30 protein-coding genes and 3 pseudogenes are annotated in these 42,758 nt (G+C 71.2%); 18 read left to right on the forward strand and 15 right to left on the reverse strand.

The features are described 5' to 3' along the window. Positions 1–5: 5 nt before the first annotated feature. The 3 genes from VFV67_RS29115 to VFV67_RS29125 form a co-directional block, all read right to left on the reverse strand. Positions 6–1,004, reverse strand: coding sequence for a peptidoglycan-binding domain-containing protein (locus VFV67_RS29115; protein WP_326473876.1), 999 nt, complete (start codon positions 1,002–1,004; stop codon positions 6–8). A 214-nt stretch (positions 1,005–1,218) separates the two neighbouring features. Beyond that, positions 1,219–2,436, reverse strand: a complete 1,218-nt coding sequence (locus VFV67_RS29120) for an RNA polymerase sigma factor (protein ID WP_326473877.1) — start codon at positions 2,434–2,436, stop codon at positions 1,219–1,221. Further along, a complete protein-coding gene (locus tag VFV67_RS29125; protein ID WP_326473878.1) occupies positions 2,436–2,816 on the reverse strand; it encodes a YciI family protein in 381 nt (126 codons plus the stop codon). The genes VFV67_RS29120 and VFV67_RS29125 overlap by 1 nt, the downstream gene beginning before the upstream one ends. Before the next feature lie 219 nt (positions 2,817–3,035). On the opposite strand from VFV67_RS29125, the pseudogene VFV67_RS29130 reads away from it, so the two are divergent. The 15 genes and pseudogenes from VFV67_RS29130 to VFV67_RS29200 all read left to right on the forward strand — a co-directional run bounded on the left by VFV67_RS29130 (position 3,036) and on the right by VFV67_RS29200 (position 25,865). Further along, positions 3,036–3,496, forward strand: a pseudogene (locus tag VFV67_RS29130) (phage tail protein). Positions 3,497–4,094: 598 nt separating this feature from the next. Then, positions 4,095–5,633 (forward strand): non-reducing end alpha-L-arabinofuranosidase family hydrolase, encoded by a 1,539-nt coding sequence (locus tag VFV67_RS29135; protein ID WP_326473879.1) that lies wholly within the window; start codon positions 4,095–4,097, stop codon positions 5,631–5,633. 10 nt (positions 5,634–5,643) lie between these two features. Further along, positions 5,644–7,689, forward strand: a complete 2,046-nt coding sequence (locus VFV67_RS29140; protein WP_326473880.1) for a family 43 glycosylhydrolase — start codon at positions 5,644–5,646, stop codon at positions 7,687–7,689. Between the two features lie 73 nt (positions 7,690–7,762). After that, complete coding sequence (locus tag VFV67_RS29145; protein WP_326473881.1) at positions 7,763–9,409, forward strand: glycoside hydrolase family 27 protein; 1,647 nt, start codon at positions 7,763–7,765, stop codon at positions 9,407–9,409. 60 nt (positions 9,410–9,469) lie between these two features. Beyond that, positions 9,470–10,744 (forward strand): cellulose binding domain-containing protein, encoded by a 1,275-nt coding sequence (locus VFV67_RS29150; RefSeq protein ID WP_326473882.1) that lies wholly within the window; start codon positions 9,470–9,472, stop codon positions 10,742–10,744. Between the two features lie 140 nt (positions 10,745–10,884). Further along, positions 10,885–12,273 (forward strand): serine hydrolase domain-containing protein, encoded by a 1,389-nt coding sequence (locus tag VFV67_RS29155; protein WP_326473902.1) that lies wholly within the window; start codon positions 10,885–10,887, stop codon positions 12,271–12,273. A 26-nt stretch (positions 12,274–12,299) separates the two neighbouring features. After that, complete coding sequence (locus tag VFV67_RS29160) at positions 12,300–13,901, forward strand: ABC transporter substrate-binding protein (protein ID WP_326473883.1); 1,602 nt, start codon at positions 12,300–12,302, stop codon at positions 13,899–13,901. Positions 13,902–13,910: 9 nt separating this feature from the next. Further along, positions 13,911–14,888, forward strand: a complete 978-nt coding sequence (locus VFV67_RS29165; RefSeq protein ID WP_326473884.1) for an ABC transporter permease — start codon at positions 13,911–13,913, stop codon at positions 14,886–14,888. Between the two features lie 64 nt (positions 14,889–14,952). After that, a complete protein-coding gene (locus VFV67_RS29170; RefSeq protein WP_326473903.1) occupies positions 14,953–16,800 on the forward strand; it encodes a dipeptide/oligopeptide/nickel ABC transporter permease/ATP-binding protein in 1,848 nt (615 codons plus the stop codon). Positions 16,801–16,937: 137 nt separating this feature from the next. Beyond that, positions 16,938–17,663: pseudogene (locus VFV67_RS29175) on the forward strand (ABC transporter ATP-binding protein); the annotation flags it as partial. Between the two features lie 17 nt (positions 17,664–17,680). After that, the gene (locus VFV67_RS29180; RefSeq protein WP_326473885.1) at positions 17,681–20,980 is read left to right on the forward strand and encodes a serine hydrolase; all 3,300 of its coding nucleotides are present in this window, start codon (positions 17,681–17,683) and stop codon (positions 20,978–20,980) included. Further along, on the forward strand, positions 20,980–22,107 hold the full coding sequence (locus VFV67_RS29185) for a M20 family metallopeptidase (protein ID WP_326473886.1): 1,128 nt from the start codon (positions 20,980–20,982) through the stop codon (positions 22,105–22,107). Before VFV67_RS29180 ends, VFV67_RS29185 begins: the two co-directional genes overlap by 1 nt. Positions 22,108–22,139: 32 nt before the next feature. Then, positions 22,140–23,006, forward strand: a complete 867-nt coding sequence (locus VFV67_RS29190; protein WP_326473887.1) for a GNAT family N-acetyltransferase — start codon at positions 22,140–22,142, stop codon at positions 23,004–23,006. Positions 23,007–23,016: 10 nt separating this feature from the next. Next, the gene (gene menC / locus VFV67_RS29195; protein WP_326473888.1) at positions 23,017–24,126 is read left to right on the forward strand and encodes an o-succinylbenzoate synthase; all 1,110 of its coding nucleotides are present in this window, start codon (positions 23,017–23,019) and stop codon (positions 24,124–24,126) included. Between the two features lie 74 nt (positions 24,127–24,200). Further along, positions 24,201–25,865 (forward strand): PucR family transcriptional regulator, encoded by a 1,665-nt coding sequence (locus tag VFV67_RS29200; protein ID WP_326473889.1) that lies wholly within the window; start codon positions 24,201–24,203, stop codon positions 25,863–25,865. Between the two features lie 13 nt (positions 25,866–25,878). Here the strand turns inward: VFV67_RS29200 and VFV67_RS29205 are convergent, their stop codons facing one another. The 10 genes from VFV67_RS29205 to VFV67_RS29245 form a co-directional block, all read right to left on the reverse strand. Beyond that, positions 25,879–26,658: a maleylpyruvate isomerase family mycothiol-dependent enzyme gene (locus tag VFV67_RS29205; protein ID WP_326473890.1), complete on the reverse strand. Its 780-nt coding sequence runs from the start codon at positions 26,656–26,658 to the stop codon at positions 25,879–25,881. A gap of 308 nt (positions 26,659–26,966) precedes the next feature. Continuing rightward, the gene (locus VFV67_RS29210; protein WP_326473891.1) at positions 26,967–27,341 is read right to left on the reverse strand and encodes a hypothetical protein; all 375 of its coding nucleotides are present in this window, start codon (positions 27,339–27,341) and stop codon (positions 26,967–26,969) included. An 85-nt stretch (positions 27,342–27,426) separates the two neighbouring features. Further along, a complete protein-coding gene (locus VFV67_RS29215; RefSeq protein ID WP_326473892.1) occupies positions 27,427–27,672 on the reverse strand; it encodes a hypothetical protein in 246 nt (81 codons plus the stop codon). A 51-nt stretch (positions 27,673–27,723) separates the two neighbouring features. Beyond that, positions 27,724–28,407: a lysophospholipid acyltransferase family protein gene (locus tag VFV67_RS29220; protein ID WP_326473904.1), complete on the reverse strand. Its 684-nt coding sequence runs from the start codon at positions 28,405–28,407 to the stop codon at positions 27,724–27,726. 201 nt (positions 28,408–28,608) lie between these two features. Continuing rightward, positions 28,609–30,294: a DEAD/DEAH box helicase gene (locus VFV67_RS29225; protein ID WP_326473893.1), complete on the reverse strand. Its 1,686-nt coding sequence runs from the start codon at positions 30,292–30,294 to the stop codon at positions 28,609–28,611. Between the two features lie 307 nt (positions 30,295–30,601). Continuing rightward, entirely contained in the window at positions 30,602–30,982 is a 381-nt protein-coding gene (locus VFV67_RS29230) for a PPOX class F420-dependent oxidoreductase (RefSeq protein WP_326473894.1), read from the reverse strand. Between the two features lie 121 nt (positions 30,983–31,103). Beyond that, complete coding sequence (locus VFV67_RS36915) at positions 31,104–31,448, reverse strand: ESX secretion-associated protein EspG (protein WP_414636370.1); 345 nt, start codon at positions 31,446–31,448, stop codon at positions 31,104–31,106. Further along, a complete protein-coding gene (locus VFV67_RS29235) occupies positions 31,343–32,833 on the reverse strand; it encodes a HAMP domain-containing sensor histidine kinase (RefSeq protein WP_326473895.1) in 1,491 nt (496 codons plus the stop codon). Before VFV67_RS29235 ends, VFV67_RS36915 begins: the two co-directional genes overlap by 106 nt. Further along, entirely contained in the window at positions 32,830–33,525 is a 696-nt protein-coding gene (locus VFV67_RS29240) for a response regulator transcription factor (RefSeq protein ID WP_326473896.1), read from the reverse strand. The genes VFV67_RS29235 and VFV67_RS29240 overlap by 4 nt, the downstream gene beginning before the upstream one ends. Before the next feature lie 127 nt (positions 33,526–33,652). Next, on the reverse strand, positions 33,653–34,255 hold the full coding sequence (locus VFV67_RS29245; RefSeq protein ID WP_326473897.1) for a M15 family metallopeptidase: 603 nt from the start codon (positions 34,253–34,255) through the stop codon (positions 33,653–33,655). Positions 34,256–34,498: 243 nt separating this feature from the next. Here VFV67_RS29245 and alr point away from each other — a divergent pair, with 243 nt between their 5' ends. After that, positions 34,499–35,626 (forward strand): alanine racemase, encoded by a 1,128-nt coding sequence (gene alr, locus VFV67_RS29250; protein ID WP_326473898.1) that lies wholly within the window; start codon positions 34,499–34,501, stop codon positions 35,624–35,626. Beyond that, positions 35,623–36,720, forward strand: a complete 1,098-nt coding sequence (locus VFV67_RS29255; protein ID WP_326473899.1) for a D-alanine--D-alanine ligase family protein — start codon at positions 35,623–35,625, stop codon at positions 36,718–36,720. Before alr ends, VFV67_RS29255 begins: the two co-directional genes overlap by 4 nt. A gap of 7 nt (positions 36,721–36,727) precedes the next feature. Here VFV67_RS29255 and VFV67_RS29260 read toward each other — a convergent pair. Next, positions 36,728–38,617 (reverse strand): annotated as a pseudogene (locus VFV67_RS29260) (alpha/beta fold hydrolase); the annotation flags it as partial. A gap of 140 nt (positions 38,618–38,757) precedes the next feature. Further along, a complete protein-coding gene (locus VFV67_RS29265) occupies positions 38,758–39,837 on the reverse strand; it encodes a class I SAM-dependent methyltransferase (protein WP_326473900.1) in 1,080 nt (359 codons plus the stop codon). Positions 39,838–39,969: 132 nt separating this feature from the next. Between VFV67_RS29265 and VFV67_RS29270 the strand changes: the two genes are divergently transcribed. Next, on the forward strand, positions 39,970–42,660 hold the full coding sequence (locus VFV67_RS29270; RefSeq protein ID WP_326473905.1) for an AAA family ATPase: 2,691 nt from the start codon (positions 39,970–39,972) through the stop codon (positions 42,658–42,660). The last annotated feature ends 98 nt before the right edge of the window (positions 42,661–42,758 follow it).

A 42,758-nucleotide genomic window follows, 5' to 3' on the forward strand; every position in this document is an offset into this window, starting at 1 on the left:
GGCCGTCATGGCACGGTGATGGTCACCTGGACGTTGTCGGCGCCCAACTCGTCCGGGAGCAGGGCGTCGATCACCACCTCGCCCGGTCCGGTGAGCGCCGCGACGCCCCGGTTGCCGAACAGGACGTGGAAGCCGGCGCGGGCGGGCGCGCCGTCGGCGGTGAAGGAGTGCAGCTCGAACGGGATGGGCGCGCTGCCGATCGGGGTGAGCGTCGCGGTGGCCACGAAGCCGAAGCCCAGCGGATCCCTGCCGGTGTTCACCGCCGTCAGGACGATGCTGTCCTCGCCGGGGTCGAAGACGGCCGGCCCCATCTCGGTCCACCAGCGGGCCGCGGCGCCCTGCTCGACGTAGCTGTGCCGCTTGCGCCCGTCGGTGCCGGGATCCTGCGGGGTTTCGAGCCGGAGCGCCGCCCAGGTCTGGTTGCCGACGATGCCGTCCACCTTCAGGTGGCGCTGGTCCTGGAAGCCCCGCACCGCGGCGTAGGTGGCGCCACCGAAGTCCCCGTCGATCACCAGCGGGAAGCCGTAGCCATTGAGCAGCTCCTGCAGGTATTCCACCCAGCCGTCCGCGCTCTTGTCACCGCGGCGCAGGGTCGGCTCGCGCACCTCCCCCTGGGGCGGGTGCTCGCCGCCGCCACCGCCCGGCTGCGGGGGGAGCGGCTCCGGGCCGGGAAGGTCGCCACCGGGGTTGGTCGCCGCGAAGAATTCGCCGCTGGTCAGTCCGATGATGCCGCCGCCGCTGAGCACGTGCAGCTTCCAGATGTAATTGCCCGGCGGCAGCGGAATGTGGCCCATGCCGCCGCCGATCTGCGTCTCGCCCGACACGGCGTTGTGGTGCGGTTCCTGCTTGAAATCGATCACGGCTCCGTTCGAATGGACGATGAGGAACTCCTCGTTCACATCGGCGAGAAACGTGTCGCCGGCATAGCGCCAGCTCCAGGTATACGACCATGTCCCGTCGTCCATGCAGTCGACGTCCCCGGTCAGGTCAACAGCGGTATCCATGCGGTCCAGGGTCCATCAGCCGGCCGGCACGGTCCTGCCCGAAAGGGCGGTCAAATGCCCATCATTGGCAGCTCGTTATCCAGAAATATCATTTGACCGCGGCCTTAAAATGACGCCAGTCTCAGCCGCATGAATCCTCCTCGCCCACGCTGTCCAGCGCCTTCTCCCGCGCTGACGACAGCAAACCATCCGGTCTCGCCGATCATGCGGAGAGTCAGTCCAGCGCGGCCGCTTTGCGCAACAGCACTGAGCGTTCGCGTTGGTTGGCGCACAGCCGGGCGGCCAGTTCCAGCTCGGTGCGTGCTTCCGGTCGCCGGCCGAGGCGGGCCAGGAGTTCCCCGCGCACGGTGGGCACCAGATGCGAACCGGGGAGCCGGTCGGAGGCGATCAGCTCGTCGACGATGGCCAGGGCTTGCGCCGGGCCCGAGGCCATGGCCACGGCGACGGCCCGGTTGAGCTCGACCACCGGCGACGGCGCGACCCGGCCGAGCGCCTCGTAGAGCAACACGATCCGGTCCCAGTCGGTCGCCTCGACCGAGGGCGCCGAGGCGTGGGTGGCGGCGATCGCGGCCTGCAGGCCGTAGGGACCCAGGCCGCGGGTCGACGCCTTGGCCAGCGCGGCCAGCCCACGGCGGATCGCCGAGAAGTCCCACCGCCGCCGGTCCTGGTCGGTGAGCAGGATCGGCGAACCGTCCGGGCCGGTCCGGGCCGGGAAGCGCGCGGCGGTCAGCTCGCACAGCGCGAGCAGGCCGTGCACCTCCGGCTCGTCCGGCTGCAGCGCGGCCAGCGTGCGGGTCAGCCGGATCGCCTCGTAGGCGAGGTCGGGGCGCAGTAGCCGGTCACCCGAGGTGGCCGTGGACCCCTCGGTGAAGATCACGTAGAGGACGCTGAGCACGCCGCCAAGCCGCCCCCGGCGCTCGCCGGCCGCCGGCAGCTCGAACGGCACCCCGGTCGCCGCGATCGTCTTCTTGGCCCGGGTGATGCGAGCCTGCACGGTCGGCACGGGTACCAGGAACGCGCGGGCGATCTGTTCGCTGGACAGGCCGCCGACCACGCGCAGGGTCAGCGCCACCCGGGCCTCGGGGGAGAGCACCGGGTGGCAGCTGACGAACATCAGCGCCAGGACGTCGTCGTCGATCCGGTCTGGGTCGATGTCCTCGGGGCCGATTTCCTCGTCGGTCGCCAGCAGGGCGTATCGGTCCCGCAGGGCGCTGCGGCGGCGGATCGCGTCGATCGCCCGCCGCCGGGCCGTGGCCATCAGCCAGCCGGCCGGATTGGCCGGACAGGCCAGCGGCCACGACACCAGCGCCTCGGCAACCGCCTCCTGGGCCGCGTCCTCGGCCAGCCCGAAATCGCCGGTGAACCGGGTCAGCGCGGCGACGATCCGCGCCGACTCGATCCGCCAGACGGCCTCGACGTCGGTCGCACCCATCAGGGCAGCACGGTGCTGTCCTGCGGGATCTCGTCCTCCCCGGGCACCCGCCGGATCTCGATCTTGGATCCCGGGGCCGCCGGGACCCGCTTGGCCCACTCGACCGCCTCCTGTTTCGAGACGACGTCGAGCAGGAAGAAGCCCCCGAACAGTTCCTTGGTCTCTCCGTACGGCCCGTCGGTGACCACCGGGGTCTCACCGCTGAAGTCGACCACGACGCCCTGGCCCGGATCGTCCAGCCCTTCGGCGGCGAGCAGAACGCCGGCCTTCATCATCTCCTCGATGAACAGGCGGGTCCTGGCAATCCCCTCCTCGATCGAGGCCATCATGGCGGCGTTCGACTCATCGGTGCCCCGCATGATCAGCATGTACTTCGGCATCGCGCTCTCCTCATCCGGCAGGGCCGCCGCTCGGCCCGCGCACCCACAGGTCGAACGAGCGGCCCGCGGATCGACACGGCCCCGGAGAAATCTCTCACCCCGCGACGCAGCCGATCCCTCCGGGTCGTCCACCTTCGCTACCAGCGCATACGCTGAGTTCGATCGTCGGTGGACGACCTCGACTCCACCGAGAAGGACAGACCCGCGGAGGAACTCGCCATGCCCCATGCCGTGGACTTCGACACCGTGTCGACCGTCGGCCTGGAGTCCTCGCGGTCGCGGCCGCGCTCGCGGGTCTGCGGGCGAACGAGGCCCGGTACTTCAAGAACAAGTACGGCCACGTCTTCACGGTCGCGCCCGCGAGCGACGCCACGTCGACCATCGACTGGGTGAACCGGATCCTCAAGGAAGAACGCGACATCGTCATCTCCGCTCGTCCGCTCGAAGCGACCGCGTTCCAGGTCGAGAACATCCGGATCGCCTACGTCTTCTACGACAACGGTCTGTCGATCAACGTGATGTACACGATCGACGACTCCGGGAAACGGGCGGTCGGGTTCAAGCTCTCCGACGGGATGGACGTCCCCACCGAACTCGCCTCGTTCAAGTTCGCCCGGCAGAAGTCGAAGCTGGCCGGAACCATCCGCGGCTCCTACTTCGTCATCAAGAACGAGTACTGACCCGGGAGCAGCTTGCCGGTCAGCCTCTTCTGCCGGTCATGTCCACCGCGGCCGCGCCCACACCGGGACCGTCCGGTGCCGAAAACCTTTTCGGCACCGGGTAGCCGAAAACCTTTTCGGGAGTATCAGCCTGAAGCGAGGACTGGAGACCGAAAGCTTTTTCGGCAGCAGTCGAGGAAATCGCGGCGGTGGTACGGGTTGCTCGACTTCGGGCGTGAGTGTTGACCGTGACGACTCGTGTCGTTACCGTCATCGGTACATCCGAATTATCAAACACTGTTCGAAATATCGAACATGTCTGGGAGCGCTCCCAGGAACGGTGACCCCGATGTCGGGGTTCGCGGTGCCTGGTCGTCACATGCGGAGTTGGGATGGCAGCAGCAAGGTCGTCCGACCTGACCTGATTGTCCTGAGCGGACAGTGCGGTTGGGGTGGCTGGCGCGGGACTTGCCCTGCCAAGCACCGAACGCAGTGTCGCGACCCGCGCAATCAGGGCGCCGGCGTCCCCCGGGTGCGGCGGCGGTCCAGTGGGAGCACTTCGACCGGATCGGGCTGACCGGCACGACCACGGGCAACCTCGACGAGGAGGAGGATCTCCATGAGTGGGACGAGCAGGGTTTCGTGGGGCTTGCCGCGACGTGGTCCGCGGTCGGTGGTGCTGACCGTGGTGGCGGCGCTGCTGGCGGGCTTGCTGCTGGTGGTGGTTGCGCCGGCGACGGCGCGGGCGGCGACGGTTGATCCGGCCGCGTGGTACGTGTTGATCAATCGCAACAGTGGCAAGGCACTTGACGTTTCCGGCGTGTCGACCACCGACGGCGCGGCGCTGCATCAGTGGGCCCGGCACGACGGCACCAACCAGCAGTGGCAGTTCGTTGACTCGGGCGGCGGTTTCTACCGGTTGCGGGCGCGGCATTCCGGCAAGGTGCTGGATGTGTTCAACTTCTCCACCGCCGACGGGGCCCAGATCGTGCAGTGGAGCGACCTGAACGGAACGAATCAGCAGTTCCGGCTGGCCGACTCGCCGGACGGCTACGTGCGGTTGATCAACCGCAACAGCAACAAGGCCGCCGCGGTCCAGGGTGGTTCCGCCGCGGACGGGGCCAGGGTCGTCCAGATCTCGGACTCGGGCGCGACCAGTCAGCAGTGGCAGCTGGTCCGCCTCGGTGACACCCCCGGCGGGTCGTTGCCGTCGACGTTCCGGTGGTCGTCCAGTGGTGTACTGGCCGGGCCAAGGCCCGACGCCGCACACTCCCAGGCGTTGGCGATCAAGGACTTCTCGGTGACGCGGCACAACAACCAGTGGCTCATCTACGCCACCACGGCCAGCCCGTCCGGCTGGGGCCTTGTGCAGTTCGCTTTCAACGACTGGCCCCAGGCGGCGGCCGCGCAGCACACGTACCTGGACACCTCGGGGATCGGACCCGGCTACCGGGCGGCGCCGCAGTTGTTCTTCTTCGCGCCGCAGAACCTGTGGTACCTGGTCTACCAGACCGGCCCGCCCACGTTCTCCACGAGCACCAACCCGGCCGACCCACGGTCGTGGTCGGCGCCGCGGACGTTCATCGCCCAGGAGCCGCCGATCGTCACGCAGAACAAGGGGCCGGGACAGTGGATCGACTTCTGGGTCATCTGTGACGGCGCCACCTGTTTCCTGTTCTTCTCCGACGACAACGGCCACATCTACCGGGCGCAGACCAGCCAGGGCAGCTTCCCCAACGGGTTCGGCAACACCCAGATCGTGCTGTCGGACAGCCGGTTCGCCCTGTTCGAGGCGACCAATGTGTACAAGGTCGCCGGCAGCAACCAGTACCTGCTGCTGCAGGAGGCGATCGGCTCGGACGGGCGGCGCTGGTTCCGGTCCTACACCTCCACCAGCCTCACCGGCAGCTGGGCGCCGCTGGCCAACACCGAATCCAACCCGTTCGCCCGGTCCAACAACGTCACCTTCCCGGGTGGGCAGTGGACCCGCGACATCAGCCACGGTGACCTGATCCGGGCCAACAACGACCAGACCCAGACCATCAACCCGTGCCGGCTGCAGTACGTGTACCAGGGCATGGACCCGGGCGCCAGCGGCGAGTACATCCGGCTGCCCTGGCGCATGGGCCTGCTCACCCAGACCAACTCGACCTGCTGAGAGGGAAACCATGCGCAGGCACGCCCCACGGTGGGCCCACGCGCTGGCCGCCGTCGCACTGGCCGCGAGTTGTCTTGCCGGGACCGGCGTTCCCGGTGCCGCACTGCCCCGCGGTGCGGCACCGGTGACGCCACCTGGCGATGCTGTCTCGGTCGCCGCGACGCCGATCACGAATCCGGTGTTGTGGGAGGACCTGGCCGACATCGACATCTTCCGGGTGGACAACACCTTCTACTACTCGGCCTCGACCATGCACTACTCGCCGGGGGCGCCGATCCTGCGTTCCTATGATCTGGTGAACTGGGAGTTCGCCGGCCACTCGGTGCCACGGCTGGACTTCGGGGCCAAGTACGACTTCAACGGCGGGCGCGGCTACGTGCGGGGGATCTGGGCGTCGTTCCTCAACTTCCGCCGCAGCAACAACACCTTCTACTGGGGTGGTTGTGTCGACTTCGCCCAGACGCACATCTACACCGCCACCTCGGTCGAGGGGCCCTGGCAGAAGCGCTCGACCATCCCCAACTGTTACTACGACGCCGGCTTGCTGATCGACGACAACGACACCATGTACGTCGCCTACGGCAACACGACGATCAGTGTGGCGCAGCTGTCAGCCGACGGGCTCAGCCAAGTTCGGACGCAGCAGGTGTTCCAGACACCGTCGAGCATCGGAACCCTGGAAGGTGCCCGGTTCTACAAGCGCAACGGGGCCTACTACATCTTCCTGACCCGTCCGGCCAACGGCCAGTACATCCTGAAGTCGACCAGCGGCCCGTTCGGCCCCTACACGGTTCGCCAGCTCCTGCTGGATCTGCCAGGTCCGATTCCGGGAGGTGGGGTACCGCATCAGGGTGGGCTGGTCCAGACGCAGAACGGCGACTGGTACTACCTGGCCTTCGTCGACGCCTTCCCCGGCGGCCGGGTGCCGGTGCTGGCCCCGATCACCTGGACCGCCGACGGCTGGCCGATCCTGCAGACCGTCAACGGCGCCTGGGGCACCAGCTACCCCGCACCCAACCTGCCACCCCCGCCCCGCACGGTGAAACCACCGACCGGCACCGACACCTTCACCGGCACCGCGCTCGGCCCGGAGTGGGAGTGGAACCACAACCCGGACAACACCCGGTGGTCGGTCGGAAGTGGACTGCGGCTGCAGACCGCGACCGTGACCAACGATCTGTACTCCGCCCGAAACACCCTCTCCCACCGGATCCTGGGACCGATGTCCACCGCGACGATCCCGCTCGACTACGGGAGTATGCGCGACGGCGACCGGGCCGGGCTTGCCCTGCTGCGCGACTCCTCCGCGTGGATCGGCGTCAAACGCGACGGCGGCACCAACCGGGTGGTGATGGTCAACGGCCTGACCATGGACAGCAACTGGAACACCACCGGTTTCGGCACCGAGCAGGCCGGCGCCACCATCTCCGGTGGCCGCATCTGGTTACGCGTCAACGCCGACATCCGCCCCGGCACCGGCCGCCAGGGCCGCTTCTCCTACAGCACCGACGGTGTCAACTTCACCCCGCTCGGCCCCGGATTCGTCATGGGCAACGACTGGCGCTTCTTCATGGGCTACCGGTACGCCATCTTCAACTACGCCACCCAAGCCCTCGGCGGTGCGGTCACCGTGCCCCAGTTCACCCTCGCCGGCCCGAACCCCGCCCCACCGTCGCGGGTGGTCAGCCTGCGGGCGCAGGCCAATGGCCGGTACGTCACCGCGGAGAACGCCGGCGCCAGCCCACTGATCGCCAACCGCACCACCATCGGCCTGTGGGAGCAGTTCGATCTGATCAACAATGCCAACGGCAGCGTCAGCTTCCGGGCACGCGCCAACAACAACTACGTCTGCGCCGACAATGCCGGCGCCAGCGCGTTGATCGCCAACCGCACCGCCATCGGCCCGTGGGAAGAGTTCGATCTGATCAACAATGCCAACGGCAGCGTCAGCCTCCGCGCACGCGCCAACAACAACATCGTCACCGCCGACGCCAACCCACTGATCGCCAACCGCACCACCATCGGTGCCTCGGAACAGTTCGACCTCGTCGGCTGAACGGCACAGCAGGCAAGCGTCTGCCGTAACTGCCGAGGAAGCCGCGCACCCGCCCGTCCTGAGAGGTACCACCATGTCGTCGCCATCGTTCTCGTCGCGCCGCCGCCGGCTGCTCGCCATCGCGGCGGTGCTGATCCTGCCCGGCTTCGTCACCGACCAGCCCGCGGCGCTGGCGGCGGCCGGCAGCCCCGCGGTCACCCCGCCGTTGGGGTGGAACAGTTGGAACAGTTTCGGCTGCGGTGTCAACGAGACGCAGGTCCGCCAGGCGGCCGACGCGATGGTCAACTCGGGGATGCGCGACGCCGGCTACCAGTACATCGTGGTCGACGACTGCTGGTTCGATCCGCAGCGCGACGCGGCGGGCAACCTGCGCGCCCACCCGACGAAGTTTCCCGGTGGCATGCGGGCGCTCGGCGACTACATCCACAGCCGCGGGCTGAAGTTCGGGATCTACCAGGTGCCCACCGAACGAACCTGCGCCCAGCGGGTCGGCACGCATCCCGGCTCGACCGGCAGCATGGGCCACGAGGCCCAGGACGCCCGTACCTTCGCCTCCTGGGGCGTGGACTACCTCAAGTACGACTGGTGCTCACCCAACGGCACCCGCGACGAGCAGGTCGCCCGGTTCACCCTGATGCGGGACGCCCTTCGGGCGACCGGACGGCCCATCGTCTACAGCATCAACCCCAACAGTTTCCACGCCATCACCGGCGACAAGTTCAACTGGGGCGAGATCGCCGACCTGTGGCGTACCACCGAGGACCTGCTCGACATCTGGCAGAACGGCAACGTCAACAGCTTCCCGATGGGCGTCGGGAACGTCGTCGACATCAACGCCCCGCTCGCCGCGCAGGCCGGTCCCACGCACTGGAACGACCCGGACATGCTGGTCGTCGGCAGGCCCGGGCTCAGCCTCACCGAGTCCCGGTCCCACTTCGCGCTGTGGGCGCTGATGGCCGCCCCGCTGATGGCGGGCAACGACATCCGCACCATGTCCGCCGACATCAGCGCGACCCTGCGCAACCCCCGCCTGCTTGCCGTCAACCAGGACCGGCTCGGCGCCGGGGGTCGGCGGGTGCGTGACGACGGCGACACCGAGGTGTTCGCCAAGCCCCTTGCCGACGGCTCGGTCGCCGTCGGGCTGTTCAACCGCGGCGGCGGCACCGCCACGGTCACCGCCACCGCCGCGCAGGTCGGCCTGTCCGGCGGGTCGTTCACCCTGACCGACTTGTGGACCGGCGCCACGTCGAGCGCCGGCGGGCAGATCACCGCGAGCGTGCCCGCGCACGGCGTGGCCGCGTTCCGCGTGGCCGGCGGGGCGCCCACCGCCAGCACCACGTCACGGTTGCGCGGCGCCGGCTCGAACCGGTGCCTCGACGTCGACAACGCCGCCACCGCCGCCGGTGCCAACGTGCTGATCTGGGACTGCCACACCGCGGCCAACCAGCAGTGGACGACCTGGGCCAACGGCGAGATTCGCGTCTTCGGCGACAGGTGCCTCGACGCCGTCAACCAGGGCACCGTCAACGGCACCCGCGTGGTGACCTGGGCGTGCAACGGTCAGGACAACCAGAGGTGGACCGTCAACGCCGACGGGTCGATCCGCAACGTCCATTCAGGACTGTGCCTGGACGTCAACCAGGCCGGCACCGCGAACGGATCGACCGTGATCCTCTGGGCCTGCCACAACCAATCCAACCAGAGGTGGGTCCGCACCTGACACCGGCCGCACCGGACTGGTGGCAATGCAATGCGTAGTCGACGCTCGAGGAGCGGCATGATGTTGATGCAGAGGACTTTCATCGGGCCGGTCGTGGTCGCGGCCATGCTCGTCCTGACCATGGGCGGCTCGGCGCAGGACAGTGTTCCCGGGAAAACCGCATCGCCCACGGATGTCGGCACCATGGCGGCGTCCGCAGGGTGCGGCCGGACACCGACGCTGAACAGCGGTACGCATACGATTCAGAGCAGTGGCCGGAACCGCACCTTCATCCTGCGGATTCCCGACAACTACGACAACAACCGGCCTTACCGGTTGGTCTTCGGATTCCACTGGCTGAACGGCACCGCCACCGATGTCGCCACGGGGCAGACCGTGCAACGGGATGTGTGGGCCTACTACGGACTGCTGCGACTGTCGAACAACAGCACCATCTTCGTTGCCCCCCAGGGCCTCAACAACGGCTGGGGCAATGCCGGTGGGGAAGATGTGACGTTCGTCGACGACATGCTCAGGCGGATCGAGGCGGATCTGTGTGTCGATACCGAGCAGCGTTTCGCCACGGGTTGGAGCTTCGGCGGCGCCATGTCGTACGCCCTCGCATGTGCCCGGCCGACCGTTTTCCGTGCGGTGGCGGTCCTTTCCGGCGCGCGGCTCAGCGGATGCAGCGGCGGCACCGCGCCCGTGCCCTACCTCGGGGTGCACGGCATCCGGGACTCGGTGCTCAACATCTCGTCGGGACGGTCGCTGCGTGACACGTTTGTCCGGAACAACGGCTGCACCGCCCAGACCCCGCGCGAACCGAGCCAGGGCAGCCTGACGCACATCGTGACCGCCTACACCTGCCGCGCCGGGTTTCCGGTGGTATGGGCGGCGTTCGACGAAGATCACAACCCGGCTCCCGCGGACGGGGTGCCCGGTATCAACGGCTCCCAGACCTGGGTCCCGGCGGAGACGTGGCGGTTCTTCACGCAGTTCCAGGCCACCCCACCGCCGCCGCCACCGCCGCCGGGGAACGGAACCTGCCGGGTCGCGGACACCGTCGACGCCTGGAACACCGGCCTGACCTCGAACATCACCATCACCAACACCGGCAGCACCGCGATCAGCGGCTGGTCGCTGGTCTTCACGCTGCCCGGTGGGCAGGCCATCACCTCCGGCTGGAACGCCGGCTACGCGCCCGCGTCCGGCCAGGTGACGGCCAGGAACGTCGCCCACAACGCCGACATCGCCCCCGGCGCGTCGGTCAGCATCGGCTTCCAGGCCACCCACACCGGCAACACCGCCGAGCCGACCTCGTTCACCCTCAACGGCGCGGCCTGTGCCATCGCCTGAGCGACAACGCGCAACCACCGGCGCCTTCGTCGGGCCCGACCAAGATGGGGCCGGCACGTTGTCGCCGGCGATGAACACAGCGGGCCGCGTCGTTCCTAGCGTCGTCAGGTATGAGTGAGCCTGCGAGCGAACCATCGGCCGTGCGCGGTCTTCATGATGTCCGGGCCTGGCTCGACGAGCGGCTGCCGACGCTGCTCCGGGAGTACGGCGTGCCGGGTGCGGCGTGGGCGGTGCTGTACGGCGGCGAGGTGGTCGACGGGGCCGGCGGGCTGCTCAGCACGGCGACCCGGGTCGAGGCGACCGTGGACTCGGTCTTCCAGATCGGGTCGGTCACCAAGCTCTGGACCAGCACGCTGGTGATGCAACTGGTCGACGAGGGCGAGGTGGAGCTCGAGGCGCCGGTCCGGACCTACCTGCCGGAGTTCCGCGTCGCCGACGAGGCGGCCGCCGGGCGGATCACCGTGCGGCAGTTGCTCAACCACACCGCCGGGTTCGAGGGCGACATCTTCACCGACACCGGGATGGGCGACGACTGCCTCGAGAAGTACGTCGCGAACCTGCACGGGGTACCTCAACTGTTCCCGCCCGGCGAGCAGTTCTCGTACAACAACGCCGGCTACTGCGTGCTTGGCCGGCTGGTCGAGGTGCTGCGCGGGCGGCCGTACGACGAGTGCCTGCGCGAGCACCTCATCGGACCGCTGGGGCTCACCCACACCGCGCCCGGTCCCTACGAGGCGATCATGTTCCGGGCCGCGGTCGGTCACGTCCAGCCGGAGCCGGACGCGGGCTACGTCCCGGCCCCGGTGTGGGCACTGGCGCGGTCCAACGCCCCGGCCGGCTCGACGCTCGCGATGCGCCCCCGCGACCTGGTCGCCTTCGCCCGGATGCACCTCGAGGACGGCCGCGCGGCCGACGGCACCCAGGTGCTGGCGCCGGGAACCGCCGCCCGGATGCAGACCCGGGAGGTCGACCTGCCGGCGCTCGGCCTCATGGGGACGTCGTGGGGGCTCGGCTTCGAGCGGTTCGACACGCCGGCCGGCACGATCACCGGTCACGACGGCAACACCATCGGGCAGAGCGCCTTCCTGCGGATGGTGCCCGACGCCGGGCTGGCCGTCGCGCTGGTGGCCAACGGCGGTGACGCGGTCTCGCTCTACCGGGACGTCGCCGGCCACGTGCTGGGTGAGCTCACCGGCGTTGCCTTGCCCCCGCTTCCGGTGCCGCCCCCGGACCCCCGCCGGATCGACGCCGAGCGGTACGTCGGCACCTACTCGGCCGAGGTGTTCGACCTCACCGTCAGCCAGGACGACGACGGACGGATCTGGGTCGAGCAGGTTCCCAAGGGAGTCTTCGCCGAGCTGGGCGGGCAGGTCGAGCGGATCGAGCTGGTCCACTACCGGGACGACTTGTTGATCCCGCTCAAGGCCGATCGCGGCATGTACATGCCGCGCGCGTTCGTCGGCGACGACGGCACCGGCCACGCGCTCTATCTGCACCTCGGCCGCGCCGTCCGCCGCGCGAACGCCTGACCCTCCCACCGGAACGGAAAACCGCGATGAAACTGTCCACTGTGGGCATTGCCGCCCTGTGCCTGACCGCCGCACTCGCCGGGTGCGGCGGCCCGGCCCCCTCGAACAGCGGGGACGCTCAGGTCGTCGACGGCGGCACCTTCACCCTCGGGCTCTCCTCGGATCCCGGAAGCCTGGACCCGCAGATGGGCGCGGGGTCGACGCTGTTCGCCGTCACCCAGTTCGCCTACGACCAACTGGTCAGCGTCGACGACCGGACCGGCGAGATCAGGTCCCAACTGGCCTCGAAGTGGGAGGTCGGGACCACCACCGGCGCCAACACCGTCACGCTGACCTTGACTCCCGGCGTCACCTGTGCCGACGGTGCCAAGCTCACCGCCAAGGCCGTCGCCGACAACCTCAACTTCGTCGCCGACCCGAACAACAAGAGTCCCTTCCTGGGAACCTACCTCCCGGCGGGCGCCACGTCGGTTGGCGACGACGCGGCCGGCACCGTGACGATCACGTTGGCCCAGCCGGCGCCGTTCGTCCTCAATGGACTGGCGGCCCTGCCCATCGTCTGCCCAAGCGGCCTGGCGAACCGCGCGTCGCTCGCGAAGGCCACCGCCGGCACGGGGCCGTACCAGCTCACCGAGGCGGCGCCGGGTGATCACTACACCTACACGATCCGCGACGGGTACACCTGGGGACCCGGCGGCGCGACGACCGCGACCAACGGGCTGCCCGACACGGTTGTGGTCAAGGTGGTCGAGAACGAGTCGACCGCGGCCAACCTGCTGCTCTCCGGCGGCCTCAACGCCGCCGCGGTCCTCGGGCCGGACGCGGACCGGCTGGAGAAGGCCGGTCTGTTCACCGCCACCACGCCGGCCATCGTCGGCGAGCAGTGGTACAACCACGCCGCCGGCCGGGTCACCGACGACCCGAAGGTCCGGCTGGCGTTGACCCAGGCCCTCGACCTCGACGAGCTCCAGAAGGTGCTCACCTCCGGCCGCGGCCGCACCGCCACCACGATGGCCACGAACGAGCCGGCCGCCTGCCCGGGCGACTCGGTCTCCCACGCGCTGCCGGTCGGCGACGCCAAGACGGCGGCCGCTCTGCTGGACGAGGCCGGCTGGACGGCCGGCGCCGACGGCGTGCGCGCCAAGAACGGCAAGCCGTTGGCCCTGAACTTCCTGTACCAGAACAGCCTCGGGAGCAGCGGCGACGCGGCGGCCGAACTCGCCGTGCGGCAGTGGAAGGACATCGGCGTCCGCGCCACCGCGCAGAGCCAGAACGAGACGACGCTGACCGGCACGATCTTCGGCGCGGGGGACTGGGACGTCGCCTGGGTGGCACTCAACGTCGGCAGCCCCGACCAGCTTGTGCCGTTCCTGTCCGGGCCGGCGGCTCCCCAGGGCACCAACTTCGCCGCGATCTCCGACCCGGACTACGACGCGGCGGTGCAGAAGGCGATGGCGATGCCCGGCAAGGACGGGTGCAAGACCTGGCTCGACGCGGAGTCCGCCCTCATCGCCAAGGCGGAGGTGGTGCCGTTCGCCAACGACAACGTGCGAACCTTCGGCAAGGGTGCCAAGTTCGAGACCCCGGGCCAACTCATCCCCACCAGCATCCGCATGCTGGCGAGCTAGGGCGTGACCATGACGGCCAGCATCGCGGCCGTGGGCCAGGCCCGGCCTTGGGTCCGGTTCGGCACACGGCGGCTTGGTCGGTTGCTGGTCTCCCTGTGGGTGTTGGTGACCGCGTCGTTCGCGATGATCCACCTCATCCCGGGCGACCCGGTGCGCGGCGCGCTCGGTCCCACCGCGCCGGCGGAACTGGTCGAGGCGCGCCGGGCCGCACTCGGCCTCAACGACCCGATCCTCACCCAGTACGTCCACTACCTCGAAGGTCTGGTCACCGGCGACCTCGGCACGTCGCTCTCCTCGCGGCTGCCGGTCTCGGACATCGTCGCGCAGCGGCTGCCGGCCACGCTGGCGTTGGCCGGGCTCGCGTTCCTGGCGGCTGTGGTGGTGGCGATCCCGTTGGGCGTCGCCATGGGGGTGCTGACCAGGCGCGGCCACGGGCGGCGCACCGAACTCGGCTTCACCACCACCAGCATCGTGGTGGCGACCGTGCCGGACTTCCTGGTCGGGGTCGCGCTGGTCTACGTCTTCGGGGTCCGGCTCGGGTGGCTCCCGGTGGCCGGCAACGACACCCCGCAGGCATACGTGCTTCCGGTGCTCGCGCTGGCGATCGGACCCGCCGCGATCCTCGCCCGGATCGTGCGCGTGGAGATGGTGCGGGTGCTCGAGGCGGACTTCGTGCGCACGGCCCGGGCCAAACGGCTGCCCGCGCGGACGATCTACCTGGGCCACGCCCTGCCCAACGCCGCGACGGCCGCGCTGACGCTTGGCGGGCTGCTGCTCGGCGGACTGGTCGCGGGCACCGTCCTGGTCGAGAACGTCTTCGCCTGGCCGGGCCTCGGGAGCACGATCGTGCAGTCGATCCTGAACAAGGACTATCCGGTGGTGCAGGCCATCGTGCTCGTGTACGGCGTCGGCGTCCTGGTCGTCAACACCGTCGTCGACGTCACGCTCGCCCGGCTCGACCCGCGCTCGCTGATCCGGGAGGGCTGAGCAGGTGAACCGCCGCTGGTCGCGGGTCCTCCGCACGCCGCTCGGCCTCGCGTCGGCCGGGCTCATGGTGCTGGTCCTCGGGCTGGCCGTGCTCGGCCCGGTCCTGTGGGGCGCCGCCGCCGAGGCCGTCGACACCGACAACATCCTGGCCGGGCCGTCGAGCGCGCACTGGGCGGGGACGGACAACCTCGGCCGGGACATCCTCCTGCGGGTCCTCGTGGCGGCCCGGCTCTCGATCGTGCTGGCCCTGCTCGCCGTCGTGATCGCGGTGGTCGCCGGCCTGCTGCTCGGGTCGGCGCCGTTCCTGGTCGGAAAGCGGTTCGGCCGGCTGCTGTCGGCCACGGTCAACATCGCCGTCGCGTTCCCGGGACTGCTGCTGGCGCTGTTCTTCGCGGTCGTGTTCGGCGTCGGCGCGACCGGGGCGGTGCTGGCCATCGGGCTCGCGGGCGCCCCGGCGTTCGCCCGGCTCACCCAGACCCTGGTGGCCGGGATCGCGGCCAGGGACTACGTCGCGGCCGCGCGGGTGGCCGGCGTCGGCCGGGTCCGCATCCTGTTCCGACACGTGCTGCCGAACGCCGCCGAGCCGCTGGTCGTCAACGCCACCATCGGCGCCGGCGCCGCGCTGCTGTCGTTCGCCGGGCTGTCCTTCCTCGGTCTCGGCGTCCAGTCGCCGGCCTACGACTGGGGCCGGTTGCTCCATGACGGCATCGGCGCCATCTACGTGAACCCGGCCGCGGCGATCGCCCCCGGCACGGCCGTGCTCGTCGCCGGCCTGGCGTTCAACCTCTTCGGCGAGTCGGTCGCCAAGGGACTCGGCGTCGGCGCCGGCCCGCTCGCGGTGCTGCCGGCGCGCACCGAATCGGTGCGCCGGCCCGAAACCGCCGTCGAGGAAGTCCGGAGCGTGCCGTCCTCCGATGTGGTGCTCGACGTCCGCGACCTGGAAGTGACCTTTCCCGGGCCGGTGCGGCCGGTCCGCGGGGTGACGTTCGCGGTGCGCCGGGGCGAGGCGCTCGGCATCGTGGGGGAGTCGGGCTCCGGCAAGTCGCTGACGGCGCTGGCGGTCACCGGGCTCGTCGGCGACGACGGGCGGGTCGACGCCGCCCGGCTCGAACTGCTCGGCCACGACCTGCGCGCGGCGGACACGCCGGTCCGGCGCCGAACGCTCGGTACCTCGCTGGCCATGGTGTTCCAGGACCCGATGACCTCGTTCAACCCGGCCCGCCGGATCGGGGGCCAGCTGGCCGAGGTCGCGATCCACCACCAGGGCACGGCCCGACGCGCGGCGATCGCCCGCGCCGTGGACCGGCTGGCCGCCGTCCGCATCCCCGACGCGGGCACGCGCGCCCGGCAGTATCCGCACGAGTTCTCCGGTGGGATGCGCCAGCGCGCGATGATCGGCATGGGTCTCATGGGCACCCCGGCACTGATCGTCGCGGACGAGCCGACCACGGCCCTCGACGTCACCGTCCAGCAGCAGGTGCTCGACCTGCTCGCCGCGATCCGCGCGGCGGACGGCGTGGCGCTGATGCTGATCAGCCACGACGTGGCGGTCGTCGGCGACGTCTGCGACCGGGTCCTGGTGATGTACGCGGGCCGCATCGTCGAGGACCTGCCGGCGACCGACCTGGCCGGCGCCGCCCGGCACCCCTACACCCGGGCGCTGGTCGACGCGGTCCCCGACATGAGCACCGACCTGGACGAGCCGCTCGCCACGATCCCGGGCCGCCCGGTCGACCCGGCCCACATGCCGCCCGGCTGCGCCTACGCCGACCGCTGCCCCCTTGCCGACGCCCACTGCCGCGCCGAAGACCCCCCACTGACCGCCGACCCGGGCCACCGCGTGGCCTGCTGGCACGCCGGCGAACCCCTACCGACGCCGAGGGCGGCGGACGAGTTGGTGGAGTCCCCATGACCGAGCGCCAGCATCGTGCCCGCCAACCGCACCTAAGGGGAACGAGACGTAACCCAGCCACCGACACCCCGCCAACCGGGCTATACCAACGCACCGCGACAACAGGAGTTAATTCCGGAGGGGCGGAGCTGGTCACCGTGACCACACTCTTGTTCGAGGATGTGACTGTCCGGTATGGACGGATGACCGCCGTCGACGGGGTAAGCCTCGCCGTGCCGGCGGGGGAGGTGGTCGGGCTCGTCGGCGAGTCCGGCTCCGGCAAGTCCACGCTCGCCAAGGCCGCCGTGGGTCTGGCTCCGCTGAGCGGCGGCCGGATCAGCCTCGGTGGTGCGCCGGTCCCGACCAGCGGCCGGCGCCGCCCGCTGCAGATGGTCTTCCAGGATCCGTACTCCTCGCTCGACCCGCGGATGACGATCGGGGACAGCGTGGCCGAGGCGATGCCGCCGGGCGGCTCCCGTGCGCAGCGGCGGGCCGAGGTGGAACGGCTCCTCGACCTGGTGCACCTCGACCCGGCCAGCGCCCGGGTGTGGCCGTCCCGGCTTTCCGGCGGTCAGCGGCAGCGGGTCGCGCTGGCCCGCGCGCTGGCCGCCGACCCGCGTGTGATCATCGCCGACGAGATCACCTCCGCCCTGGACGTGTCGATCCAGGGGGCCGTGCTCAACCTGGTCCGCGAGCTCCAGCGCGAGCTGGGCCTGTCGATCCTGTTCATCTCCCACAATCTCGCGGTGGTCCGCTACGTCGCCACGCGCGTCGCGGTCATGCGGCACGGCAAGGTGGTCGAGCAGGGACCCACCTCGCAGGTGCTCGCCGAACCCAGCCACGAATACACCCGCGAACTGCTCGCCGCCGTTCCCGGACGAACCATGCGAAGGAGCCGGCCGTGACCCGACGGATGCGTATCCAGGACCTCACCGATCTCGCGGTCCCGTCCCAGCCCGCGCTGTCGCCGGAGGGCGGCCGGATCGCCTACGTGCTCCGGACCTCCGACGCCGACCGGGACCGCAACATCGATGAGCTGTGGCTGGTCGCCGCCGACGGCTCCGCACCCCGCCGGCTCACCGCGGGGCCGGATGACACCTCGCCGGCCTGGTCTCCGGACGGGCGCCGGCTCGCGTTCCTCCGCGACGGGCAGTTGGCCGTGCTCGACACCGATGGCGGCGAGCCGGAGCGGGTGACCGACCTGCCGCTCGGGGCCGGCGCCCCGCGGTGGAGCCCGGACGGTCGCCGGCTCGCGTTCACCGCGCCGGTCGACCCGACCGGTGGCCGGCGGGACCCGATGGTCACCGACGGCCTCGACTACCAGGCCGACGGCGCCGGCATGTTCGGCGTGGTCCGCCACCAGTTGCACGTCCTCGACCTCGGCAGCCGCGAGCTTCGCCAGCTCACCGACGGGCCGGAGAGTGCCGGTGTCCCGGCCTGGTCGCCCGACGGCACCACCGTCGCCTTCACCTGCCGGACCGGTGCCGACAGCGACCTGCACCACCGCACCCCGGTGCACCTCTTGGTGGTGGACGCGCCGCACGGCAGGCCGCGCGTGCTCGCGTTCGCCGGCGGCGTGGCCGCCACCGTGTCCTGGACCGCCGACGGTTCCGCGCTGCTCGTGGTCGGCTGGTCCGGCGACCCGGTCGGCCACGCCCACCTGTTCCGCGTCGGTGCCGAAAGCGGCGAGGTCACCGACCTGTCCGGGGGCACCGACCGCAACGTGCTGCCCGGCGCGGCGGCCTACCCCGGCGGGGTGCCGCAGGAGCACGACGGCCGGGTGTTCTTCTGCCTCCGCGACCACGGGTGCACCCACCTGTGGTCGGTCGCCCGCGATGGCGGCTCTGATGACGGGGCGGCCCGCCCGGTCCTTGGCGGCGCGGGCCGGGTCGTGTCCGGACTGTCGGTCGCGGGCGGCCGGGCCGCGATCGCGCTCGGCACCCCCGAATCCTTCGGTGAGATCGCCGTCGTGGAGCTCGCGACCGGCGCCCTGACGGTGCTGACGGACCACGGCACCGGCCTCGGCCTGCACCCCCGCGAGGAGCGGTGGTTCACCATCTCCGACGGCACCGAGGTGCAGGCCTGGCTGATGCACGACCCCGCGCGGAGCGGTCCGCGGCCGCTGCTGCTCGACGTGCACGGCGGCCCGCACAACGCGTGGAACGCGGCCGCCGACGAGATCCACCTCTACCACCAGGAGCTGGTCGATCGCGGCTGGGCGGTGCTGCTGGTCAACCCGCGCGCCAGCGACGGCTACGGCGAGGCGTTCTACACCGCGGCGTGCGGCGCGTGGGGCGTGGCCGACGCGAAGGACTTCCTCGAGCCGCTCGACCAACTCGTCGCCGAGGGGTTCGCGGACCCGGCCCGGCTCGCGGTCGCCGGCTACAGCTACGGCGGGTTCATGGCCTGCTGGCTGACCGGTCACGATGACCGGTTCGCCGCCGCGGTCGCCGGCGGCACGGTCGCCGACCTGGTGAGCATGGGCGGCACCAGCGACGACAGCCACTTCCTCAGCGCCTACGAACTCGGCGGTCCGCCCTGGCAGGAGCCGGAGCGCTACGCCGCCATGTCACCGCTCACCCGCGTCGCCGACGTCCGCACGCCGACCCTGGTGCTGCACGGCGCGACCGACCTGACCTGCCCGGTCGGCCAGGCCCAGCAGTGGCACACCGCGCTGCGCGAGCGGGGCGTGCCCACCCGGCTGGTCGTCTACCCGGACGCGTCGCACCTGTTCATCCTCACCGGCCGGCCCGCGCAGCGGCTCGACTTCAACCGCCGGATTCTCGACTGGCTGGAGCAGCACACCCGGGCCGGCCGGCCCCGCATCGACGTCGCCAACTGGCAGCGGCGCCTGGCCCGGCTGGCCGAGCGGTACAAGGTGCCCGGCGCGCAGCTCGGCATCCTCCGCCTCGGGACCGGCGGGGCGGACGACGAGGTGGTCGATGCCGCGTACGGCGTGCTCAACGTGCGCACCGGCGTGCCGGTCGGCACCGACGCGCTGTTCCAGATCGGCTCGATCACCAAGGTGTGGACGGCGACCGTGGTGCTGGCGCTGGCCGACGAGGGGCTGCTCGATCTCGACACCCCGGTCGCCGAGGTGCTGCCGGAGCTGCGGCTGGCCAACCCCGAGGTGACCAAGTCGGTCACGCCGCGGCACCTGCTCAACCACACCAGCGGCATCGACGGCGACGTGTTCACCGACACCGGCCGCGGTGACGACTGCCTGGAGCGCTACGTCGACGAGCTGGGCGACGCCGGGCAGAACCACCCGCTCGGCGCCACCTGGTCCTACTGCAACTCGGGCTACGTGCTGCTCGGCCGGGTGATCGAGAAGGTCACCGGGCAGACCTGGGACCAGGCGATGCGCGACCGGCTGTTCACCCCGCTCGGGCTCAGCCACACGGTGACGCTGCCCGAGGAGGCGCTGCTCTTCGCCACCGCCGTTGGCCACGACGAACGGGACGGCGAGCCGGTGCCGGCCAGGTCCTGGACGCTGCCCCGCTCGGTCGGCCCGGCCGGGCTCGTCACCGCCACGGTCGTCGACGTGCTGGCCTTCGCGCGCCTGCACCTCACCGGCGGGACCGCCGCCGACGGCACCCGGGTCCTGCGTTCGGAGACCTGCGCGGAGATGGCCGCGCATCAGGCCGACCTGCCCGACAAGTACATCCTGGGCGACTCGTGGGGGCTCGGCTGGATCCGGTTCGGCTGGGACGGCCACCGGCTCATCGGCCACGACGGCAACACGCTCGGCCAGTCGGCGTTCCTGCGGGTGCTGCCCGACCAGGGGCTCGCCGTGGCGCTGCTGACGAACGGCGGGCACGCTCGGGACCTCTACGACGACCTGTACCGGGAGATCTTCGCCGAGGTCGCGGGCGTCCCGATGCCACCTGCGTTCGCGCCGCCCGCCGAGCCGGCGCCGGTGGACGTGGCGTCGTATGTCGGGGTCTACGAGCGGGCCGGGGTTCGCATGGAGGTCGAGAGCGGCCCGGACGGACCACTCCTGCGGACGACGATCACCGGCCCGATCGCCGAGCTGTTGCCGGATCGGGTCCAGGAGTACCCGCTGGTCCCGGTCGGGCCTGCGCTGTTCGCGGTCCGGGCGCCGGCGACGCGGACCTGGATGCCGGTCACCTTCTACGAGCTGGCGACCGGTGAGCAGTACGTGCACTTCGGGGCGCGCGCGACCCCGAGGGTCGGCTGATGGCCGCCGTGACCGATCTGCTCGCCGACATCCGTGCCCTGGTCGAGTGCGAATCGCCGTCTGCGGACGTGGCCGCGGTCGCCCGCTGCGCCGAGGTCGTCGCGCGGGTCGGCACCGCGCACCTGCGCGCCGAACCCGAGCGGATCGTGCTGGACGGCCGCACCCACCTGCGCTGGCGGCTCGGCGCGACGCCGTCGCGGGTGCTGCTCCTCGGCCACCACGACACCGTGTGGCCGCTGGGCTCGCTGGCCGATCACCCGTGCACGGTCGAGGGCGGGGTGCTGCGCGGACCGGGCTGCTTCGACATGAAGGCCGGGCTGGTGATGGCGTTCCACGCGGCCGCGGGGCTCGACGGCGTCACCCTGCTGGTGACCGGCGACGAGGAGCTCGGCTCGCCCAGCTCCCGCGGGTTGATCGAGGAGGAGGCCAGGACCGTTGGCGCGGCCCTGGTGCTCGAGGCTTCGGCGGCCGGCGGTGCGCTCAAGACCGAGCGCAAGGGCACGTCGATGTACGAGGTGCGCGTGATCGGGCGGGCCGCGCACGCCGGGCTCGAACCGGAGCGCGGGGTGAACGCCACCATCGAACTCGCCCACCAGGTGCTGGCCGTCGACGCGCTCGCCGACCGGCAGGCGGGCACCACGGTCACGGCGACCGCCGCCAGCGCCGGCACCACCGGCAACACGGTCCCGGCCGCCGGGTTCCTTGCGGTCGACGTGCGTGCCAGGACCGTGGCGGAGCAGGACCGGGTCGACCGGGCGATCCGCGCCTTGCGGCCGGTGCTGCCCGGCGCGCGGGTCGAGGTCACCGGCAACCCGAACCGGCCGCCGCTCGAACCGGCCGCCTCGGCGGCGCTCTTCGAGCGGGTGCGCCGGATCGCGGCGCGCCTCGGCCTGCCCGAGCCGACCCGCGCCGCGGTCGGCGGCGCGTCCGACGGGAACTTCACCGCGGGTGTCGGCACGCCCACCCTGGACGGCCTCGGCGCGGTCGGCGGCGGCGCGCACGCGCCGGACGAGCACGTGCTGATCGACGACCTGCCCGGCCGGACCGCACTGCTGCGCGCACTGGTCGAGGACCTGCTGGCGGAATCGACGAACCCGGTCGCCCGCTCTGGTCGGGCACAACCATGACCTCCCCCGACGAGCGCAGGAACATGAACCTCATGACCGACATCAGCGAGGCGACCGGGCTCGACGCGGCCGGGCACGCGGCGCGCGCCGCGGCGCGGACGGCCGGTGTCTCGGTGCGCGAGCTCACCGACCTCGCCGAGCTGAACCAGGTGGTCACCCTGTTCGCCACCATCTGGGGCCGCACCACCAACCCGCCGGTGACGATCGAACTGCTGCGGGCCTTCACCAAGGCGGGCAACTACGTGGCCGGCGCGTTCGTGGCGCAGCGTCTGGTCGGCGCCTGCGTGGGCTTCTTCCACGCGCCGGCCGGGGACGCGTTGCACAGCCACATCTCCGGTGTCTCGGCGACCACCACCGGTGGCGGCGTCGGGTTCGCCCTCAAACTGCACCAACGCTCGTGGGCGCTGGCGCGCGGCGTCTCCGAGGTCGCCTGGACCTTCGACCCGCTTGTGTCCCGCAACGCCTACTTCAACCTGGTGAAGCTGGCGGCGCGACCGGCCGAGTACCTCACGAACTTCTACGGCCCGATGATCGACGCCATCAACGGCGACCAGGACTCCGACCGGCTCCTGGTGCGCTGGCGCCTGCGCGACCGCGCGGTGGCACTGGCCAGTACGGGCGGCGGCGTCGGCGCCGTCGCGGCGGACGAGGTCGCGGCGGGGGCGGTCGTGGCCCTGAACATCGCCGGGGACGGCAGCCCGGTGCCCGGCCGGCTCGACGGGTCTACCTCGCTCGTCGCCGTGCCCCGCGACATCGCGGGTCTCCGCGCGGCCGACCCGGTGCTGGCTCAACGCTGGCGCGTCGCCGTGCGGGACGCGCTCACCGGCCTGGTGGGTCGCGGCGGTGTGATCGACGGGTTCGACCGGGCGGGCTGGTACGTCGTGCGGCGTCAACCGTGAAGGGGCAACCGTGAAGCTGACCGGGGTCGAGCTGCGCCGCGTCACCATGCCGCTGGTCGCGCCGTTCCGCACCTCCTTCGGCACCGAGACCACGCGCGACGTCCTGCTCGTACGGGTGGTGACGGACGGTGGCGCCGAGGGCTGGGGCGAGTGCGTGGCGATGAGCGGCCCGCTGTACTCCTCGGAGTACGCCGACGCGGCCGCGGACGTGCTGCGCCGGTTCCTCGTCCCCGCACTGATGGCGGCCGGTCCGGCCGGGGCGCACGCGGTCGCGGGTGTGCTCGCGCCGTTCAAGGGCCACCGGATGGCGAAGGCGGCGCTGGAGATGGCGGTGCTCGACGCGGAGCTGCGCGCCGAGGGCCGCTCGTTCGGCCGCGAGCTCGGCGCCGTGCGCGACCGCGTCCCGTGTGGAGTCTCGGTCGGCATCATGTCCACCGTCCCGGAACTGCTCGACGCCGTCGGCGGCTACCTGGCGCAGGGCTACGTCCGGATCAAATTGAAGATCGAGCCGGGCTGGGACGTCGAGCCGGTGCGGGCGGTCCGCGAGCGGTACGGCGAGGACGTGCTGCTCCAGGTGGACGCGAACACCGCCTACACCCTGGCCGACGCCCGGCACCTGGCCCGGCTGGACGACTTCGATCTCCTGCTGATCGAGCAACCCCTCGACGAGGAGGACGTGCTCGGCCACGTGGAGCTGGCCCGGCAGCTCCGGACGCCGGTCTGCCTTGACGAGTCCATCACCTCGGCGCGCGACGCCGCGGCCGCGATCCGGCTGGGCGCCTGCCGGGTGGTGAACATCAAACCCGGCCGGGTCGGCGGGTACCTCGAGGCGCGCCGCATCCACGACGTGTGCGCGGCCCACGGCGTGCCGGTGTGGTGCGGTGGGATGTTGGAGACCGGCCTCGGCCGGGCCGCCAATCTCGCTCTCGCCGCGCTGCCCGGGTTCACGCTCCCCGGCGACACCTCGGCATCCGGGCGGTACTACGCGCAGGACCTCACCGAGCCGTTCGTCCTCGACGGCGGCCACATCGACGTCCCGGACGGCCCCGGTCTCGGCGTGCTGCCGCTGCCGGACCGGCTGGCCGAGGTCACCACCGCCACGGAGTGGCTGACCCGCTGAGGTTGTCGGATCCGACGAAGATCGTGGCCGGACTTGGTGGGATCGGACCGGCAGACCGCCGCTACGGTAAGGCCGTGCAGCACACCGCGCGCCCCCGGGCGAGCCTCGGCCGGGTCCTCGACGACCTGGGCACCACCCTGCTCGACCTCGCCCACGGCGTTCCCGACCGGGCCGGGGACATCGGCGGCGTCGTCATCCACGACCCGCTGGACCAGCCGGTGCTGCCACCCCACGCGCTGGTGCTCGGGGTCGGGGTCGACGCCCCCGGCGAGGTCGCCGCGCTCCTGCGCGCGCTCGGTCGGGCGCGGGCGGCGGCGCTGGTGCTGCGGGCGCCGGTCCCGCTCACCGACGAGGTGCGGGCGGCGTCCGACGAGGCGGCCGTTGCCGTGCTCGGGCTGAGCCGGGGCGCGCCCTGGGGCCACCTCAGCGAGCTGCTCCGCTCCCTGCTCGCCGAGGGTGACATCGGCGTGGACCAGGCGGAGTCGCTCGGCGGTCTGCCGTCGGGTGACCTGTTCGCGGTCGCCAACGCGGTCGCGTCGCTGCTCGACGCGCCGATCACCATCGAGGACCGCAACTCCCGGGTGCTCGCCTTCTCCAGTCGCCAGGACGAGGCGGACGCGCCACGGGTCGAGACCATCCTGGGCCGGCAGGTGCCGGAACGCCTGTCCCGGATCCTCCGCGAGCGCGGGGTCTTTCGGGACCTGCACCGCAGCGACCGGCCCGTCTACATCGACGACATCCCGGACGGGAAGGGCGGCTTCGCGCTGCCGCGCGTCGCCATCGCCGTGCGCGCGGGCGACGAGGTGCTCGGCTCGATCTGGGCGGCGGTGCCGGGGCGCCTGTCCGACGAGCGCCACGAGGCCCTGCGCGAGTCGGCCAAGCTGGTCGCCCTGCACCTGCTTCGCGTCCGCGCCGGCGCCGACGTGCAGCGCCGGGTACGGACCGACCTGGTGAGCTCGGCGCTGGACGGCGGTGCGGGTGCGAGTGAGGCGCTGGAGCGGTTGGGGCTGGCGAACCGTCCGCTGCTGGTGCTGGGTGTCGTCCTCGACGAACGCGCTCGCCGCCGCGACGTTCCCGACGGCGATTCCGACGGCGTGACCGCGGCCGCGGAACGGCAGCGTCTCGGCGACGCCTTCGCCATGCACCTGTCCGCCATCCACCCGCGCTCGGCCGCGGCGGCGATCGGTGCGGTCACCTACGGCCTGGTGCCTGCCACCGGCACGGGGGACAAGGCCGAGACCCGCGCGGTGCGGGCCCTGCAGGACTTCCTGGACCGCGTCGGCGACCGCCTGCCCGCGGTCGCCGCGGTGGGACCGGCCGCGCCCGACCTGTCCGCCGTGGCCCACAGCCGGTCCTGCGTCGACCGGATTCTGCGGGTACTGCGCGAGGGAAGTGTCCACCGGCGGATCGGCCGCCTCGACGAACTGCAGGGCGAGGCGCTGATCCTGGAACTGCGGGACATCGCCGCCGCCCGAGGCGACGTGCCGACGGGAGCGCTGGCGAGGCTGATCGACTACGACCGCCGGCACGACAGCAAACTGGTCGAGACGCTTCGCGCCTGGCTCGACGCCTTCGGTGACGTCGTCGCGGCCGCCGACTCGGTCTTCGTCCACCAGAACACGTTCCGCTACCGGCTGCGGCGGGTCGCCGAGGTCGGCCAATGCGACCTCGGCGACCCGGACCAGCGGTTCGCCACGATGCTCCAGCTGCGGGTACTCCGCCTCGACTCACCAACGTAGGCAAGCCTTCGGGTCAGGCGTCGGTGACCCAGTCCATGTGTTCGATCCAGTGGTCGAGCAGTGCCCGATCCCCGTGCAGTTCCAGCGCGGTAGCCGCATCCAGCGGGCGACGCCTGCTGATCACGAGCAGTAGTTCGGCGGCCGGGCCGCGTACCGCGACGTCCGCCTTGGTGTGCGTACGTTCCAGGACGATCATGTCCGGTTCCCGGCGGGCCAGCCACTCCCCGGGCGCGTCGGTCGCGTGGAAGTGCAGGGTCTGGCCGGTGCCGCGCATCGCATCGGCGAAGCCCGCCTGGTTCTCCCAGTAGCCGGGGGAAGTCATCGTCTCCAGCCAGTCATCGACGGCCGCGACGGCAGGCTCCGGCGCCAGTTCGTACCGGATGCCGAGCGCCGCGGCCGCGTCCGCGCGATGCACGCAAACCTCGCCGAACAGCCGGCGTGACCAGAACGGCACGCCCGCTTCGCCGCCGGACGGATCCCACACCGGCGTGTCGTCGGCGGCCGATTCGAACGCCTGCTTCGCCTCGGCCGCGGTGTCGGTCAGCCAGGCGCGCCACTGGTCCGAATCGGTCGGGGCCGGAACGTAGCCGGCGAACGCCTTGCTCGGCTCGGTCATCCGCTCGCCCACGAGCATCGCCACCATTCGCTGTGTCGCGCCGACATGGTCGACGAGGTCAGCCAATGTCCACTTCGGACAGGTCGGCACCGGGACCGTCGAATCCCTGCCGTGCACCCAATCGCCGAACGTGCGCGTCTGTTCGACTACAGCGTTCACATACGCGGACGTGTCCATCGTTGCACCTCCAAGTGCTCCGTCGACATCTGCTGAAAAATGCGTCATCCAGCCGGTCCCGAGCGGACGGCCGATACGACGGCTTACGTGATCCTTTCCCCAGACCCCGGCCGGGCGGCAGGATCCGTGGCCCGGCCGGCCACAGGTGCGGATTCAACCAGAACCAGAACTCCTCGACCAGGCCCGGCTTGGCGACGGGTGTTGCGCCAGCTCCCCGCAACTATCACAGCCGGCACGCTAGCGGGTGGTGATCACGAGGAGCCGGTCGCCAAGCACATCGTCAGCCTCGCCGCCGCTGTTGCCGGGACCTACAGCTGCCACCACCAGGTTTCGAGGTCGTGGCGGTCGGCGGACTCCACGGGAACCGCGTAGGGCGACCGTCGTGCGATGGGCAGGGCGTCGGTGCGGCGGACGATGGACCGCAGGTCCCGCACAGCAGGCATTTCGGCGAGTTCGTCGACGTCGAAGGGGCAGCCTGCGGGGCCGCCGAGCAGGGTTTCGCAGCCGAACCCGTACCACAGGCCGATGAGTTCGTGGTCCCGCTCCTGCTCGGCGGCGACGGCGACCTCGCGGACCACGTCGATCAACCGGGTGCGGCGCAGCGGGGCGGCGTCGGGACCGTGGAGTTCACCGAGGGCGACCATGCGCCGCCACAGCGCGGTGCCGGCGTCGCAGTACAGCAACGGCGGTTCGACGTAGCCGTCCTCGAGCCAGGAGTCGTCGCCGTCGAAGTCGTCATCGTCATCGTCCGCAGGGCGGTGAACTCCGTCAATGCGTCGAAGTAGGCGGACCGCTCGGCGTAGTCGGGGTGCCGGTCGACCGGGAACCGGTACGTGTACCCGCGGCGCTGGGGAAGTCCAGCACGCGAAACCGCGTGAACGAGCAGTCGAAACCGCTCTCGAAGCCGTACAACACCGCGAACCAGTCCCGGACGCGCGGGTCGCCCGTCTCGGGGTGGCCGTCCAGGACCCGCACCGAGTCCGCGACCAGGTCCTCGATCACATGCTCGGACATCAGGGTCTTTCTTCCGTCGAGCCAGATCCCGCACGGTACGGCTTGCTGAGGTTAACGGGCGTCCATGGCGGCGGCCTGTTCTGGGGTGGGGGCGGTGCCGCCGAGGTGGGTGGGCAGCCACCAGGGATCCGCACCGGGCTTCGGGGCGTCGGGGTAGTCGCGCTGGGCGGCGTCGAGGAGAGCGGTCATCCTGGTTCGCAGGTCCTTGGTGAGCACCTCCGGGTCGTCGCCCGGGACGGGCTGGAACGGTTCGCCGACCCTGATCAGGATCGGCACGTGGCGCTGGGTGAGGTTTTTCGGCCGGCCCTTGGTCCACAGCCGCTGGCTGCCCCATACCGTCACGGGCAGGACCGGCACGCCGGCCTCGGCCGCCATCCGCACCGCGCCGGTCTTGATCGGCTTCACGGTGAAGGACCGGCTGATGGTGGCCTCGGGGAACACGCCGACCACCTCGCCGGCCCGCAACGCCGCCACCGCCTCCTGGTAGGAGGCCTGACCGGCGGAGCGGTCCACCGAGATGTGATGCATGCCGCGCATCAGCGGGCCGCCGATCCGGTTGGCGAAGATCTGCTGCTTGGCCATGAATCGGGTCTTGCGCTTGGCCGGCAACCCCGCCAGCCCGCAGAAGATGAAGTCCAGGTAGCTGACGTGGGTGCAGGCCAGCACCGCCCCACCGGCCGTTGGGATGTGCTCGCTGCCGCGCACTTCCAGTTTCAGGTCCAGCACCCGGAACATGGCCTTGCAAGCCAGGATCACCGGCGGATAAACAAGCTCCACTGCGCCTCAATTCGACAGGATCATCCGTTTCGCACGGATCACGTCCTTCGCATCCTCCCATTTCGCCGGGGCTCACGCCGGTGACCGGCACTGTGCCTCGGGTCACCCCGGCTGCCGGTGCGGGCGGGCCGCGATCGTCGACGGGCCGGATCGGCACCGTCAACGGCGCTTGCCGGTGGTCCGGTTCGGCTTGTCGCGCTCGCGCCGGACGGTTACCTTGCGTCCCTTGATGGTGCTGCGCCGCAGCGCCGCGATCACCTCGTCGGCGGCGGCCGCGGGCACCTCCACGAGGGAGAAGCGATCGGCGATCTCGATCCCACCGATGTCGCGGCCGCGCAGGGTGGACTCGCCGGCTATCGCGCCGACCAGGTCCTGGGGGCGGATCCCGGCGCTGCGACCGACATTGAGAAAGAGCCGCGTCACGTCGCCGCCCGGTCCACGGCCGCGCCCACCCGTGGTGCGGCGCTGCGATCTGGGGTGCGTCGTCTCGGCGATCTCGGGGATGTCCTCGTCGTCGGTGGTCACCCCGGTGGCCTCGTGCGCCAGCTTCACCGCCGCGAGTGCCACGTCCATCACGTCGAACTCGTCGGACAACGTCTCCACCACGACCCTGAAACGTTCCAGGTCGTCGGCGAGGAGGCTTTCCCGCAGCGCGGCCCGGGTCAGCTCCAGGCGCCGCGCCCGCAGATCGGCGGTCGTCGGCACCTTCTCGACCGCGATCCGGTGCTTGGTCATCCGCTCGATCGCCTTGAGCATCCGGTGCTCGCGCGGTTCGGCCAGCGTGATCGCAACACCCTGTCGCCCGGCCCGGCCGACCCGACCGATGCGATGCACGTAGGCCTCGGGTGCCGCGGGAACGTTGTAGTTGATGATGTGGGTGAGCTGTTCGACGTCGAGTCCTCGGGCGGCCACGTCGGTCGCGATGAGCAGGTCCACGGTGCCACCGCGCAGCCGTTCCATCACCCGATCACGTTGCTCCTGGCTCATCCCTCCGTGCAGCGCTTCGGCGCGGTAACCCCGGCCGGTCAACGTCTCGGTGATCTGATCGACCTCCTCCCGGGTTCGGCAGAAGACGATCGCGGCCGTGGGTGACTCGACGTCGAGGACCCGTCCCAGCGCCGCGGGCTTGTGCGCGCGGGCGACCACATAGGCGCTCTGCCGAACCAGCGGGCCCTCATCTCCTGCCGGTGCGGCCCGACCCATCTCGATCCGGATCGGGTCACGAAGATGGCGCCGAGCGATCCCATCGACCCGCGCCGGCATGGTCGCCGAGAACAGCACGGTCTGCCGTTCCCGCGGGGTCTGGTCGAGGATCTCCTCGATGTCTTCGACGAACCCCAGGTCGAGCATCTCGTCCGCCTCGTCCAGCACGACCGTCCGCACCGCGCCGAGAGCGAGTGTCCCCCGGTTGAGGTGGTCGAGCGCGCGCCCTGGCGTGGCGACCACGACATCGACCCCACGCTGAAGCACCTGCAACTGACGCCCGATCGGCTGCCCACCGTAGATCGGCAGGACCCGCACCCCGAACTCCCGCCCGTACCGGTGAAACGCCTGCGCGACCTGCACGGCCAGCTCACGGGTCGGCACCAGCACCAAGGCCACCGGCCCGGTACCCTGCCCGACCTCGGCCAACAACTGCAGCACCGGCAGCGCGAACGCGGCCGTCTTCCCCGTCCCGGTCGCCGCCTGGCCGAGCACGTCCCGCCCGGCCAGCAGGGGCGGGATCGCCTCCCGCTGGATCGGCGTCGGCTCCTCATAGCCGAGACCGGCCAAGGCCCGCAGCAGCTCAGGCCGCAGGGCAAGATCGGTGAAGCTCGACCCTTCCCGGGTCGCGCCTACACTCATGATCGCCTCCTACCGCACACGCCGATCAACTGTCGCCGGAACATCGGCACCCGGCCAGGCCACCGGGGCGCGTTGAACAGGCTAGGTCGGCGCCGAGCATGCTGCTGGTCCATAGTGGATGATCGTAATCCCTGGCCCAGCTGCTCATCGCATCGTCGAAGACCCACCGACAAGATCGGCGCAACGTGATCACGGTGGACGCCGAATATCCGCAACGGTCGCATGACCTACGCCGTGGCCGCCTTCTCATAACCGGACTGGTTCAAGAGCACATGTCACACATCGCGAAGGAGGTCGAGACTTCGATTCAGGTCACGCTGATCGCGATTCCCACGTCGCTGTCCGCGCCGTGCCGAATCCTTCCAACGGCAATCATGATCCGGCCGGTCACCGGGAATTTCGACTTGATCAACCGGCGCGCCTTCGCCGCCCCCGTCGTGTCCAACACCCGTGCCCGCCCCTTCACCGCAGGCCCGCTCGGCCGCCCGCGCAGGTCACAAGCGGCAAGTTCGACCTCGCCGTTGTTCCGAATCCGTTTGGCCTTTCCGGTGTTCTTCTCGGTCCAGATGACCAACTCGTCGCCGTCCCTGACCACCCACACCGGCGTCGCCACCGGCGTGCCGTTCCTACGGAATGTCGTGACCAACACGTACTTTCCGGCTGCCAGCCGGTCCACCTCCGATGCCATGCCGGCACAATAGCCGCGGCTGTCTGAGAAACCTGAGAATCCCGGCGATGACAGGGACGGGTTCGTCCCCGAGTGGCCTCACGTCTTGGTCGCCGTTGAGTGGGCGATCGGTGCACGGTGCTCAGCCGGTATGTGCGGTTCGGATGAGTTCCACCAGTTCGGTTATGGCGGTGCGGAGGTGGTCGGGGCGGAGAGGGTTGATGCTGAGCCATCCGCCGTTCGTCGGGTAGGTGGTGACCTGTATGCGACCTTTCAGGGTGTCCAACCAGGATAGTTCCGTGCCGGCGCGGGTGTCGGTGTGTTGGCGGGTCGGCGTTGTGGCCCCGAGCTGTCCGACCGGACCCGCCGAGTTGGAGATCGTCAGGCCTGTGGCTGATTGTCGTCCCGTCCTGGTGCCGGGATCGTGCGGGGGAGAGTCAGGGTGAAGGCCGCTCCTGCGCCTTCTGCGTTGTGCACGGTGATCCAGCCGCCGTGCATCGTCGCGTTTTCCTCTGCGATCGCCAGACCGAGGCCGCTGCCTTCGGTGTAGGCCCGGGCGTGGTCACCCCGGACGAACCGGTCGAAGATCACGGAGGCGAGATCGGCTGGGACGCCCGGTCCGGAATCGGTGACGGTCACCGTCACCTTCCAGGGGACGGTGCCGTCGATGGCCACGGATACCGGTGGGGCGCCGTGGTGTTCGGCGTTGACGAGCAGGTTGCGCACGATGGTGTGCACCCGGCGGGCATCTCCCTGCATCGTCGTCTCGCCGGCGGAAGCGAGGGTGACCTCGGCGCTGGTCGAGACCAATCCGGCGGCATCGGTCACCAGTTCCGCGAGATCGATGGGTTCGGGCCGGAACTCAGCCACCCCCGCGTCGATGCGGGAGATCTCGAGCAGGTCCTCGACCAGGATGCTGAGCCTGCGGACCTGGGTGCCGAGCAACTCGACCGAACGGGTCCGATCATGGTGGTCGGGGCTGTCGAGGCTGTCGGTGAGCGCGACGAGCGAGGCCAGCGGCGTGCGCAGATCATGGGCGACGTCGGCGACGAAACGGCGCTGCTGGGCGTCTTTGCGGCGAAGTTCGGCGATGGACTCGCCCAGCCGGCCGGCCATGGTGTTGAAGGAACTGGCGAGTTCGGCGACTTCGTCCTGGCCGTGCACCGGCAGTCTGGTGTCGAGTGCGCCCGTGCCGAGCGCCCTGGCAGCCGAGGCCGCGGTCCGGATCGGGCGCTGGATGCGCCGGGCGGCCAGCAGCGCGATCGCGGCTGCGATGGAAGCGACCACGAGGGTGGCCACGGCGAGCTGGGTGCGGAGGTTGGCGACCTCGCGGTCCAGTGCACCGGTGCTGTAGAACTCCGCAAGCACGATGTTGGGGGTGATCGTCCCGGCCACCACGAGGTAGGAGCCGTCGTCTCCTTCGTAGCTGTAGGTGATCGCTCGGCCGTTCGCGCTGTTCGCCTGCTCGATCCGATCGGCCGGGAGTTGGCCGACGCGCGAGCCGGTGTTGCCGGCGACCGGGACGTACCTGCCGTCTCGCAGAACGGATGCGCCTTGGCTGAGGTCGACCAGTGCCCAGGTGATGCCGAGCCGTCCCCTCATGTAGCTCGCCGTGGACCTGACCTCGGTAGGCGGCCCCGGGGAGGCCTGGTCCAACATGGGCGGTCCCGGGGGGCCCTGGTCCAACGTGGGGTACTGGGCGGCCTGCCGGGCATCGGACCGGAACCCGAGGGTCGCCGAGGTGACGAACCGGTCCCTGGCCGAGTTGGCCTGCAGGAAGTAGACCACGACAGCCAGCACGGCCGACGCGCCGACGGTGACCAGGACGACCGTGATGGCGATCTTGGTGCTCAGGCCGAAGCGCCACCTCACGGTTTGACCATCCGGTAGCCGAGTCCCCGCACGGTGCGCAGCAAGGCCGGGTTGGCCGGGTCCGGTTCGATCTTCGCCCGCAGCCTGGCCACGGCGGCGTCCACCAGCCGGGAGTCGCCGCTGTAGCCGTAGTCCCACACCCGCTGCAGCAGCGTCCGACGGCTCAGCACCTGGCCGAGGTGATCGGTGAACTCGAACAGCAGCCGCAACTCCGTCGGTGTGAGGTGTACCTCCGTTCCCCGATTGGTCACCACGCAGGCCGCACGGTCGACGCCGAGATCGCCGATGGTGAGCACCGGCGAGGAAAGCTCGGCCGGCGTAGCGGGCAGGGCCCGGCGCAGGACGGTCTTCACCCGGGCGTCCAGGACCCGAGGCTGGACCGGCTTGACCACGTAGTCGTCTGCGCCGCCCTCCAGCCCGGCGACCACGTCGATCGGATCGCCGCGCGCCGTGAGCAGGATCACCGGGGTGGTGTCGCGGGCGCGGATCCGGCGGCACACCTCGAAACCGTCGATGCCGGGCAACATCACATCGAGGAGCACGAGGTCCGCGGCGATTCCGTGGTCGTACAACGATGTCAGGGCCTGCTCACCGTCGCCGGTCACGGTGACGGAGTGCCCGAGATCACGCAGTGCGCGGGACAGCACCTCGGCCAGCACGGCGTCGTCCTCGACCAACAGCAGGTGGGACACCGGTATGTCTCCTTACTCCGGCGATGTCCGGCCGAAACCGATTGCGCCGATTGCCCATGAGACCGAGTGTAAGCCGACTTCGGTACGGGTCCTGACCTGCGCGAACCGCCTGGTTTCGGCCCGTTTGTCAGCTACCGGCACCGTGGGTCGAATGATGTGCCGGTGCCGCGCCGGGGTGGGCTCGGCGGAGCGGCGGCCGTCCGCCGCTGTCCGGGATGTACTCGAAGTGCCACCATTCGTTGTCGTATGTCCGATGGAGATCGTGGTTCGCGCCGTGCCGTTCCAGCCATCGCGCTCCGGCGTACGGCCGGATGTCCAGCGCTGTTCCCCGGACGTGGCTGGATTCTTCCGGCGGCAGGACGCGTCTGCGCGCCGCCGATACGGAGCCGGTGTGCCGGATTTCCGCGGAGTACAGCCGGAATTGCTCGCCGGCGTCGCGGTGTCCTGAGGTGACGCCGATCAGCTGGCCGTCGCGCCAGAACGCCACCGTGCGGGCGGCGGTGAAGGCCGCCCGAGTTCCGGGCGTGAGCCCATCGAGGTTCTCCCGGGGGAACCGCAGGCCGAGGGCCCACTGACAGGCCAGGTACCTGGCGCGTCCGGGCGCGCGGAGCGCGGCGACCGGAAACAACAGCACGGCAAGGACGAACGTGGCCGCGTGCAGGAGCCGGTCCCGATACCCGTCCGGGACCGCCCGGGGCGGCGCGATGATGGCCGAGGTCGATTCGCTCATGCCGTCGAGGTTCGGTGTCGTGGGTGCCGACGGTGTCGGGCTTCGATGACCGGTTCTCGACAGCGTGTGACAGTTCTGTGCCGACGGTGAGGTCCGCCACACGCGGCCGGCCTGGTGGTCGTTGTCGCGGAACTGTCACACGATCATCGCGCCACGCGGACATCGACCGAGCACGGTGAGGCCCATGCGAAGACGTGCTCCGCTGATCGGTGCCGCCCTCGTGCCGCAAGCACGGGTGTCGGCGTGACCGCGCCGGTGACCGGCATCAGGCGGGCGTGCGCCCCGGTCCACGAGGCGACCTTGGCGATCGACCTGTCCGCCGTCGCCGCCAACACCCGCCGGTTCGCCAAGGCCACGCGCGGGGAGCTGATGGCGGTGGTGAAGGCCGACGGGTTCGGGCACGGACTGGCCGACGTGGCCAGGACCGCGCTCGACAACGGCGCGACGTGGCTCGGGGTCACGTCGATCGCGGAGGCCGTCGCCGTGCGCGCCGCGGGCCTGGGCGCGCCGGTGTTGAGCTGGCTGAACCCGGTGGATGGCGACGTGGAGACCGCCTGCCGGCATCGGGTCGATCTGGCCGTGCCGAGCGTTCGCCATCTCGCGGCCGTCGTCGAAGCCGGGCACCTGGTCCGGATCCACCTTCAGCTCGACACGGGGATGGCCCGCGACGGCGCCGCCCCGGACGAATGGCTCGAACTCATGGCCGCCGCCCGGCGAGCCGAGGCCGCCGGGCGGGTCACGGTCGTGGGTGTGATGGGACACCTGGCCATGGCCCACGATCCGGGGCACCCGGCGAACACGATGGGACGGCACGCGTTGCTGCGTGGGGTCGAACTGGCCAGGCGGGCCGGGCTGCGCCCCTCGGTGCGCCACCTGGCCGCCACCGCCGCCACGCTGACCGACCCCGGCACGCACCTGGACCTGGTCCGGATCGGCGTCGGACTGGTGGGCATCGATCCGTCCGGCAGCACGCGCCTGCGGTCCGCACTGCGGCTCACGGCGCCCATCGTCCAGGTGCGACGGGTGTCCGCCGGGGTCGGGATCGGGTATGGGCACACCCACGTGACCGACCGTGCGACCAACCTGGGGTTGCTGCCGATCGGCTACGCCGATGGCCTGCCGCGCGCCGCGTCCGGCCGGGCGGAGGTCATGGTGGCCGGTCGGCGTCGCCCGGTCGTCGGGGTGATCTCGATGGACCAGGCCGTGGTGGACCTGGGGGACGAGCCGGTCGATCCGGGCACCGCCGCGGTGGTGTTCGGTCCGGGTGACGGCGGTGAGCCGACCGTCGACGACTGGGCGGGCTGGGCGGGCACCATCCCGCACGAGATCGTGACTCGGATCGGTCCCCGCGTGCGGCGGAGCGTCCGGTGAGTGGGCGACTCCGGGTGGCCGTGATCGGCGGCGGGCAGAACTGTGAGCACGACGTCTCGCTCGCCTCCGCGGCCTCGGTACGCGCCGCGCTCGACCCGGCCCGGTACGAGGCGGTGGCGTTGACCATCCGCCGCGACGGCAGGTGGCTGGGCCCGGACGAGCGGCCGCTCGGCTCAACGACGACCGACAGCCTCGCTGCCGCGCTCGCGGTGCTGGCCGAGTGCGACCTGGTGCTGCCTCTGGTGCACGGCCCCCGAGGTGAGGACGGGACCCTCGCGGCATTGTGCGAGCTGGCGGGCATCCCGTGCGTCGGGGCGCCGGTGCGCGCCGGTGCTCTCGCGATGGACAAGTGGGCTACCAAGCTGGTGGCCGAGGCCGTCGGGGTGCGCACCGCGCCGGGCAGGCTGGTCACCGGGGCCGACCTGCCGACCGTGGTCTTCGACGGGCCGGTGGTGGTCAAGCCGGCCGCCGCGGGGTCGAGCTTCGGAGTGCGCCTGGTCGGCAGCAAGGAGGAGCTCCAACCGGCACTGCGGGCGGCGCTGGTCCTTGACGACCGGGTGCTGCTGGAGCAGGTGGTGGTCGGCCGGGAGATCGACGTCGCGGTGCTCGACGACCCGGACGGCGGGCGCCGGGTGGGGCCGCCGCTGGAAATCCGCGTCGACGGCGGCCTGTTCGACACCGCGACCAAGTACGACGGAAGCGCCACCTTCGTGATCCCGGCGGAGCTGTCCGAAACCGAGGCCGCAACGCTGACCGACTCGGCCCTGCGGGTGTACGACGCGCTCGGCTGCCGCGGCATCGCGAGGATCGACTTCTTCCTGACCCCGGACGGGCTGGTGCTCAACGAGGTCAACACGATGCCGGGGATGACCGCCGAGTCCCAGGTGCCCAAGATGTTCGCCGCCGACGGGCTGACCTACCCGGAGTTCCTGGACCGGCTCATCCGGTCGGTGCCGGTCAGCCGGGGCCGGGTCAGAGCAGGTCGGCGAGCAGGGTGGCGGCGCGGGTGGCGCCGGTGGTTTCGACGGGGTGGTAGTCGATGGGGCGGTGCAGTTCTTCGGCGATCGCGGCGGCAAGGGCGTCCGGCTCGATGATCTCGTCGTAGGTCATCCGGCGGCCGGCTCGGTAGCGGTCGAGACGGTGGCGGACGTGGAAGTTCTGCTCGAAATGGTGGCGCAGCGGCACGTAGATGAACGGCCGGCGGCTCGCGGTGAGCTCCATGCAGGTGGTGAGCCCGCCCTGCACGACGGCCAGATCGCAGGCGGCGAGGTGGCGGTGCAGGTCCGCAAGGTAGCCGCGGATCGACACGCCCTGGCGCCGGGGCAGCGAAGCCGGGTCGATCCGGGGCCCGGTGACCACGAGGAACTTCAGCCCGGGCACCAGTCGGCGCGCTGCGGGGGTCGCGTCGAGGATTGCCCTGAGCAGCGGCGCTCCGACCGCGGAGCCGCCGACGGTGACCACGCAGAGCAGATCGTCCGGGCGGATACCGAGCCTGCGGCGCAGGGTGGCGCGCTCGGCCTCGCTCGGTGGGTCGAATCCGGTTACGTAGCCGGCGAAATCGAAGTTCTGCTCGGTCCAGTCGCGAATGGCGGGCAGGCCCGGCCCGAACGGCAGGTCGACGACGTCGTCGGGGTTGCCCACGAAGACGGACCGGTCGCGGACCCGGCGCAGGCGGGCCCGATGCTCGATCATCTCGGCGTTGTAGTCGGCGGTCAGGCGCTCCTCGCGGGCACCGCCGTCGGGCATCGGCAGCCAGCCGACGAAGTCGGTCAGCCAGGCGAATGCGAACCGCTTCAGCTCGGGGTTCTCGTGCAGGAAGTAGTCGACGTCCCAGGCCTCGTCGCCGATCACCAGGTCGTACCGCTCGGTTTCGATGACGTCGTTGAACACCATGAAGTTGTTGACCAGGATCTGGTCCATCCGCCGGATCGCCGCAAACGCGTGCAGGTCGTGCTCGCCTGCCTCGTCCTCCATATGGGACGACTCGTTGGCCAGGGCGGCCGACGCCGGATGGATTCGCTCCCGGACCGGATCAAGCAGCGCGGTGACCGGGTGCTGGGCCAGCCAGTCGATCTCCAGCTCCGGCCGCAGCTTGCGCAACTCGGTGGCGATGGCCAGATCCCGCCGGGCGTGCCCGAGGCCGATCGGCGAGCTGAGGTACAGCGCCCGCGGCGGCCGGCTCACCTGCCGCGCCCAGGTCGACCTCCTCGCCGTGGGATGCACTCGGTCGACGAACTCCTTGATCAGCAGGTTGACCCGCACCGGTTCGCGCGCAGGCGGCCCGTGCCCGGCCCCCTCGAGCAGCACCAGCGAGCCGCCGGTCAGCTCGGCGAGGCGTTGTCCGACCTTGGGTCCGCGGACCCGGTCGTCGGTGCCGTGGATCACCAGCACCGGGCACCGGACCCGCGGGCACAGTTCCTCGACCGACACGCAGACGGCGCCGTCGCAGCCGAGCCGCCCGGCCGTGGTGTCGGCCAGCGTCTGCGGCTCGAGCTCGTGCCCCCACCGCACGGCGTCCTCGATCTGCTTGGTGGAGTGCGGTTCGGGGTACATCGTGTGGAAGAACCACCCGACGAAATCGCTGTACCCGCCACCGAGCCAGTAGTGCCTGTTGTACTTCGCCCAGCCCTCGGTGGTGTCCAGCGGAGTGTCCCAGCCGTACTGCTCGCGGGCCGGCTGGGCGAGTTGGAACCCGCAGGACGGCGCGATCGCCACCAGCCCGGTGACCCGCTCCGGATGGCCGGCGGCCACGTGCACCGACCAGGCCGCCCCGCAGGACAACGAGACCAGCACGGCGCGGTCGGTGGCGGTGATGTCCATGACCGCCAACGCATCCTGCGCGTACTCGGAGTCCACATAGGACGCCGCGCCGGGCGGCCGGTCCGAGGCGCCGGAACCCCGGCCGTCGAAGGTCACCACCCGGAAGTGCCGAGCCAGGTACGGCACCTGCAGCTTCCAGAACCGGGATGGCACGATCGACCAGGTCGGCATCAGCAGAACCGTCGGCCGGCCGGGGTTGTCGTAGACGCTGTACGCGATCCGCACGCCGGCCCGCTTGGCGAACCCGGTCCAGCTCGCCGCCCGGGCCGGGTTCGGTTCCTCCCTCGTCACGGTCACAGTGTCCTCGCAGATTACGGCCGGACCTCGAGGACCTGGTTGAACGGCGTCTGCGCCACCCTGGCGAACCGGGTGAACCCGCCGGCGGTGGCCACGTCGCGCAGCCGGGCCGGGCCGGCCTGGGTGCCGAGGGCGAGACCCACGTCCTGGGACAGCGAGGACGGGGTGCACAGCAGCGCGGAGAAGCCGTAGTAGGCGCGGCCGACCGGGTTGAGGTTGTCCTCGACGTGGTCGCCGGCCATCGGCTCGACGATCATCCAGGTGCCGTCGGCGGCCACCGCGTCCCGCACGTGCTTCGCGGCGCCGACCGGATCGCCCATGTCGTGCAGACAGTCGAACATGGTCACCAGGTCGTAGCCGGTCCCGCTGAACCGGTCGGCGGCGGCCACCTCGAACCGGATCCGGTCGCCGACACCCGCGGCCGCCGCCCGGGCCCGCGCGGTCTCGATCGACTCCGGGTGGTAGTCCGAGCCGACGAACGAGGAGTTCGGAAACGCCTGGGCCATCAGGATGGTCGACGCGCCGTGCCCACAGCCGACATCGGCGACCGTGGCCCCGGTCCGAAGCTTGGCAAGCACGCCGTCCAGCGCCGGCAGCCATGCCTCGATCAGGTTCGCGTTGTAACTCGGCCGGAAGAACCGCTCGCAGCCGACGTGCACGTCGGTGTGGTGCTCGTGCCAGCCGACGCCGGAGCCGCTGCGCGCGGCGGCCAGCACGTGTTCGGCGTCGTGCACGGTGCCCAGCGTGATCTGGAACAACCCGGGCAGAAACGCCGGACTGTCCTCCACGGTCAGTGCCACCGCCTGCTCCGGCGGCAGGGTGTAGCGGCCGGTGCCCGGGTCGTAGGTCACGTAACCGCCTGCCGCCTGGGCGTTGAGCCATTCCCGCACGTACGGCGTCGCGGTGTCGCTGCGCTCGGCCAGCTCAGCCGGGCTGATCGGGTCCCCGGACGCCATGATGCGGTAGTAGCCGAGCTTGTCGCCCATGACGACCAGCGCGGCGTTCAGGGTGGCGCCGGCCTCGTCGACGGCCCGGAAGACGAACTGCATGAGCTTCTCGCCGTCCACCTCGACCGCCGGTTGGGTTGCCGTCATCGTGTTCCTTTCCTCGGTGTGCGGCGGAAACGTAGGGGCGTGGCGCCGGCGACCGCATCAGGTGCCCCACCTAGTGGCCCAACTGGACAGCCCTGAACAGCGGGTTCACTCTCCTAGACTCCAGGGGTGCTGATGGGACGGGACGCCGAGCGGCGGGCGATCGAGCGCCTCGTGGCCGGTGCGCGGATCGGCCAGAGCGGCGTTCTGGTCATCACCGGCGAGCCCGGCGTGGGAAAGACCGCGTTGCTGGACGACGCGGCCGAGTGCATGGCGGGCATGGGGTCGCTGCGCGCCGCCGGCAGCGAGCCGGAGCGGGAAATCCCGTTCGGCGCGTTGCACCAGCTGCTGCGGCCAGCGCTGGACCGGATCGACGAGATCCCGGCACCCCAGGCGCAGGCGCTGTCGGCCGCGCTCGCCCTGCGTCCCGGCGCGACCGGCGACCGGTTCGCCATCGGCGCCGCGACCCTGAGCCTGTTGTGCCGGTTCGCGGAGGACCGGCCGGTCGCGATCCTGCTCGACGATCTGCACCTGTTCGACCGGCCGTCGGCGGATGCGCTGACCTTCGCCGCCCGGCGGCTGATGGCCGATCCGATCGTCCTGCTGGCCACGTCCCGTACCCCGGAGCCGGCCGTGCTGCCCCAGCTGCCGCTGTCCGGAATCGATCTGGTCGCCGCGCGCGAGTTGGTCGCGCGCCATGCCCCGGCCACGGTGTCGGCGGAGCTGGTCGCCCGGCTGCACCGGGCGACCGCGGGGAACCCGCTCGCGCTGATCGAACTGGCCGGCGCGGCGGACCGGGTGGAGCACACCTCGCCCGAGGTGCCGCTGCCGGTGCCGGCCACGCTGGCCAACGCGTTCGCCGCCCGCGCGCGGTCGCTCGGCCAGGCCGGCCGCTCCGCGCTGACCGTCGCCGCGGTGGTTGGCAACGACCTGCGGTTGGTCGCCCAGGTTTGCCTGCGCCTCGGCCTCGGCGTCGACGCACTGACCGAGGCGGAGGCCGCCGGGCTGATCCAGATCGTCGACGGCCGCATCGAGTTCCGCCATCCGCTCGTCCGCGCGGCCGTGTACGGCGACGAAACACCGGAGCAGCGCCGATCGATCCACCGTGCCGTTGCCGACACGCTCGGTCCACACGAGCCGGACCGGCAGGCCTGGCACCTGGCGGAGGCGACGCTGGGTCCCGACGCCCGGGTCGCCGAACTCCTGACCCGGGCGGCGACGCGGGCCCACGACCGCAGCGCGCACGACGTCGCGGCGGCCGCACTCGAACGGGCCGCGCGGCTGAGCCCCGACCTCGAGGTGCACGCCACGCTGTCCGTTGCGGCCGCCGAGTCGGCCTGGCTCGCCGGCTCCGGGCCGCGGGCCACCGGGTTGCTGCACGAGGCCGGCGTCCTGCGCGCACCGGCAGATCGACTGCGGGCGCTCGAGCTGCGCGGCGCGATCGCGGCGCGGACCGGGTCGCTGACCGAGGCCCGCGACATCTTCCGGGCCGCGGCCGCGCAGTCCCCGGACGCGAACGCCCGGGTCATGCCGCTGGCCGACGCCGTCAGCGTCTGCTTCTACCTCGGCGACGCCGCGGCCGCGCTCGAACTGGCCGGCGAGATCGAGGACCTGCTCGACAGGACGACGACGCCGCGGGCGCGCGGCCTCGGGCTGCTCGCCGCCGGGGTGGCGCGAATCCTGGCCAACCGCGGCGGCGTCAACCAGATTCGCGAGGGGGTTGAGCTCCTTGGTGCCGCCGACCCGCTGCGCGACGACCAGCGCCGGGTGCCGTGGTTGCTGGTCGCGCCCCTGTTCCTGCGCGACTCGGACACCGGCGGTGAGCTTCGGCGCATCGTCGGGGAGATCCGGGCCGAAGCGGCGGTTGGCGCTCTGCCGTACCTGTTGTTCCACGTCGCGCGGGACGAGGCCACCACGAACCAGTGGGTCCGTGCCCAGGCGACCTACGACGAGGCCATCCAACTGGCGCGCGAGACCGGTCAGAACACCGAGCTGGCGATGTGTCTGGCCGGACTGGCCTGGCTGCAGGCCCGGCTGGGCCGCGCGGAGCACTGCCGGGCGCTCGTCGCCGAGGCGTTGCCGATCTGCCGCGCCCGGGACATCCACATCGGACGGATATGGTCGCTGTTCGCGTTGGCGGAGCTGGAACTGGGGCTCGGCGACCTGCGCGCCGCGCTGACGCATCTCGAGGAGCTGGACCCGCTGCTGGCCGCGCTCGAGCTGTCCGATCCGGACGTGTCGCCCGCGCCCGAGCTGGCCGATGCCTTGGCCCGGTTGGGCAGGCGCGACGACGCCTGGCGAATCGCGCGAACCTACCGGGCCGCGGCGATGACGAAGGGCCAACCATGGGCGCTGGCACGTGCCGAGCGCACCGTGGGCATCCTCAGCCCGGACGCCGACATCGACGCGTGTTTCGAGGCAGCCCTTGGGTTTCACGCGAACACCTTGGACGGCTTCGAGACCGCACGCACCCAGCTGGCGTACGGTGCCCGGTTACGCCGCGCGCGCCGGCGGGTGGAGGCCCGGCCGCAGCTGCGCGCCGCGCTCACGATGTTCGAGCAACTGCGCGCCGTCCCGTGGGCCGACCACGCCGCGATCGAGCTGGAGGCGACCGGTGAGGCGATTCGGCGAAGCGCGCCAACCGGCGTGCAAACCCTTACACCGCAAGAACTTCAGGTCTCCCTCCTGCTCGCCGAGGGAAAGACCACCAGGGAGGTTGCCGCCGCCCTGTTCCTGAGCCCCAAGACGGTCGAGTACCACCTGCGCAAGGTCTACACCAAGCTCGGCATCAGGTCACGCGCCGAGCTGGCCGCTCAGCTGCCGTGAGCACTCGGGCGGCCGCACGGCGTCGAAGCCCGGAGGTGTTCCGGGCAGTGTGAAGCCGCCTCGGCGATGTGGGGTTCGCCGAGGCGGCTGGGGTGGGG

It is taken from the genome of Actinophytocola sp. (assembly GCF_035762905.1).
GTDB lineage: Bacteria > Actinomycetota > Actinomycetes > Mycobacteriales > Pseudonocardiaceae > DASYTH01.

Bases quoted from the DNA above. Each gene is read 5' to 3' on its own strand.
- VFV67_RS29115 (WP_326473876.1), bottom strand. From the start codon at position 1,004: ATGGATACCGCTGTTGACCTGACCGGGGACGTCGACTGCATGGACGAC.
- VFV67_RS29120 (WP_326473877.1), bottom strand. From the start codon at position 2,436: ATGGGTGCGACCGACGTCGAGGCCGTCTGGCGGATCGAGTCGGCGCGG.
- VFV67_RS29125 (WP_326473878.1), bottom strand. From the start codon at position 2,816: ATGCCGAAGTACATGCTGATCATGCGGGGCACCGATGAGTCGAACGCC.
- VFV67_RS29135 (WP_326473879.1), top strand. From the start codon at position 4,095: ATGAGTGGGACGAGCAGGGTTTCGTGGGGCTTGCCGCGACGTGGTCCG.
- VFV67_RS29140 (WP_326473880.1), top strand. From the start codon at position 5,644: ATGCGCAGGCACGCCCCACGGTGGGCCCACGCGCTGGCCGCCGTCGCA.
- VFV67_RS29145 (WP_326473881.1), top strand. From the start codon at position 7,763: ATGTCGTCGCCATCGTTCTCGTCGCGCCGCCGCCGGCTGCTCGCCATC.
- VFV67_RS29150 (WP_326473882.1), top strand. From the start codon at position 9,470: ATGTTGATGCAGAGGACTTTCATCGGGCCGGTCGTGGTCGCGGCCATG.
- VFV67_RS29160 (WP_326473883.1), top strand. From the start codon at position 12,300: ATGAAACTGTCCACTGTGGGCATTGCCGCCCTGTGCCTGACCGCCGCA.
- VFV67_RS29165 (WP_326473884.1), top strand. From the start codon at position 13,911: ATGACGGCCAGCATCGCGGCCGTGGGCCAGGCCCGGCCTTGGGTCCGG.
- VFV67_RS29170 (WP_326473903.1), top strand. From the start codon at position 14,953: ATGGTGCTGGTCCTCGGGCTGGCCGTGCTCGGCCCGGTCCTGTGGGGC.
- VFV67_RS29185 (WP_326473886.1), top strand. From the start codon at position 20,980: ATGGCCGCCGTGACCGATCTGCTCGCCGACATCCGTGCCCTGGTCGAG.
- VFV67_RS29190 (WP_326473887.1), top strand. From the start codon at position 22,140: ATGACCGACATCAGCGAGGCGACCGGGCTCGACGCGGCCGGGCACGCG.
- VFV67_RS29205 (WP_326473890.1), bottom strand. From the start codon at position 26,658: ATGGACACGTCCGCGTATGTGAACGCTGTAGTCGAACAGACGCGCACG.
- VFV67_RS29215 (WP_326473892.1), bottom strand. From the start codon at position 27,672: ATGTCCGAGCATGTGATCGAGGACCTGGTCGCGGACTCGGTGCGGGTC.
- VFV67_RS29220 (WP_326473904.1), bottom strand. From the start codon at position 28,407: ATGTTCCGGGTGCTGGACCTGAAACTGGAAGTGCGCGGCAGCGAGCAC.
- VFV67_RS29225 (WP_326473893.1), bottom strand. From the start codon at position 30,294: ATGAGTGTAGGCGCGACCCGGGAAGGGTCGAGCTTCACCGATCTTGCC.
- VFV67_RS29230 (WP_326473894.1), bottom strand. From the start codon at position 30,982: ATGGCATCGGAGGTGGACCGGCTGGCAGCCGGAAAGTACGTGTTGGTC.
- VFV67_RS29245 (WP_326473897.1), bottom strand. From the start codon at position 34,255: ATGAGCGAATCGACCTCGGCCATCATCGCGCCGCCCCGGGCGGTCCCG.
- VFV67_RS29265 (WP_326473900.1), bottom strand. From the start codon at position 39,837: ATGACGGCAACCCAACCGGCGGTCGAGGTGGACGGCGAGAAGCTCATG.
- VFV67_RS29270 (WP_326473905.1), top strand. From the start codon at position 39,970: ATGGGACGGGACGCCGAGCGGCGGGCGATCGAGCGCCTCGTGGCCGGT.